At 63.2% G+C, this 57,671-nt stretch carries 46 protein-coding genes, 2 tRNA genes and 1 pseudogene (2 of these 49 running past the window's edge); 17 read left to right on the top strand and 32 right to left on the bottom strand.

Annotation, left to right across the window (positions count from 1 at the left end; genetic code table 11):
- The 5 genes from DXB53_RS04545 to DXB53_RS04525 form a co-directional block, all read left to right on the top strand.
- Nucleotides 1-1,068, top strand: partial view of a glucose-1-phosphate adenylyltransferase gene (locus tag DXB53_RS04545; protein WP_006233920.1) — the 3' portion only. Its footprint begins 81 nt before the window's first position; 1,068 of the gene's 1,149 nt are visible here — the last part of the coding sequence; its start codon lies off the left edge, out of view; it ends in the stop codon at nucleotides 1,066-1,068.
- Nucleotides 1,069-1,072: 4 nt separating this feature from the next.
- Nucleotides 1,073-2,200: a glucose-1-phosphate adenylyltransferase subunit GlgD gene (glgD, locus tag DXB53_RS04540; RefSeq protein WP_117583495.1), complete on the top strand. Its 1,128-nt coding sequence runs from the start codon at nucleotides 1,073-1,075 to the stop codon at nucleotides 2,198-2,200.
- Nucleotides 2,201-2,290: 90 nt separating this feature from the next.
- Complete coding sequence (gene glgA / locus DXB53_RS04535) at nucleotides 2,291-4,618, top strand: glycogen synthase GlgA (protein ID WP_199409677.1); 2,328 nt, start codon at nucleotides 2,291-2,293, stop codon at nucleotides 4,616-4,618.
- Nucleotides 4,619-4,836: 218 nt separating this feature from the next.
- Nucleotides 4,837-8,133, top strand: a complete 3,297-nt coding sequence (locus tag DXB53_RS04530) for a 4-alpha-glucanotransferase (RefSeq protein ID WP_117583494.1) — start codon at nucleotides 4,837-4,839, stop codon at nucleotides 8,131-8,133.
- An 88-nt stretch (nucleotides 8,134-8,221) separates the two neighbouring features.
- Nucleotides 8,222-8,458 (top strand): FmdB family zinc ribbon protein, encoded by a 237-nt coding sequence (locus tag DXB53_RS04525; protein ID WP_117583493.1) that lies wholly within the window; start codon nucleotides 8,222-8,224, stop codon nucleotides 8,456-8,458.
- Nucleotides 8,459-8,618: 160 nt separating this feature from the next.
- On the opposite strand, the gene DXB53_RS04520 is transcribed toward DXB53_RS04525, so the two are convergent.
- The 5 genes from DXB53_RS04520 to gltX form a co-directional block, all read right to left on the bottom strand.
- Nucleotides 8,619-10,019 (bottom strand): RsmB/NOP family class I SAM-dependent RNA methyltransferase, encoded by a 1,401-nt coding sequence (locus DXB53_RS04520; RefSeq protein ID WP_117583492.1) that lies wholly within the window; start codon nucleotides 10,017-10,019, stop codon nucleotides 8,619-8,621.
- Nucleotides 10,016-10,936 carry a methionyl-tRNA formyltransferase gene (gene fmt, locus DXB53_RS04515; RefSeq protein WP_117583491.1) on the bottom strand — a complete coding sequence of 307 codons (921 nt, stop codon included), beginning with the start codon at nucleotides 10,934-10,936 and terminating at the stop codon, nucleotides 10,016-10,018. Before fmt ends, DXB53_RS04520 begins: the two co-directional genes overlap by 4 nt.
- A 330-nt stretch (nucleotides 10,937-11,266) precedes the next feature.
- Nucleotides 11,267-11,803 carry a peptide deformylase gene (gene def / locus DXB53_RS04510; RefSeq protein ID WP_117583490.1) on the bottom strand — a complete coding sequence of 179 codons (537 nt, stop codon included), beginning with the start codon at nucleotides 11,801-11,803 and terminating at the stop codon, nucleotides 11,267-11,269.
- An 18-nt stretch (nucleotides 11,804-11,821) separates the two neighbouring features.
- On the bottom strand, nucleotides 11,822-14,275 hold the full coding sequence (gene priA / locus DXB53_RS04505) for a primosomal protein N' (protein WP_117583489.1): 2,454 nt from the start codon (nucleotides 14,273-14,275) through the stop codon (nucleotides 11,822-11,824).
- A gap of 211 nt (nucleotides 14,276-14,486) precedes the next feature.
- On the bottom strand, nucleotides 14,487-15,962 hold the full coding sequence (gltX, locus tag DXB53_RS04500; protein ID WP_117583488.1) for a glutamate--tRNA ligase: 1,476 nt from the start codon (nucleotides 15,960-15,962) through the stop codon (nucleotides 14,487-14,489).
- A gap of 296 nt (nucleotides 15,963-16,258) precedes the next feature.
- On the opposite strand from gltX, the gene metK reads away from it, so the two are divergent.
- The 6 genes from metK to DXB53_RS04470 all read left to right on the top strand — a co-directional run bounded on the left by metK (nucleotide 16,259) and on the right by DXB53_RS04470 (nucleotide 24,863).
- Nucleotides 16,259-17,539 (top strand): methionine adenosyltransferase, encoded by a 1,281-nt coding sequence (gene metK / locus DXB53_RS04495; RefSeq protein WP_117583487.1) that lies wholly within the window; start codon nucleotides 16,259-16,261, stop codon nucleotides 17,537-17,539.
- Between the two features lie 313 nt (nucleotides 17,540-17,852).
- Nucleotides 17,853-19,460, top strand: coding sequence for an L-serine ammonia-lyase, iron-sulfur-dependent, subunit alpha (sdaAA, locus tag DXB53_RS04490; protein WP_117583486.1), 1,608 nt, complete (start codon nucleotides 17,853-17,855; stop codon nucleotides 19,458-19,460).
- Between the two features lie 149 nt (nucleotides 19,461-19,609).
- The gene (locus DXB53_RS04485) at nucleotides 19,610-21,325 is read left to right on the top strand and encodes a L,D-transpeptidase (RefSeq protein ID WP_158556492.1); all 1,716 of its coding nucleotides are present in this window, start codon (nucleotides 19,610-19,612) and stop codon (nucleotides 21,323-21,325) included.
- Nucleotides 21,326-21,457: 132 nt separating this feature from the next.
- Entirely contained in the window at nucleotides 21,458-22,879 is a 1,422-nt protein-coding gene (locus tag DXB53_RS04480) for an efflux RND transporter periplasmic adaptor subunit (RefSeq protein ID WP_158556491.1), read from the top strand.
- Nucleotides 22,879-23,652, top strand: coding sequence for an ABC transporter ATP-binding protein (locus DXB53_RS04475; protein ID WP_117583483.1), 774 nt, complete (start codon nucleotides 22,879-22,881; stop codon nucleotides 23,650-23,652). The genes DXB53_RS04480 and DXB53_RS04475 overlap by 1 nt, the downstream gene beginning before the upstream one ends.
- The gene (locus DXB53_RS04470) at nucleotides 23,649-24,863 is read left to right on the top strand and encodes an ABC transporter permease (RefSeq protein ID WP_117583482.1); all 1,215 of its coding nucleotides are present in this window, start codon (nucleotides 23,649-23,651) and stop codon (nucleotides 24,861-24,863) included. Before DXB53_RS04475 ends, DXB53_RS04470 begins: the two co-directional genes overlap by 4 nt.
- A gap of 211 nt (nucleotides 24,864-25,074) precedes the next feature.
- Here DXB53_RS04470 and cobK read toward each other — a convergent pair whose 3' ends face one another.
- The 17 genes from cobK to cobM are packed head-to-tail and all read right to left on the bottom strand — an operon-like array spanning nucleotide 25,075 to nucleotide 41,502.
- Complete coding sequence (gene cobK / locus DXB53_RS04465) at nucleotides 25,075-25,848, bottom strand: precorrin-6A reductase (RefSeq protein WP_117583481.1); 774 nt, start codon at nucleotides 25,846-25,848, stop codon at nucleotides 25,075-25,077.
- The gene (locus DXB53_RS04460; protein ID WP_117583480.1) at nucleotides 25,845-26,486 is read right to left on the bottom strand and encodes a precorrin-8X methylmutase; all 642 of its coding nucleotides are present in this window, start codon (nucleotides 26,484-26,486) and stop codon (nucleotides 25,845-25,847) included. The genes cobK and DXB53_RS04460 overlap by 4 nt, the downstream gene beginning before the upstream one ends.
- Nucleotides 26,487-27,002, bottom strand: coding sequence for a cob(I)yrinic acid a,c-diamide adenosyltransferase (locus tag DXB53_RS04455; RefSeq protein ID WP_117583479.1), 516 nt, complete (start codon nucleotides 27,000-27,002; stop codon nucleotides 26,487-26,489).
- Nucleotides 26,999-28,498, bottom strand: coding sequence for a cobyric acid synthase (locus tag DXB53_RS04450; RefSeq protein WP_233503803.1), 1,500 nt, complete (start codon nucleotides 28,496-28,498; stop codon nucleotides 26,999-27,001). The genes DXB53_RS04455 and DXB53_RS04450 overlap by 4 nt, the downstream gene beginning before the upstream one ends.
- On the bottom strand, nucleotides 28,491-29,714 hold the full coding sequence (locus tag DXB53_RS04445; RefSeq protein WP_158556490.1) for a histidinol-phosphate transaminase: 1,224 nt from the start codon (nucleotides 29,712-29,714) through the stop codon (nucleotides 28,491-28,493). The genes DXB53_RS04450 and DXB53_RS04445 overlap by 8 nt, the downstream gene beginning before the upstream one ends.
- A complete protein-coding gene (gene cbiB, locus DXB53_RS04440) occupies nucleotides 29,711-30,685 on the bottom strand; it encodes an adenosylcobinamide-phosphate synthase CbiB (protein ID WP_117583476.1) in 975 nt (324 codons plus the stop codon). Before cbiB ends, DXB53_RS04445 begins: the two co-directional genes overlap by 4 nt.
- The gene (locus DXB53_RS04435) at nucleotides 30,685-31,641 is read right to left on the bottom strand and encodes a histidine phosphatase family protein (RefSeq protein ID WP_233503802.1); all 957 of its coding nucleotides are present in this window, start codon (nucleotides 31,639-31,641) and stop codon (nucleotides 30,685-30,687) included. The genes cbiB and DXB53_RS04435 overlap by 1 nt, the downstream gene beginning before the upstream one ends.
- Nucleotides 31,642-31,682: 41 nt before the next feature.
- Nucleotides 31,683-32,450: an adenosylcobinamide-GDP ribazoletransferase gene (gene cobS, locus DXB53_RS04430; RefSeq protein WP_158556489.1), complete on the bottom strand. Its 768-nt coding sequence runs from the start codon at nucleotides 32,448-32,450 to the stop codon at nucleotides 31,683-31,685.
- Complete coding sequence (locus DXB53_RS04425) at nucleotides 32,447-32,995, bottom strand: bifunctional adenosylcobinamide kinase/adenosylcobinamide-phosphate guanylyltransferase (protein WP_117583510.1); 549 nt, start codon at nucleotides 32,993-32,995, stop codon at nucleotides 32,447-32,449. Before DXB53_RS04425 ends, cobS begins: the two co-directional genes overlap by 4 nt.
- Complete coding sequence (cobT, locus tag DXB53_RS04420) at nucleotides 32,992-34,134, bottom strand: nicotinate-nucleotide--dimethylbenzimidazole phosphoribosyltransferase (RefSeq protein ID WP_117564100.1); 1,143 nt, start codon at nucleotides 34,132-34,134, stop codon at nucleotides 32,992-32,994. The genes DXB53_RS04425 and cobT overlap by 4 nt, the downstream gene beginning before the upstream one ends.
- Nucleotides 34,127-35,509 (bottom strand): cobyrinate a,c-diamide synthase, encoded by a 1,383-nt coding sequence (locus tag DXB53_RS04415; RefSeq protein ID WP_233503801.1) that lies wholly within the window; start codon nucleotides 35,507-35,509, stop codon nucleotides 34,127-34,129. Before DXB53_RS04415 ends, cobT begins: the two co-directional genes overlap by 8 nt.
- Nucleotides 35,506-36,978, bottom strand: coding sequence for a precorrin-6y C5,15-methyltransferase (decarboxylating) subunit CbiE (gene cbiE / locus DXB53_RS04410; RefSeq protein ID WP_117583473.1), 1,473 nt, complete (start codon nucleotides 36,976-36,978; stop codon nucleotides 35,506-35,508). The genes DXB53_RS04415 and cbiE overlap by 4 nt, the downstream gene beginning before the upstream one ends.
- On the bottom strand, nucleotides 36,966-37,709 hold the full coding sequence (gene cobJ, locus DXB53_RS04405; RefSeq protein WP_042435525.1) for a precorrin-3B C(17)-methyltransferase: 744 nt from the start codon (nucleotides 37,707-37,709) through the stop codon (nucleotides 36,966-36,968). The genes cbiE and cobJ overlap by 13 nt, the downstream gene beginning before the upstream one ends.
- Nucleotides 37,709-38,800 (bottom strand): cobalt-precorrin 5A hydrolase, encoded by a 1,092-nt coding sequence (locus DXB53_RS04400; protein WP_233503800.1) that lies wholly within the window; start codon nucleotides 38,798-38,800, stop codon nucleotides 37,709-37,711. Before DXB53_RS04400 ends, cobJ begins: the two co-directional genes overlap by 1 nt.
- A 42-nt stretch (nucleotides 38,801-38,842) precedes the next feature.
- A complete protein-coding gene (gene cobI / locus DXB53_RS04395) occupies nucleotides 38,843-39,532 on the bottom strand; it encodes a precorrin-2 C(20)-methyltransferase (RefSeq protein ID WP_117583471.1) in 690 nt (229 codons plus the stop codon).
- The gene (cbiD, locus tag DXB53_RS04390; RefSeq protein ID WP_233503799.1) at nucleotides 39,525-40,742 is read right to left on the bottom strand and encodes a cobalt-precorrin-5B (C(1))-methyltransferase CbiD; all 1,218 of its coding nucleotides are present in this window, start codon (nucleotides 40,740-40,742) and stop codon (nucleotides 39,525-39,527) included. Before cbiD ends, cobI begins: the two co-directional genes overlap by 8 nt.
- Nucleotides 40,711-41,502 carry a precorrin-4 C(11)-methyltransferase gene (gene cobM / locus DXB53_RS04385; RefSeq protein WP_117583470.1) on the bottom strand — a complete coding sequence of 264 codons (792 nt, stop codon included), beginning with the start codon at nucleotides 41,500-41,502 and terminating at the stop codon, nucleotides 40,711-40,713. Before cobM ends, cbiD begins: the two co-directional genes overlap by 32 nt.
- Before the next feature lie 458 nt (nucleotides 41,503-41,960).
- Between cobM and DXB53_RS04380 the strand changes: the two genes are divergently transcribed.
- The 6 genes and pseudogenes from DXB53_RS04380 to DXB53_RS04355 form a co-directional block, all read left to right on the top strand.
- Complete coding sequence (locus DXB53_RS04380) at nucleotides 41,961-42,887, top strand: sirohydrochlorin cobaltochelatase (RefSeq protein WP_117583469.1); 927 nt, start codon at nucleotides 41,961-41,963, stop codon at nucleotides 42,885-42,887.
- A gap of 146 nt (nucleotides 42,888-43,033) precedes the next feature.
- Entirely contained in the window at nucleotides 43,034-43,567 is a 534-nt protein-coding gene (locus tag DXB53_RS04375; RefSeq protein WP_089571779.1) for a hypothetical protein, read from the top strand.
- A 4-nt stretch (nucleotides 43,568-43,571) separates the two neighbouring features.
- Nucleotides 43,572-45,143, top strand: coding sequence for an ABC transporter substrate-binding protein (locus DXB53_RS04370; protein ID WP_147330896.1), 1,572 nt, complete (start codon nucleotides 43,572-43,574; stop codon nucleotides 45,141-45,143).
- 22 nt (nucleotides 45,144-45,165) lie between these two features.
- Nucleotides 45,166-46,188 carry an iron ABC transporter permease gene (locus tag DXB53_RS04365; protein WP_117583467.1) on the top strand — a complete coding sequence of 341 codons (1,023 nt, stop codon included), beginning with the start codon at nucleotides 45,166-45,168 and terminating at the stop codon, nucleotides 46,186-46,188.
- Nucleotides 46,189-47,457, top strand: a complete 1,269-nt coding sequence (locus DXB53_RS04360) for an ABC transporter ATP-binding protein (RefSeq protein ID WP_117583466.1) — start codon at nucleotides 46,189-46,191, stop codon at nucleotides 47,455-47,457.
- 77 nt (nucleotides 47,458-47,534) lie between these two features.
- Nucleotides 47,535-47,759: pseudogene (locus DXB53_RS04355) on the top strand (DDE-type integrase/transposase/recombinase); the annotation flags it as partial.
- A 3-nt stretch (nucleotides 47,760-47,762) separates the two neighbouring features.
- Here DXB53_RS04355 and DXB53_RS04350 read toward each other — a convergent pair.
- From DXB53_RS04350 to DXB53_RS04305, 10 genes are all read right to left on the bottom strand, one after another.
- Nucleotides 47,763-48,374 carry a TetR/AcrR family transcriptional regulator gene (locus DXB53_RS04350; RefSeq protein WP_158556488.1) on the bottom strand — a complete coding sequence of 204 codons (612 nt, stop codon included), beginning with the start codon at nucleotides 48,372-48,374 and terminating at the stop codon, nucleotides 47,763-47,765.
- 116 nt (nucleotides 48,375-48,490) lie between these two features.
- Complete coding sequence (locus DXB53_RS04345; RefSeq protein ID WP_117583464.1) at nucleotides 48,491-49,798, bottom strand: lysylphosphatidylglycerol synthase transmembrane domain-containing protein; 1,308 nt, start codon at nucleotides 49,796-49,798, stop codon at nucleotides 48,491-48,493.
- A 150-nt stretch (nucleotides 49,799-49,948) separates the two neighbouring features.
- A tRNA-Glu gene (locus DXB53_RS04340) sits at nucleotides 49,949-50,025 on the bottom strand.
- Nucleotides 50,026-50,047: 22 nt separating this feature from the next.
- Nucleotides 50,048-50,124: transfer RNA gene (locus tag DXB53_RS04335), tRNA-Glu, on the bottom strand.
- A gap of 152 nt (nucleotides 50,125-50,276) precedes the next feature.
- Complete coding sequence (locus tag DXB53_RS04330) at nucleotides 50,277-51,671, bottom strand: CCA tRNA nucleotidyltransferase (RefSeq protein WP_117583463.1); 1,395 nt, start codon at nucleotides 51,669-51,671, stop codon at nucleotides 50,277-50,279.
- Between the two features lie 201 nt (nucleotides 51,672-51,872).
- Nucleotides 51,873-52,805, bottom strand: coding sequence for a 1-phosphofructokinase family hexose kinase (locus DXB53_RS04325; RefSeq protein ID WP_117583462.1), 933 nt, complete (start codon nucleotides 52,803-52,805; stop codon nucleotides 51,873-51,875).
- Nucleotides 52,806-52,988: 183 nt separating this feature from the next.
- Nucleotides 52,989-53,921 (bottom strand): 1-phosphofructokinase family hexose kinase, encoded by a 933-nt coding sequence (locus DXB53_RS04320; RefSeq protein WP_055250439.1) that lies wholly within the window; start codon nucleotides 53,919-53,921, stop codon nucleotides 52,989-52,991.
- A gap of 74 nt (nucleotides 53,922-53,995) precedes the next feature.
- Complete coding sequence (ptsP, locus tag DXB53_RS04315; RefSeq protein ID WP_055250441.1) at nucleotides 53,996-55,699, bottom strand: phosphoenolpyruvate--protein phosphotransferase; 1,704 nt, start codon at nucleotides 55,697-55,699, stop codon at nucleotides 53,996-53,998.
- Between the two features lie 133 nt (nucleotides 55,700-55,832).
- The gene (locus DXB53_RS04310) at nucleotides 55,833-56,096 is read right to left on the bottom strand and encodes an HPr family phosphocarrier protein (protein ID WP_022094575.1); all 264 of its coding nucleotides are present in this window, start codon (nucleotides 56,094-56,096) and stop codon (nucleotides 55,833-55,835) included.
- A gap of 532 nt (nucleotides 56,097-56,628) precedes the next feature.
- On the bottom strand, nucleotides 56,629-57,671 hold the 3' portion of the coding sequence (locus DXB53_RS04305) for a fructose-specific PTS transporter subunit EIIC (protein WP_117583461.1). It continues 961 nt past the right edge of the window; the window shows 1,043 of its 2,004 coding nt (coding positions 962-2,004); the start codon falls outside the window, past its right edge; its stop codon occupies nucleotides 56,629-56,631.

Here is a 57,671-nt window from a genome sequence, read left to right as displayed (position 1 = left end):
AAGCCGGCGGTTAGCTTTGGTGGCAAGTTCCGCATTATAGACTTTTCGCTCTCTAACTGCTCCAACTCGGGCATCGACACGGTGGGCGTTCTGACGCAGTACCGCCCCTACCTGCTGCATGCCTACGTGGGATCCGGCGAGGCTTGGGATCTGGACAGCCGCGATGGCGGCGTGTCGATCCTGCCGCCGTACGAGACGCAGACCGGTGGCGCCTGGTATGCGGGCACGGCCGACGCCATTACGCAGAACCTCGACTACATCAAGGCTAACGACCCCAAGTACGTCCTGATTCTTTCGGGCGATCACCTGTATCGCATGGACTACCGCAAGATGCTCAAGACGCACATTGAGAACAACGCCGACCTCACGGTGAGCGTTATGCCCGTGCCGTGGGAGGAGGCCAGCCGCTTTGGCATCCTGACCACCGATCCCGAGGACGGCCGCATCACCAAGTTCACCGAGAAGCCCGATAAGCCCGATTCGAACCTCGCGTCCATGGGCATCTACATCTTCTCGGCAGACGTGCTGATCGAGGCGCTCGAGGAGGATGCTCTGGACCAGCGCTCGAGCCACGACTTTGGCAAGGACATCATCCCCAAGCTGCTCGGCGAGGGCAAGCGCCTGTACAGCTACGAGTTCCACGGCTTTTGGAAGGACGTCGGCACCATCGCCAGCTTCCACGAGACCTCGATGGACCTGCTGGGCAACAACCCCGAGTTCGATCTGTTCGACAAGCACTTCCCCATCATGTCCAACATCACCACGCGTCCGCCGCACTACATTGGCCCGGACGGCCGCCTGGACGACTGCCTGGTCTCCAACGGCTGCAAGATTTACGGCACCGCTCGCCACTCGATCCTTTCGACCGATGTCATCATCGAAGAACGCGCCGTGGTCGAGGACTCCGTGCTGCTGCCGGGTGCGCACGTTAAGAGCGGCGCGCACATCTGCCGCGCAATTTTGGGCGAGAACTCCACGGTCGAAGAGGGCGTGAAGCTCGGCTCTGTCGATACCACCAAGGATACGGCCGTCGTTGGAAATGACGTCGTTATCGGGAAGGGGGAATGATCCGATGATCAATCGCAAGGCCATCGGTTATATCACCGCTAACTACTCTTCGACCTACGGCAGCGTGCTGCTCAAGGACCGCCCCATCGCGTCCGTTCCTTTTTTGGGCCGCTACCGCCTGATCGACTTCCCGCTGTCCAACATGATGAATGCCGGCATTAAGACCGTCGGCGTCGTCATGCCGGGAAACTACCGCTCGCTGATCGACCACGTGGGCTCGGGCAAGGACTGGGGCTTGGACCGCAAGAAGGGCGGCCTGTTCATGGTGCCCGGCAACGCGTATGGCACCACCAAGGGTGGCATGCGCTTCCTGCTGCGCGACATCATCTCCAACAAGACGCTGTTCCAGCGCTCGGATAAGCCCTATGTCGTGATGATGGGCACCAACATCATCTTTAACATGGATCTCAACACCATCATCGACGCGCACGAGAACTCCGGCGCCCAGATGACCGTGGTGTACTGCAAGGCCACGCGCAACGTCGATGACGAGACCAAACTCGAAATAAACGAGAACGGCCGCCTGACGGGCGTGAGCGCTGGCGTCGTGTACGGCGACAACGCCTCTATGGACTGCTGCATCGTCAACCGCGATACGCTGCTCGAGATCATCGACCACTACCAGGCTGCCGACTATCTGGACCTACTCGAGGCACTTCAGGGCGACTTTGGCAACATCGACGTGTGCAGCTACGAGTACAAGGGCGAGGTCGTGGGCGTGTTTAGCGAGAAGTCACTGTACCGCCGCAGCATGGACCTGCTCGACCAGACCGTGGCCGATCAGCTCTTTGACCCCGAGCGCCCGATCCTGACCAAGGCTCACGACGTGCCGCCTTCGCGCTATGCGACCGGCAGCCACGCGTGCAACTCGATCATCTCGGCCGGCTGCATCATCAAGGGCACCGTGCGTAACTCGATCCTGTCGCGCGGCGTCGTGGTCGAGGAAGGCGCTTCGGTGACCAACTCGATCATCAACCAGAGCTGCATCATCAAGAGCGGCGCACGCGTTGAGAACGCCATTCTGGACAAGAACAACGTGGTCCCCACCAACACCGAGCTTCGCGGCACGCCCGAGAACATCCTGGTGCTGGGCAAGGCTCCGTTAACTTCCGACACCACCATCGTACGTTAACGTTGGCACCGCAACATCGCTCGTAAAATGTAGAATAGCCGCCCGGTTAGCGCCAGGCGGCTATTCTCGAATTGCAACATGGGAGACAATATGGCTGATTCCAGCAAAAAGATGCAGATCGTGTTTGCCTCGGCCGAGTGCGCACCGTTTGTAAAGACCGGTGGCCTGGGTGACGTGGCGGGCTCGCTGCCTGCGGCGCTTGTGCGCGCCGGCGCCGAGGTTATCGTGATGGTGCCCAAGTACGCCACCATCAAGGACGAGTACAAGGCGCAGATGGAGCACTTTGCCGACTTTTACGTGAGCCTAGGCTGGCGAAACGAGTACTGCGGGCTTGAGAAACTCGAGCGCGACGGCGTCACCTATATGTTCGTGGACAACGAGCGCTACTTTGCGCGCGACTATCCGTACGGCTTTTTTGACGACGGCGAGCGCTTCGCGTTCTTCTCCAAGGCCATCACCGAGAGCCTGCAGCACCTGCCGGCCGGCTTTGAGTGCGACATCCTGCATTGCAACGACTGGCAGACGGCGCTGGCACCAGTGTTCTTACGCGAGTTCTACCAGGGCCTGCCGCTGTACGACCGCGTCAAGACCGTGTTCTCGATCCACAACGTGGCGTTCCAGGGCCAGTTTAGCGACACCGTGATGGAGGACATCCTGGGTGTGGCGCATATTCCCGCGGCCGCCTCACAGCTGCGTTGCGACGCTTGCAGCGTCAACTACATGCTGGGCGCGCTTCGCTATGCCGACGCCATTACCACGGTGAGCCCCACCTATGCCAACGAGATCCAGACGCCCGAGTTTGGCGAGGGCCTGGACGGTGTGCTGCGCGAGCGCTCCTATGCGCTGCAGGGCATTTTGAATGGCATCGACGTCGCGGGCTTTGATCCGGCGACCGACAAGCGCATTGCCGCCAACTACACCGTGGAGGACCGTTCCGGCAAGGCCGTGTGCAAGGCCAAGCTGCAGGAGGAACTGGGGCTCGAGGTTCGCGACGACCGTCCGCTCATGGTGATGGTCACGCGCCTGACGCGCCAAAAGGGCATGGACCTGGTCATGTACGCGCTCGACCGCATCCTGGCAGGCGGCGTTCAGGTGGCCGTGCTGGGTACCGGCGACCGCGACTACGAGGACGGCCTGCGCTACTTCCAGGACAAGTACCCCGGCACCATGGCCGCGCGCATCGAGTTCGATCCGGCGCTGTCGCAGCGCATGTACGCTGGCGCCGATATGTTCCTGATGCCTTCGAAGTTTGAGCCCTGCGGCCTGTCGCAGATCATCGCCATGCGCTACGGTACGCTGCCCATCGTGCGCGAGACCGGTGGCCTGAAGGACACCGTGATCCCGTATAACGAGTTTACCGGCGAGGGCACGGGCTTCTCGTTTAGCAACTTTAACGGCGACGAGATGGGCGACGCGGTCTTCCGCGCAGCGCGCCTGTTCTGGGATAACCGCGACGCTTGGAACCAGCTGGTCACGCAGGCCATGAGCCAGGACTTTAGCTGGACGCGCTCGGCAGACAAGTATCTGGATCTGTACTTCTTTATGCACCCGGAGATCGAGCGCCCGCTGGCTGTTGTCGACGAGCCTGAGGCTGTTGCTGAGCCGGTGGCCGCTGAGGAGCCCAAGGCCGAAGAGAAGCCGGTTGAAGCTGAGCCCGTTACGGCCGAGTCTGAGGTGAAGGCTGAGGCTGCTCCTGAGGCAGAGTCCGAGGTCAAGCCAGCTGCGAAGCCTGCAGCTAAGAAGACCACGACTCGTAAGACGACGGCTAAGAAGGCCACAGCGGCCAAAGCGACGGCAACCAAGACCACCGCTGTCAAGACAACGACCTCGCGCAAGCGCACCACCGCAGCTGCCAAGAAGGCCGCCGAACCCGAGGTCGCTCCTGAGGTAAAGGCCGAGATCGCTGAGGCCAAGCCGGCCGCCAAGGCTCCGGCAAAGACCGCTGCCAAGAAGGCGACAACGACCGCCAAGAAGGTAACAGCTGCCAAGAAGACCACGGCAACGAAGTCGACGGCCGCCAAGGCTACTGCGACCAAGGCCGCTCCGAAGGCTGCCACAAAGCCCGCCGTCAAGGTTAAGGAGGCAGCCGCCGAGCCTAAGGCCAAGGCAGCTGTCGAGGCCAAGCCGACCGCCAAGACCACCACGCGCAAGCGCGCAACGACGACGGCCAAGAAGTCCACGACCAAGGCCGCAGCTGCCAAGGCAGAGGCTAAGCCCGCCGCCGTCAAAGAGGAGCCCAAGCCCGAGGCAAAGCCCAAGCCGGCACCGAAAACCGCTCCGAAGGCTACGGCAAAGGCCGAGCCTAAGGTCGAACCCGCCAAGGAGCCCCCGGTCTCCCCCGCCGCCGCGACCGAGAAAAAAGCGCCGTCCAAGAAGACGTCCGTCCGCAAGGCAACGGCCACCCGCAAGCGCCGCTAGCCCACAGACGATCCAAAACCTCATCAAACCATAAGTAAGGGGCGCTCCAACCGGGCGCCCCTTCTCTGTGGATAGTTGGTAAAACGATTTTCTAGGACAACCGTTCGCCGATGGTAAACGGATGTTGTTTATACAGCCTGTGTACAACAGATATACTTACATCCTGTGCGTAAAGCCCATGGCCAGCAGGCCATGATTCTATTGAACTGGACCGTACTATGAGATTGATACACAACAGCCGCCTGCCGCAGTTTCGCACTCCGTTTGGCGCTGTTACCACTGGCACTTCCGTTTCGCTCTCGGTGATCTTGGAGGATGCCGACCCCAACCAGGCAACGCTCACCCTGCGCACCTGGGTCGATGAGATCGGCGAGTCTCGGTATCCCATGACGCATGAAGGCGACGGCATATTTTCCGTAGAGCTTGAGTGTACCGAGCCCTGTCTTATCTGGTACAGCTTTATCTGCAATATCGAGGGCCAGCCCGAGGTTCGCCTGGGCGCACCGCAGGGCCGCACCGGCGGCGAAGGCGTAACCTACGACTACGCCGAGGTACCTTCGTTCCAGATCACCGTCTATAAGCACCGCGACAACCGCCCCGCCTGGTACGAGCGCGGCATGGTGTACCAGATCTTCCCCGACCGCTATGCCCGCGACGAGCACTGGCGCGAGCGCACGCTGGCCGAGGTCGAAAAACCGCGCAACGGAATCCAGCGCCGCATGGTCGAGGACTGGAACGAGCCGCCCGTGTACGAGCGTGCCGAGGACGGCTCCATCAAGACATGGGACTTCTACGGCGGCTCGCTCAAGGGCATCCAGGAAGACCTGCCCCGCATCGCCGAGCTGGGCTTTACGGCCATCTACTTCAACCCCATCTTTGAAGCCGCGAGCAACCACCGCTACGACACGGCCGACTACACCAAGATCGACCCGATTCTGGGCATCGAGCAGGACTTTACCGAGCTGTGCCAGGCAGCCGAGAAGCTGGGCATCTCCATCATCCTGGACGGTGTCTTCAACCACACAGGCGATGACTCGATCTATTTCAACCGCTACGGCAACTACCCCGGCGTGGGTGCCTGGCAGAGCGAGGATTCGCCGTGGCGCGATGCGTTTACCTTCCACGAGGACGGCTCGTACGACTGCTGGTGGGGCGTTGGCAACATGCCAGCCATCAACGAGAAGTCCGAGCTGGTGCGCGAGAAGCTCCTGGGCAAGGACGGCGTGATCCGCAAATGGCTGCGCGCCGGTGCCCATGGTTGGCGTCTGGACGTCGCTGACGAGCTTTCCGACGCCTTTCTGGCCGAGATCAAGAAGGCCGTACTTGCCGAAAAGCCTGATGCACTGTTGCTCGGCGAAGTCTGGGAAGACGCCTCCAACAAGATTAGCTACGGTCATCTGCGCCGCTACCTGCAGGGCTCCGAGCTGGACTCTGCTATGGATTACCCCTTCCGTGACATGGTCATCGGCTTTTTGATGGGCTACAAGAACGCCTACCAGGCAGCCGAGGATATCGAAACCCTGCGCGAGAACTATCCCCGTGAGGCCCTGTCCTGCGCACTTAATCTGCTTTCGAGCCACGACCGTCCGCGCATCATCTCGGTGCTCGGCGGCGGCCCCGACGAGTCGCAGCTGCCCGAGTGCGAGCGCAGCAAATGGCGCCTGGACGAGAACTCGATGGGCCTGGCCAAGAGCCGTTTTTGGCTCGCCACGCTCATGCAGATGACCTTCCCCGGTGTGCCTTCAATCTACTACGGCGATGAGTACGGCTTGGAGGGCCTGACCGATCCGGGCAATCGCCGCACGCTGCCTTTGAAGGAAGACCTGCACGACTTCGATACGTTCGCGATCGTCAAGAACGCATCTGCTGTGCGCCGCGCTCTGCCATTTATGATCGACGGCGAGATCAAGGCCTTCGCGCTCAACGACGAGGTACTGGCATACAACCGCACGGGCAAGGATGGCGAGTCCGCGACGGTTATCATCAACCGCAGCCTGCGCAATTCGCACCGCGTGACGATTCCAGCGCTCGGCGAATGCGCGAGCGACGTGATCAGCGGTCACGAGTGCGAGATCCACAATGGTACGGTCACGCTCGATCTGTATCCGCTGGGGTCGTCGATCATCTATCACCACGCCGAGCAGCGCCTGCAGGAGCCGCTCGATCACGGTGCGGGCGTTGTGTGCCACATCACCTCGGTGCCGACTGACGACGGCAACCCCGGCACAATCGGTGCGCCCACGCGTCGTTTTATCGATCATCTGGCCGCTATGGGCATGCGCTACTGGCAGGTCCTGCCTGTCAACCCCACGGACTTCTTCCGCTCCCCTTACGCCGGTCCTTCGGCCTTTGCAGGCAATATCGACCTGCTGCCCGAGAGCCACGAGGAGCTGGCAGCCGACTTTGAGACCTGGAAGGCCCGCGGCGGCGAGGATGCCGATCCGCTGTACACCGCGTTTAAACATCGCAATGCCGATTGGCTCGAGAAGTACTGCGTCTACATGGCCGTCAAAAAGTACTTTGAGGGCGAATCGCGCCACGATTGGCCGGCAGATGTCGCGCGCTACAACGAGCATCTGATCGACGACAAGCGCTTCCACGACGAGGCCGAGCTTCAGGCGTACATGCAGTACCGCTTTGACCTGGCCTGGTGCGAGCTCATGAACTATGCGCACAAGAAGGGCATCGAGGTCATCGGCGATATCCCTATGTACGTGTCCGACGATTCGGCCGACGCGTGGAGCGAGCCCGAGAACTTCTGGTTGTCCGATACCGGTAAGGCAATCGAGATCTCCGGTGCGCCGCCCGACAACTTTGCGCCCGAGGGCCAGGTGTGGGGCAACCCGACGTTCCGCTGGGACCACATGAAGCAGAACGGCTATAGCTGGTGGATGGATCGCCTGCGTCGTGCATTTTCGCTCTACGACCGCGTGCGCCTGGATCACTTCCTGGGCTTCCACAGCTACTTTAGCATTCCCGCGGGTAAGGCCTGCGCCGACGGGCGTTGGCTGGCAGGCCCGGGCAAGGACCTGTTCCAGACCGCCTATGACGAGCTGGGGCCGCTCAACTTTATCGCCGAGGACCTGGGCTACCTGACGCCCGGTGTTCGCGCCATGGCTTCGACTTGCGGCTTCCCCGGTATGGACGTACTGGAGTTTAGCGATTACGACGTTCGTTGCGGCGTGCACCCTACGCCCGGCAAGATCCTGTACACATCGACTCACGACACGTCGACGCTCGCGGGTTGGTGCACGCGCTCCTTTGCGGGCGGCGACGAGCCGAGCGGTGTTGAGGTGGCAGCCAAGCTGATGAGTGACGCGCTGACAAGCGACGCTCCCCTGGTGATGATGCCGCTGCAGGATGTCCTGGGGCTGGGCGACGACGCGCGCATGAACGTACCGGGCGTGGCCACGGGCAACTGGACCTGGCAGGCTGACGAGGCCGACGTTGCGGCCGCCGAGAGCAAAACCGCACAGCTCCTGCGCAACACGCATAGATTCTGGGGCGAAGCGTGATAAAACGCCCGATATAGGGTACAGTTACAGACGTTTGAATTTTTGCGGGCAGAGTAATCTGCCCGCTTTGTGCTGAAAAGGAAGTATTATGGCGCGCTACGATTACAAGTGCTCGAGCTGCGGCAACGTGTTTGAGGTTGAGCATCCCATGTCCGAGACCCCCGAGGTCGTGTGCCCCAACTGCGGCGCTCCGGCCGCCAAGACGTTCTCGGCCAGCGGCATCAAGTTTGAGGGCAGCGGCTTCTACAACACCGACCAGCGAAGCGGCGGCTCCAGCACCAGCGCCACGAGTGGCTGCTGCGCCAACTGCCCGCACAGCCACTAGAAACCAATCAGCCCCGCGATCAACACCGATCGCGGGGCTATTTCTTTGCGCAATGGGTAGCTAATTATCAGGCCAGGTTTCCTTATGAATTGCGGTGAAATAAGGACAGTTTGGCAGGTAGAAGCCGCTATTCAATCCCTATTTCACCGCAAATTAGTAGTTAGTTGTGGATCAGGCGAGCGCAGAAGTGGCCGTCGTAGGAGTCGGCGTTTACGGGGACGCTTTGGAAGAGGCCACGGTCGTTTTGACGGACGGCTACCAGTTTCTTGGCCTGCTCGAAATCGGGGAGTTGCAGAATCTGCGCCTCGGAGAGCGGCTCCAGGCTAAAGTCCGCACCCTCGGGCGACGCCAAGAACGCATCCACAACCTGCGTGTTCTCCTCATCAAAGACCGAGCACGTCGCATAGATGAGCTCGCCGCCGGCAGCCACACGCGCAGCGGCTTCCTTGAGCATCGTCAGCTGCAGCTTGGGTAGCTCAACCGTCACATCCTTTTCGGTCAGGCGCCACGGGATCTCGGGATGACGGCGCATGGTGCCGGTGCCAGAGCACGGCGCATCGATAAAGACCGTGTCGAACTTAACCGGCTCGCCAAGCATGGCATCAAACGATGTGAGCACCTCATCAAGCTCGCAAGCATCACCCGAAACCGTGCGAACGCCCTGAATACCAGCCTTATGCAGGCGAGCGAGATTCAAATCGCACTTGCGATCATGCAGATCGAGCGCCGTATGCTGACGCTCATAGCCCGTACGCTTGGCCTGGCACATCATCACATAGGTCTTGGTGCCACGACCGGCACCAATCTCAAGGCAGCTACCAGGGCGCGTGGCAGCTGTGGCGATAAGTTGCGCGTTGAGATCAGATGCCACCGCGGCAGCACGTTCAAACGCACCCGAAGCAACGGTAACCTGGGCATCAACCGGGGCATGGCAACCCGGGAACACGGGTGCCACAAGCTGCGAGATATACGGATCGGGATTAGTCGCAAAGGCGTTCTCATGCAGGGCCAGCGGCGCGGGGGCCAGATTGCCGGCAAAGTTAAGCGCACCCTCTGGCGTGTCAAACGACGCCATAATGCGAGCGCACAGCCAGCGAGGAAGACCCATCAGACGCGACAGACGAACCAAGCGTCGCTCAGACTCATCCACATCGGACGCAGTAGCAAAGTCCTCAACATTGTCTGAAACCTTATGGAGTACAGCATTGGCCAAGCCAGCGGCGGACTTAGCACCGCAGCGAACCAGCTCAACTCCCTGACTTACGGCAACGCGGCCAGGCGTATGCAGGTAGAGCATCTCGAAGGCCGAGATACGAAGCGCCATGCGCACACGCGGAGCGACCTTTTTGGGCTTATCGAGAAACTGGTCGAGCAGCTCGTCCAAAATACCCTGCGTGGCGGCAACACCCAGCGCCAAGCGGGCGGCAAAAGCGGAATCGCGCTGGTCAATGGCCCTGGCGGAAGCACGGGACAAGAGCACGTCGCGCGCGTACATGCCGCGGCGATCGGCCTCCATCAGCACATCGAGCGCAAGCTTGCGCGCGGGAGACAGCTTGCTCATGACAAAACACCCCACGAAAGATCGGCACCCTGCAGGCCAGCAGCCCAAGCAGAAGCGGCCATAGCACGCTTGCCATCAGGCTTAACCTCGAGCAACTCAACCGAGCCATCGGAAAGGCCAAGGTAAACACGCTTAGCCTGAATGGCGACGAGCCCCTCACCAAGCGACACATCAGCCGGCGCAGCGTCGAGCACGCGCACGGTCTTGCCGGCAATCACGCAACGAGCAGGCGCGGTATCGGACGAGGCCAGCACATGACGCACGCAATCAAGCGCCGCCATGTGCGGATCCAGACGCATCTCTTGCTTGGAGATCTTGGCAGCATGGGTAACGAGCGCCTCATCCTGTTCAGTCCACACGGCGGTGCCATCGGCAAGAGAAGGAAACGTATCGGCAAGCAGTTTGCCGCCCAGCTCGCCAAGCTCCGTAGTCAGTGCCTCGGCATGCTTGCCTGCAACCGACGTAGACGCCTGGGCGCAATAAGCGCCGGTATCCACGCCATGCCCAATGCGCATAATGGAAACGCCAACAACCTCATCACCAGCAAGAATGGCACGCTGAATAGGAGCAGCCCCACGCCAACGAGGCAGCAAGGACGCATGAACATTCACAATGCCGAGCGGTGCCATATGCAGCACCTCATCGGGCAAAATGCAGCCATAGGCAGCCACACAGAAAATATCAGCCTGGGCAGCCTGGAGCACCTCAACAACCTCAGGCGTCATACGATTCGCCTCAATGACCGGCAACCCCAGCTCCAGCGCCTTAGCCTTAACAGGAGACGGCTCCAGCTTCTTACCACGCCCACGAACAGCATCAGGACGAGTAACAACAAGCGCAATCTCATTCCCAGCCTCAACAAGCGAAGTCAAAGAAGGCACAGCAAAATCAGGCGTACCCATAAACACAATACGCATAAAAGTTAGTCTCCTCTCAATAACGAGCCGAGACGGCTACAAAAAAGCGTTCCTGGTCGCAAGCGCGCCCAGCCGCAAGAATAGTTCAACAGAAACAAATATACCCAAAAACAAAGAAAGAGCCGCATAAAAGCAGCCCTCCCAAGAAAGCACCTATCAGCGAAGACGCCCCTCCCTGGCCCGACGGCACCCGGGCGAAACGAAGAGCGACAACGTAGTCCCTGGGATGGGGCCCACACATATCGTCCCGCGCGCAGTTTCGCAGCAAAGCGAGAATGTTTGAGCACGGGATGATATGTGTGGGCCCCATCCCAGGGACGGACAATTAACCTACTCCGTCTCGCCCGGTCGAGCGCCGCGGGCCAGGGCGTCCTGGTACTCCTTGACGGCCTTGAGCCTCTGCATGGGCTTCAGTCGCTCGAACATAGTGTTGCCATGCAGGTGATCGATCTCGTGCTGCAGGCACACGCAGAACAGGTCGCCCGTAGCCTCGTAGCGAATCAGGTTTGCGTCCAAGTCGTACGCCTCTACGACGACATGGTCGGGACGCTCGATCTCGCAGCTAATGCCAGGGATGGACAGGCAGCCCTCGCTAAACGGCACCAGATGGTCACTCTGCTCAACAATGACAGGGTTGATGAGCACGTACGGGTCGTAGTCGTTCTTGTCGCTGTAGTCGCAGTCAATGGTGACGAGCTGAATAAGCTCGCCGATCTGCGGAGCAGCCAGGCCGCAACCGCCGTTGTCGAACATCATCTTCTTCATCTTCTCGGCAAGCGCCTCGATCGCTGGGGTGATCTCCTCGATCACGGCGCACTCCTGACGCAGGCGAGGGTCGGGCGACAGTACGATTCCGTTGGCTTCCATGGCCATCCTTTCGGGTTGTTACATCAAATCATAGGCATCGACGTCAACGCTCACGCTCACGCCGCGCACAGAGCCCACCTCTTTGAGGCAGGCGTCGATATCATCAGAGACATGGTACCCCACAGGCGACTTCACAAGCAGATGGAAGCGGTAACGGTCCTTGGCTCTCTCGATTACACACGAAGCCGGGCCCAGCACCTGGGGCACGGCGCTCCCCGCCCGCAAAAAGTCGGGCGCGGCGGCATGCCAGCGGCGCTTAAGAAGCTTTGCAATGCGCCCGATATAATCCTGCGCATCGTCGCGGCTTGCCGACCACACCAAAATGTTAACCAGGCGCACGAACGGCGGATACAGTGCGTCGCGGCGCTGGTCCAGGTCGTAGTCGGTAAAGATCGAGCGATCGTGCTCGGCGACGGCGCGAATGACCGGATCCTCGGGCAGATACGTCTGGATGATGACCTCGCCAGGGCGGTCGCCGCGACCGGCGCGACCGGCGACCTGCTCAAGCAAATCGTAGGCGCGCTCCCCTGCGCGGAAATCCGGCAGCTTGAGGGCGAAGTCAGCATTGACCACACCCACGAGCGTGACCTCGGGAAAGTCGAGGCCTTTGGCGATCATCTGGGTGCCCAGCAACACGGCGCAATCGGCAGCATCGAACTGCTCGAGCAGCTTTTTGTGCGCATCCTTGCCGCGCGTGGAATCGGCATCCATGCGGATGATGGCGACGTCCTCGGGCAGCATCTGGTGCAGTGCGTCCTCGATCTGCTGCGTGCCCAGCCCCATTTTTGCCAGGTAGCGACTGCCACATTTGGGGCAACGACTCGTGGGCGCGGGATACGGCTGCACGCGCCAGGAGGATCCGCATGTGTGACATTGCAGCGTGTGCGTGCGCTCGTGATACGTAAGCGCGGTGGAGCAGTGGTTGCAGGTGGGAACGCAGCCGCACTCGCGACACATCAGGAACGGCGCAAAGCCACGGCGGTTATGCAGCAGCACGGCCTTCTCGCGGTGCTCTACAACGCGCTCCAAACCTTCCATCAGCGGTTTAGAGAACATTGAACGGCTACCGTGCGAAAACTCGCGGCGCAGGTCGGCAATGCGGACCTCGGGCAGCACGGCGTGTCCCGGGCGCTCGGGCATCTCGACGCGCGTCCAAGTGGTGCCGTTATACGTTCCACGGCGGCAGTGGTCGAGGGCCTCGGCCGAGGGCGTGGCGGAGCCCAACACGAGCGGGCAGCGGTAGCGCCGCGCCATCTCGGCCGCCACCTCGCGCGCGTGGTAGCGCGGACTGGACCCCTGCTTGTAGCTGGTCTCGTGCTCCTCGTCAATGATGATGAGGCCCAGGTCGCCAAGCGGGCAAAAGAGCGCCGAACGTGCGCCGACGACCACGCGGGCCGCACCGCTGGCAACCATATCCCACTGGTCCAGGCGCTCGCCGGCCGAAAGCCGCGAATGGAACACGGCGACCGTCTCGCCAAAGCGCGAACGGAAGCGGCCGACGGTCTGGGCCGTCAGCGAAATCTCGGGCACCAGCACGCAGGCCGAGCGACCGGCTGCGAGCACGCGCTCGATGGCGGAGAGGTAAACCTCGGTTTTGCCGGAGCCGGTGACGCCGTCGACCAGCACCACGTCGCCATGAGCGTCCAGACGGGCGCGCTCAATCTGCGCGAGTGCCTGTTGCTGGCCACTGGTAAGGGAGACCGGCGCTTTGCCGCTTGCCGAGGACAGCGTGGCCTGCTCGCCGCAGCCACGCCAGGCGCGGCGCTCTTCCACCACCACAACGCCGCGTTTTTCGAGCGCCTTGATGGTCGCCGACATGCTGTTATAGAGAAGGTTGAGGTCGCGCGTCGTGACCGGTCCGCACTGGAGCGCCTCGATGAGTTGGCGCTGGCGGACCGCGGTCTTGGGTGGCGTGTAGTCAAAGCCTTCGGGCGTAAGCATCACCCAGCGGTTTTGGATGGGTTTGACGGCTGGACGTTCAACCGTCCACACGCCGTCGTCGCCCTTGACCACACGCGGGCTGCCGCCCGGTGGCAAAAACAGGCGCAGGCACTCGGAAAGCGTCGCGACATACTCGCGGCTCATCCAGCGCGCAATGCGTGCAGCCTCGGCGGTAAAGAGCGGTTTGCTGAGGATGGCTTCGACAGGCTTGATGCGCGAAAGGTCAAGGGCGTTGTTGCCTTGTAGGTCGCCCAGCTCGGGCGCAATATCGACGATGTAGCCTGCGGCGGCACGGTTGCCAAAGTGGACCAGGACCGTCGATCCGACCTGGGCCTCGTTGGCAAGGGACTCGGGAATGCCGTAGGCGAATGGCTCGGACAGCGCTCGGGTAGGAATGTCGAGAACCACGCTCGCGTAGGCAGCGATGGGCTCAGGTGCAGGCTTAGGCTGAGCCGAGGCAGCGGCAGGCATGAGCTTCACCAGAGCCTCCTCCGGTTCCGGTGAACCAAACAGCGACAGTTGTTGAGCCATACACCACCTCTAACGAACGGACCTGAAAGGGGTGGGACAAAATAATCAGTGGTGTTTGTCCCATGGCCGATACGAGTGTCGAGCTTGTTGCGTCGCTCGAACACGGGACAAACACCACTGATTATTTTGTCCCAGCAACCCACTCATCGGTACAGAAACAAGAGCCCCGCTCGGGGTGAACGGGGCTCGAATACATACGTTTGCGCAGCTGCTACAGCGCCATCGTGCGGGCGCGGTCGATGCGTGCCAGGCAGTCATCGCAGCCGACGAGCGCCATGGTCTCGCCCAGCGGAGGGCTCACCATGTTGCCGCAAACGGCGACGCGCACGGCCTGGAACACCACGCGCTTCTTGAGGTCCATCTGCTCGGGCAGCGGCTCAAGCGCGGCGTCGATGTTCGCGGCTGTCCACTCGTCCACGCCCTCGAGCGCGGCCTTGGCGGCGTCCAGGATGGCGCCCATGCCTTCCTTGGCCAGGCCCTTGTTAACGGATTTCTCATCATACTCGAGCGTCTCGGCCGTAGCAAAGATGGGAGCGGCGACGGTCACGGCGTCGGCTGGCATCTTGGTGCGCGGCTTGACGATGGCAGCGAGTGCGTCAATCCAGTCCTCGCCGTACTCGACGTTGCCCTCGATGAGACCCGCCTCGTGCAGCTCGGGGACCATGATCTCGTCGGCAAACTGGGCATCGGACATGCCGTTGATGTACTCGGCATTGACCCAGTCGAGCTTCTTGGGGTCGAAGGTCGCCGGGTTCTTGGAGATGCGGTCGAGTGAGAACTTGCTGGCCAGGACATCGCGCGGGATGATCGTGGTCTCGCCGTCAAGCGACCAGCCGAGCAGCGCCAGATAGTTGACGAAAGCGTCGGACAGGTAGCCGGCGTCGCGGTACTCCTCTACTGAGGTGGCGCCGTGGCGCTTGGAGAGCTTCTTGCCGTCGGCGCCCAGAATCATGGAGATGTGGGCGAACGTGGGCACGGGCGCGCCGAGGGCCTCGTAGACCATGACCTGGCGCGGGGTGTTGGAGAGGTGGTCGTCGCCGCGGATGACATGGGTGATCTTCATCATGGCGTCGTCGACGACGGTCGCAAAGTTGTACGTGGGCGTGCCATCGGAGCGGAAGATGACAAAGTCGTCGAGCCCCTTGGCGTCGAAGGTCACCTCGCCGTGAACGGCGTCGTGGATGACGACGTCGCCGCGGTCCTCGGGCACCTTGATGCGCAGGACGTAGGACTCGCCGGCCTCGATGCGACGGCGGGCCTCCTCGGGATCAAGGTCGCGGCAACGGCGCTGATAGCCCTGGAAGGGGTCCTTGCGCTCCTGCGCGGCCTTGCGATCGGCGTCGAGCTGCTCCTTGGTGCAGAAGCAGGGATAGGCCTTGCCCTCGTCCCAAAGCTTCTGGGCGGCCTGCTTGTACAGGTCCAGGCGCTCGGTCTGGGCGTAGGGGCCAAAATCGCCGCCCACCTCGGGACCCTCGTCCCAGTCCAGGCCCAGCCAACGCATGGCGCGCAGGATAATCTGCGTGTTCTCGTCGGTAGAGCGGGTGGGGTCGGTGTCGTCGATGCGCAGGATGAACGTGCCGCCGTTTGCACGGGCGAAAGCCCAGTTATAGATAGCGGTGCGGGCGCCACCGATGTGCAGCTTGCCCGTCGGTGAGGGTGCAAAGCGGACGCGAACGTCTGATGCCATGGAAATCTCCTCGATTGCAGGATGGATGTCTAACCGCATTAGTATAAAGCAACAATGCCCACCTCCGCACAAAGGGCACCGACCCACTCATTGGGGACAGACTTAAATGATCAGTCTTTGGGCAACCTGTCGGCACTTAGGCAAGGCTGGTCATTTAAGTCTGTCCCCAATGAGTAAAGTGCCGCAAGGGTGCGGAAAGGGTGTGAATGTTTGATTTACGCGCTATGATGTGCCATTGCATAGAGAGCCCAGCGGAATGGTAACGGTCGCCGGGACACGTTTTTGAAAGGACAATCATGTCAGAAGAACTTCGTTCCATCCCACCCCAACACGGGTCCTTTGTTTTTACGTCGGAGTCGGTGACCGAAGGTCATCCCGATAAGATCGCTGACCAGATCAGCGACGCCGTCCTCGACGCAATCCTCGCCAAAGAAATAGAGCTCCAGGAGCAGGGCTACATCGCCCCCAACGGCGTGCCTGCCAACGTGGAGAACGTCCGCTGCGCCTGTGAGACCCTCGTGACCACCGGCACCGTCATCGTCGCCGGCGAGATTCGCACCCAGGCCTACGTCGACGTACAGGAAATCGCCCGCGGCGTTATCCGTCGCATTGGCTACAACCGTGCCAAGTTCGGTTTTGACTGCGACACCTGCGGCGTTATGAGCCTTATCCACGAGCAGTCGCCCGATATCGCCCAGGGCGTCGACGAGTCCTTCGAGACCCAGACCGGCGCCACCACCGACCCGATCGACCTGATCGGCGCCGGCGACCAGGGCATGATGTTCGGTTATGCCTCCAACGAGACCAAGACCCTCATGCCCATGCCGCACTACCTGGCAAGCCGCCTGGCCGAGCGCCTGGCCGCCGTGCGTCACGACGGCACCCTCGCCTATCTGCGTCCCGACGGCAAGACCCAGGTCACGGTGCGCTACGAGGAAGGCAAGCCCGTGGAGGTCACGACCATCGTCATCTCCACGCAGCACGCTGCCGAGATTGAGGACATGGGCAAGATCAAGGCCGACCTCATCGAGCATGTCATCGCGCCTGTCATGGCTGCCGAGAACATGCCTTGGGACGGCGCCGACATCTACGTAAACCCCACCGGTCGCTTTGTCGTGGGCGGCCCCATGGGCGACACGGGCCTGACCGGCCGCAAGATCATCGTCGACACCTACGGCGGCTACGGCCGTCACGGTGGCGGTGCCTTTAGCGGCAAGGACTGCACCAAGGTTGACCGCTCCGCCGCGTATGCCGCGCGCTGGGTCGCCAAGAACGTGGTCGCCGCCGGTCTGGCCGACCGATGCGAAGTCGAGCTTGCCTACGCCATCGGCGTTTCCAAGCCCCTCTCAATCATGGTCGACACCTTCGGTACCGCGCATGTTGCCGAGGACAAGATCGTCGAGGCCGTAGAGAAGACCTTCGACCTGCGCCCGGGCGCAATCATCCGCGACCTAGACCTGCGTCGCCCCATCTACGAAAAGACGGCAGCCTACGGTCACTTCGGCCGCGAAGACGCCGACTTCACCTGGGAGAAAACCGACCGAGTCGATGAACTCAAAGCAGCCTGCGGCCTGTAAGCTAACGAGAAAAGCCACAGCCAAATAGAAACGCACCAATAGAAGTACCGGCTCCAACCGGTACTTCTTTTTTATTAATCCGGTGGTGAAGATATATCGATATGAGCCCACGCTGCGTCACCAGCTAATGAATTTTGCAGCATGCGCACTTCTACCATGTATCCTTAGTCCCGAGGGGCGGGGCATAAGGTCGATCGCGAGTTCCGCACGAGCCGGAGAGCACTTAATGTGCTCTCCGTGCGAGCAGGACTGCCCGAGCAGGCGACCTTATGCCCCGCCCCTCGGGACGACGAGACAAGGCAAAGGAGCAGCCATGGCAGGCAAGCCGCAAACACTAGCTACGACCTCGGCATTCGAGATCTTGGGCCCCGTCATGGTCGGCCCCAGCTCATCGCACACCGCCGGCGCCCTGCGCTGCGCCCAAGTTGCCGCCAGCCTGCTGGAAGGCCGCATCACTAAGGTCACCTTTGGCCTGTGGAACTCCTTTGCCCACACCTACCGCGGCCACGGCACCGATCGTGCGCTCGTCGCGGGCATCCTGGGCCTCGACACCGACGACGAGAACATCAAGCAGGCCTTCGACCTCGCACGCGAGCAGGGCCTCGACTACCACTTTGACATCAAGGGCGACGACGCCTCCATCCACCCCAACACGGTCGACATCGACATGGTCGACGCCACGGGAGCCACGGCTCAGGTACGCGGCGAGAGCCTGGGTGGCGGCAAGATGCGCATCAGCCGCATTAACGGCGTCGGCGTCGATATCTCGGGCATGTATTCCACGCTGTTTGTGGCACACCAGGACGTCCCCGGCGTGCTCGCCGCGCTCACCAACCTCCTCGCCTACGCCCATGTGAACATCGCCTTCTGCCGCACCTACCGCACCGAAGTGGGCGGCCAGGCCTACTCCGTCTTTGAGACCGACGGCGCCCCCGACGACACCGTCGTCCCCATGCTCCGCAAGCTCGACAATGTCGATTACGCGACCTTTATCGAGCTCCCCGGTTCTGCCTCGTCGCTCTCCCCCGGCGTCTCGGCAAAGGAAATCTTCGACGACGGCGAGCAGCTGCTCGATGCGTGCGAGGAACTGGGGCTCAACATCGGCGCCGTCATGGCCGTGCGCGAGGCACGTCTGACCGGCGAGGCACACGCTATCGCCGCCATGCGCCGCGTACTCGACGTCATGCGCGAAGAGACCACAGCCCCCATTTCCAATCCACAGCGCTCGCTCGGCGGCCTCATCGGCGGCGAGGCAAAGCTTGTCGATGCCACCAGCCGAAACGATCTGAGCATAAGCCTGATGGGCGCCGTCCAGACCGATGCCGTGGCCCGCGCCATGGCCGTCCTTGAGCGCTCCGCCACAATGGGAGTGATCGTCGCCGCCCCCACGGCCGGCTCCGCAGGCGTCGTGCCCGGCTGCGTGCTGGCGCTCGCCGACCATCTGCAACTGGACGATGAGCAAGTCATGGACGCCCTCTACTGCGCCGCCGCCATCGGCCTCAACCTCACCACGAGCGCCTGCGTCGCCGGCGCCGAGGGCGGATGCCAAGCCGAGGTGGGAAGCGCGGCCGCCATGGCCGCCGCCGCGCTGGTGCAGATGCTCGGAGGCACGCCTGAGCAGGCACTCGACGCCAGCTCCATCGCCCTGAGCAACCTGCTGGGCCTGGTCTGCGACCCGGTGGGCGGCCTCGTGGAGGTGCCGTGCCAAAACCGCAATGCCATCGGCGTGGCCGCGGCATTTAGCTCGGCGCAGCTTGCACTTGCCGGTATCAAGAGCCTGGTGCCGTTTGACCAGATGGCGCACGTCATGCTCTCCGTGGGCCACGCGTTGCCGGCCACGCTGCGCGAGACGGCAAAGGGTGGCATCGCGCAGGCTCCGGCCGCACTTTCGGCCTGTGCAAAATGCGGTGTGTGCGGATAGCGACAAAGAAAGACTCGAAGGTGGGACAAATGTCCCACCTCTTTTGAATGCCACCGTTTCCATACCACAAACAACTGGGTAATCGCTATAATGCAAGCCCAGTAAAAACACGATGAGCCGCAAGGCGAAATCCGAAGGATATGCATACGATGTCGCAAAACGATCGAACTCAACTGATTCCCGATCCGCAGCAGCCGAGCAGGCACACCGGCGGCGTTCAGTCGCCGCGTCCTATCGCGCCGAGCCACGGTCAGCAGCGTGGTGCGGCAAACGCTTCGCAACGCCCGAACCAGCAGCGCCAGCAGCGCCAGGCAAACGGCAATACGCCCAAGCAGCCCCCCACGCACGGTCGAGGCGATCGCGACCCCGCGCGCAAACCCACCGGGAACAATAAGTCGGGCAAAAAGACGACGCTCTTTGTCCTCCTGGGTCTTATCGTCATTGTCTATATCGTAGGCGTCGTAGCGTTTTCGCAGGTAGCCTACCCCAACACCGCCATCGCCGGCGTCGACGTCTCGTTCTCCAACGCTTCGTCTGCCGCCACCAAGGTCAACTCAGCGTGGAAGCACTATAAGCTCACCGTGGCGGGCGATGACTTTAGCTGGACCTATCAGCCCGAGTCCGATGAGCCCATCGTCGACGGCGAAGCTGCCGCAAAAGAGATCATCAACCACAACGAAGCCTTTGTATGGCCGGTCCGCCTTGTAGAATCCTTAAGCGGCAAGACCAAAACAACCGCTACCTCCAACGAAGTAGATCTTGATCAAGACGTCGACCTGTCCATGCTCTCCGATACCTTTGACCAAAAGCAGTTTGAGAAGGATCTGGGCACCGCCATCGATGAGTTTAACGAGGGCCGTTCGGGCACGTTCGAGGCCAATAGCTCCTATGACGAGCAGGCCGGCAAGTTTACCGTCGAGAAGGCGCGCTCCAACGAAAAACTCGACCGCGAGCATGTCATTAAGTATGCCGAGCTCGAGCTTGCCTCGCTGTCCGAGACCGTAGACCTTTCCAAGCTCGGCAACGATGCCTATGAGCCGCTCAATGGAACGCTGACCGATGATCAGATTCAGGCCGCATGCGATGCCGCCAACAACTTCCTGGGCGTCAACGTGACCCTCAAGCTCAACGGCGAGGATGCCGGCAAGGTTGATGGCAGCTCCGTGTTGCAGTGGATCAGCTTTGCCGATCCGGCCAACCCCACGCTCGATACGTCGCAGATCGGCAGCTGGGCAGCCGAGCTCGCCAACGGCTTTAACACCGTGGGCTCCACTCGCTGGTGGACGCGCGCCGATGGCAAGCAATGCGCCGTCGAAGGCGGCGACTTTGGTTGGTCCATCGACAGCAGCTCGCTCGCCAAGCAGGTCGAGGACGCCATTAACAACAAGCAGACCGGCGAAATCGAGATCAAGTACTCCCAGAAGGCCGACACCTTTACTGCAAAGGGAGAGCCCGACTGGAAGGCATACGTCGATGTCGATCTGTCCGAGCAGCACGCGCGCTACTACGACGAGAGCGGCAATATCGTGTGGGAGGCCAACTTTATCTCCGGCAAGCCGGGAGAGGACGCCACCCCCGAGGGCGTATGGCAGATCAACAGCAACAATGGCGCCAGCAAGCTTATCGGTGCCAAGGACCCCGAGACCGGCAAGCCCAAATACGAGAGCCCGGTCAGCTATTGGATGCCGTTTGAGGGAAACATGGTCGGCTTCCACGATGCAACGTGGCAAAACGACAAGAGTTTCGACGATCCCAACTCCTACAAGTGGTGCGGCAGCCACGGATGCATCAACCTTCGCCTGGCCGACGCCAAGGCGCTGCACGATTGCATCAAAGTCGGCCTGTGCGTGGTTGTCCACTCGTAGTGCAACGCGCGCATTCATACAACATGCAACTGCTGCGACCAATCTAACAATTCCGAAAGATACCGTCCTATGCGCCTGGCCCAACCGGCGGGCGCATATACTTATCAAGGTTCTTTCTATAAAGGAGACGCTATGCCGAATGTCCCCAACATCACCCCGGGCCCGGATGATACCGAGCACACGCCCGAAGGTGCCACCGAAACGCTTCCTCTGATCACAGACGTACATGCCGACAAGGAGAGCGGACGCACGAACGATACGGCCGAGATTTCCGATGAAGAGGCATATGCCAAGCTCAAGGCAAAACGTGCCGAACGTCGACGCAAAAAGCTGATTCGACGCGGCATTGCCGCCGGCATCGTGGGTGTCATCGCGCTCATTGCTATTGTTGCAACCCTGGTTATCAATGCGCAGCCACAGGGCGATAGCAGGCCTGCGACCGACATGGTGACCGAGGGCACGTTTAGCACAACGGTCGAGGCAAAAGGCCAGCTCAAACCCATTTCGTCCTCAGTGGTCTCCCCTTCTGCCGACGGCACGGTCGATTCGATCAACGTGCAGGCAGGCCAATCCGTCAACGAGGGCGACGTGCTTATGACCATTAAAAACGAAGAGCTCGATCGCAACGTTGCCGAGGCGCAGCGTGCAGTTGCAGCCGCTCAAGAAGACCTCGCCAACGCGAAGAAAGCCGCAGCTGCCGCGCAGGCCAACCCAACGACGGACGTCGACGGAGGTTCCGCAGCGGCTGGCATCTCCGCCGCATCAGCGGACACGAACGCCGTATCGGCCGCGCAGCGCAGCCTCACATCGGCCCAGGCAAACCTCGATCAGGCGAACGCCAAGGCCGCCAGCCGTACGGTCACGGCCCCGAGCTCGGGCAGCATCGTGGCGCTCAACGCCAAGGTGGGCGCCACGGTAACAGGCGGCATGATCATGGGCGAAAGCGATACGAGCGGCGGCAAGCAGTGCATGCAGATCGCCGACCTGTCCAAGATGAAGGTGACGGTTCAGGTGGGCGAAAAGGATATCGTCAAAATTGCCGTGGGCCAAAGCGCCAACGTGACCTACCCCGCGTTTCCCGATATCGTGAGCCAGGGCACCGTCACGGCTATCGCCTCGGTGGCAAACTCCGACTCCTCCTCCGGGAGCGGCGGCAGTGTGACCTTCAACGTCGACATCCTCATCGAAGCACCTGACAGTCGCCTTAAGCCGGGTATGACTGCCGAGGTCTCGGTAGTGACCGAGAAGCTCGACGACGTGGTGATGGTGCCGACCATGGCGCTGATGACCGAAGATGGCGAGCACTATTACGTCAATTTGGCCACCGATTCGGAGGGCAAAAAGACGCGCCGCGTGAAGGTGACCGTCGTGACGCAAAACGACAACGAGGCTGTAGTCGGTAAGGCGCAGGTCAAGCGCGACGACCAGGGCAACGAGATCAATCCAGACGTCCCGGTTACCAAGCTACGCGACGGCGACACCATCGTGACGGATACCGGCACAGGAATGACGGCAGACGGCGGCGACAACATGCCTGCCGACGAGGGCAAGTAATGCGTCCCGTCATCGACATCCGCAACGTGCACCGCATCTTTGAGAGCGAGGCCGGTTGCGCCCACATCCTGCATAACGTGAGCCTGGCAGTAGACCCCGGTGAGTTCGTTGCCATCACCGGCCCCTCGGGCTCGGGCAAGTCGACGCTCATGAACATCCTGGGCTGCCTGGACAAACCGACGGCGGGCGATTACTTCCTGCAAGGGCTCAACGTCGCCGAGCTCGACGATGACGAGCTCACCGAGGTGCGAGCGCTGAGCATCGGCTTTGTCTTTCAGAGCTTTAATCTGCTGCCGCGCCTGACGGTGATCGAAAACGTCATGCTGCCGCTGTCCTACACCAATGTGCCGCGCAGCCAGCGCGAGATGCGCGCCGTACACGCGCTGCAGGCCGTCACGCTGCCCGTCGACCACTGGGACCACCGCATATCCGAGCTCTCGGGCGGCCAGATGCAGCGCGTCGCCATCGCGCGCGCCCTTGTCAACGATCCACCCATCATTTTGGCCGACGAGCCGACGGGCAACCTGGACTCCGCCACGGGAGCGCTCGTCATGGAAACCTTCCACAAGCTCCAGGAGCGCGGCAAAACCATCGTGCTTATCACACACGACCCCGGCATCGCCGCCGAGGCCGACCGTGCCGTGACCATCCGCGACGGTCGCATTCACGACGGCGCGTATATTCCGCATGCACCGCGGACCCTACGCAGCGCCGTAGATAACCTGCCCATGATTTCCGCCTCCGCCAACCCGCCGAAAGGAGTGATGGCATGAGCGCCCGCGATCTTATCCAGGAAGCCCTTCACTCGCTCGAGGCCAACAAGGGGCGCAGCCTGCTCACCATCCTGGGCATTGTCATCGGCATCGCCTCGGTCATTGCCATGACTTCGCTCATCGGCGGCATCCAAAACAGCTTGGTCAACAGCCTTGGCCTCAACGCAGCTCGCATGGTTCAGATCTATTCGTCCCAAGAACTCTCTGATTCTGACGTCCAGAAGCTTAAAAAACTGGTGCCGCAGATAGAACAGATCGGCATTGTCAAAAGCGCGTATACCGAGTACAAGACCGGCGATAAAAGCTATACCGTCATGGCACAGGGTGTCGATAGCGACATGCTCGACGCCGTGGGTGCCAGTAAGCTCGTTGCGGGGCGCACCTACACCGATGTCGAGTCAAAGGCAGGCTCGCGCGTGGCGCTCATCAGCCGCGGCGGCGCCGATCAGCTTTACGGCAACGAACAGGATGCGCTGGGAAAAACCATCAAAGTGTCCAACGGCGAGGTGCAGATTGTAGGCGTGATTGATGGCGGCGGCGACTCCATGGGCTCGCTCACTTTGTATATGCCACGCGAAACCATCTCCGGCCTATTTGGCGACGAGAATCCTTCATTCCCCAGCGTGACGGCACTTGCCGCCGAGGGCACGGACATGGATGAGCTCTGCAAGACCATCGAGTCCAAGGTACGCGCGATGAAGGGTATCGCGGAGGATGATGAGTACGACAGTGTATCGGCTACCTCCATGAAAAGCGCTATCGACTCCCTCAATTCCTTTATGGGCGCCTTCTCGCTCATCATGGGTGCTGTCGCCAGTATCTCGCTGCTTGTCGGCGGTATCGGTATTATGAACATGATGCTCACCAACGTGACTGAGCGCATCCGCGAGATCGGCATCCGTCGCGCTCTGGGCGCCAGTCGTCGCGATATCACCGCACAGTTTTTGGCCGAGTCCTCGGCGCTGTGCGTCACCGGTGGCCTGCTGGGTGTCCTGATAGGCTATCTGCTGGCCTGGGGCCTCGCGATGTTTGCCTCCGGATCCGGGATTCTTGGCGAGCTCGGTGCCAGCGGGCAAATCACCCCGAGTTTTTCAATCGCCACGGTGCTGCTGGCCTTCGCCGTCTCCGTCGGCATCGGCGTAATCTTTGGCTTCTACCCCGCTCGACGCGCGGCAAAGCTCGACCCGGTGGAGTGCCTACGCTACCAGTAAGCCACCACCAACAAGTTGCGGTGAATTAGGGACTGAATATGCTATCTAGCAGAAAAAACAGACACTATTTCACCGCAACTCATTGAAGGGCTGTTTGCGCCAGTTTCGGGCGTCGTCCTCGAGCTCTGGCGGATGACGGGCTTGTACGGGTCGAGCTTGCTCGGGGCGATCCTCCTCGCGGGCGGGAGGGCGCGCTAGGCGCGGCGAGCGCCTAGCGCGCGAACTCCCGTAAGAGCGCATCTTCCACTTCCCGAAGCGAAAGGGCCCCGCCTCCCTCGGCGGGGCGGGTGACCACGATACAGCGCGCTCCCACGGCGCGCGCTGCGGCGAGCTTCTCGGCCGTGCCGCCTACGGTTCCCGAGTCCTTGGTCACAAGCCACTGGGCGCCCACCTGCCGAAGCATCGCCTCGTTGAGCTCGCGGGTGAAGGGCCCCTGCATGCCGATGACGTGCGACGGCGAAAACCCCGCGTCGATGCACTTCGTTATAGCACCGGGCAGCGGGAGCACACGCACGAAGAAGCGCTCCGCGAAATCGGCGACGCGCGTGTAGGGAACAAGCTCCTTGCTCCCCGTCGTGAGAAGAACGCGACCCGGGTTCTCGGAGAGAAAGCGCGCCGCGCAGGCAATCGACGCGACCGGCACGATGCCTTTGGGCAGCGCCTCGACCGGGCGCGCAAGGCGCAGGCATCGTGCACCCACGGCGAGCGAAGCAGCCCGGATGTTGTCGCTTGCGAGCGTAGCGAAGGGGTGCGTGGCGTCGACGACGATGCGCGCGCCGGAAAGCTCGCGCTCCATGTCGGCATCGTCGAGCCTGCCCGCATGCACCTCGATGCCCGGAAGCTCACCCAAAAGCTCGCCTCCGTACTCGGTTGCCGCGTAGGCACGGGCGGGGATGCCCGCCCCGCTCGCCCATTCGCACAGAAGGCGGCCCTCGGTGGTGCCGGCGAAGATGCGCAGCGCCGGCACGGATGCGGGGGCCGTCACTTCGCGCCACCCGTGCGCGTGATCTGGTAGAGCAGCGCGTTCATAATGGCGGCCGCCACGGTCGAGCCGCCCTTGCGACCCCTCGCGACGATGGCTGGCACGCGTCGTGCGAGTAGCTCCTCTTTCGCCTCGACCACGTTCACAAACCCGACCGGCACCCCAACGACGAGCGCGGGCGCGATCTTCCCCGCGTCCATGAGCTCGGCGAGGCGCAGAAGTGCTGTGGGAGCGTTGCCGACGGCCACGATGAGCGGACCCTCGATGCCGCAAGCTTTGTCCATGCTCGCAACGGCGCGAGTCGTGCCCGCGGCGCGCGCAGCCGCGGCGACATCAGGGTCGGCCATGTAGCACACGGCCTTGCAGCCGAGCTTCGCGAGCGCGGGCTTGCTTATGCCTGCAAGCGCCATGTTCGTGTCGGTGAGCACCGTGGCCCCTGCGCGCAGTGCGTCGAGCGCACAGTGCGCGGCGTCATGGGTGAACACGAGAGAATCGGCGTACGAGAAGTCGGCAGTGGTGTGGATGACGCGCTTCACGACGGGCTCTTCGAGCGGCGGGAACGTGCGGCCGCCGAGCTCTTCGGTGATGATCTCGAAGCTGCGCCGCTCGATGTCGCCGGGCGCCATCTCCTTGGAATCCATCTAGTACTCCACTCCTTCCCTTGCACATATCCCCTGCTCGTAGGGATGTTTCTCGCACCGCATCTCGGTTATGTAGTCGGCCTTCTCCACGATCTTGCGGGAAGGCGCGCGCCCGGTGAGCGCTACTTCGACGCCGCGCGCGGACATATCGAGCGCGCGGTCCACGAGCGCCTCGTCGACAAGCCCCTTCGAAAGCGCGTCGAGTGCCTCGTCGAGCACGAGCAGTCCCTCTTGCGCGCCCTCGAGCTCGGCGAGCGCGGAAGCAAGGTTCCCATCGTGCAGCTCGCACGTCGCGGCAAGTTCTTCCGACGTCATCGACCAGGTAAACTTGTCCGACACCTTCCCCGCGAACACGGGCACGCCGAAATGCTCGGCGAGCAGGCGCACCTCCCCGCTTTCGCCGTCTTTCAGGAACTGCACGACGACGACGCGGCGGCCTGCAGCGAGCATGCGAAGGGCGAGGCCCATCGCCGCCGTGGTCTTGCCTTTGCCGTCGCCATGATACACGTGGATCATACGCCCTCCTCGATAATGCGGTAGACATACTCCATGTCGAGCACCCCGCGCACGACGTCGGCCAGGCGGTCAAACTCGCGCGCACGGTGATCGGCCGCGGACGCCGCGCCCGCAGCACCCACGACGCTCTCGGGCAGGCCGCGCATGCGCGCGAGCGAGCGCGCGAGGGCGAGCGCAACCCCCGGTTCGTCGAACAGGCCGTGGAGATAGGTTCCGAACACGTTTCCGCAGGCCGCGCCTTCCGGTTTGCCGCCAATCGTGCCCGCAGGAGCGCAGGAGACGGTCGTTTCGCCGTCGTGAATCTCGTACCCGCGCGCCGTCATGCCGTTCCACACCGAGAACGCGCCTTGGGCGCCCGTGATGCGCAGCTCCGACTGGGCGAGGCGCTTTTCCTCCTTGAACACCGTACTTGCAGGGATGAGCCCGAGCCCGCGCGCGGTGCCAGCGCCTTCCCTGCCGTGCGGGTCGGAAAGCTCGTCTCCCAAAAGCTGGTAGCCTCCGCATATGCCGAGCACCGGCGTGCCCGCGCCCGAAAGCGCGCGTACACAGGCTCCGATGCCGCTAGCCGCAAGCCAGCGCGCGTCGTCGAGCGTAGTCTTCGAGCCGGGAAGCACCACCAGGTCGGGTCGGCCCAGATCGGTCGTCGAGGAAACGTAGCGCACGCCCACGCCGGGCACGCGCGAAAGCGGGTCGAAGTCGGTGAAATTCGACAAATGCGGAAGGCGCACGACGGCGACGTCGATGACGCCGCGCGCCTCGCGGGCAGATAGGCGCGGCGCGAGCGAGTCCTCGTCGTCAAGGTCGAGCGTAAGATACGGCACGACACCCACGACGGGAACTCCGCACATCTTCTCGAGCGGGGCCAAACCCGGGCGCAGGATTTCCACATCGCCGCGGAACTTGTTTACCACAAGCCCCCGCAAAAGCGCGCGGTCCTCGGGCGCAAGGAGCGCGACCGTGCCGTAGAGCTGGGCAAATACCCCGCCCGGGTCGATGTCGCCCGCAAGCAGCACGGGGGAGGACACGGCGCGCGCGAGCCCCATGTTGACGATGTCATTTTCGGCAAGGTTGATTTCGGCGGGGCTGCCGGCGCCCTCGATGACGATGACGTCGTTTTCCTCCGCGAGCGAATCGAACGCCTCCAAAATCTGCGGCATGAGCGCCTTCTTTCGCGCGAAGTAGTCCCTCGCAGCGAAGGCTCCCTGCGCCTTGCCGGCCACGATGAGCTGGCTTCGGTGGCCGCTTTCAGGCTTGAGCAGGATGGGGTTCATGCGCACGTCGGGCGGGATGCCGCACGCCTCGGCCTGCATGATCTGGGCGCGCCCCATCTCGAGCCCGTCGGCCGTGACACCGCTGTTGAGTGCCATGTTCTGGCTCTTGAAGGGAGTCACGCGCAGGCCGTCCTGCGAAAGCACGCGGCACAGCCCCGCCGCAAGCAGGCTCTTCCCCGCGTTCGACATGGTGCCCTGGATCATGATGGGCTTGGCCCTACCCACGGGTATCGACCTCCTTCGCCAAGCCTCGGCCATCCGCGCCCGCCATAGCGCCGCCGCAAGAAGCGCCGCCCCGTTCGTCGGGTTCGCCTTCGCCCGATGCACCTTCCGCCCGAAGCGCGCGGCTGAACGCCATCGCAAGCCGGGCGTTCTCCTTGTGCGTGCGCACCGCGACGCGGCACCAGAAACGGGACAGTACCGAAAACGAGTCGCACGTGCGGACCAAAACACCCTGATTATACAGGCGCTCGGGGATGTCTTTCGCCGGCGTGCGGACTAAAAGGAAGTTCGCATCCGACGGCACGACGGAAAGCCCGAGCGAGGAGAGCTCGTGGGAAAGCCACGCTCGCTCGCCCGCCAATACATCGCGCGTGCGCGAGACGTATTCAACGTCTTCCAGGGCGGCGATGCCCGCGGCCTCGGCGACCGAGGAGACGGGCCACGCCTGCCCCGCCCGGCGAATCCCCTCGATGAGTTGGGCGTTTCCGCTGATCAGATATCCCAACCGCAACCCCGCCATTCCGTAGAGCTTGGTGAACGCGGAGAGCACGGCCACATGGCGCGAACACGCGGCGCGTGCGGCCACGCTCCTTTCGCGGGCGTCGGGCGCAAATCCGAGGAAGCACTCGTCCACGACGAGCAGCGCGCCCACCTGCTCGCAGCGGAAAGCCGCGGCATCGATCACGCTGGGGTCGACGAGGCGCCCCGTAGGGTTGTTCGGATTGCAGAGGTACGCCACGTCTCCCGGCCCCTCGATCGCGCGGGCGAAGGAGGCGGGCACGTCGAAGTCGTCCGCTTCGGAGAGCGGGAACTCCTGCACGCATGCGCCGTAGTACGATGCCGCCTCCGCATATTCAGAGAACGTCGGCGCGCACACGACGATGCGTTTCGGGCGCACCGCCGCGGCGAGCCGCCAGATGATGTCGGACGCGCCCGCGCCGCAGACGATAGTATCTTCGGGAATGCCCTGGGCGCGCGCTAGGGCGCGAACGAGGGCGAGGCTTTCCCTATCGGGGTAGGCGTCGATTCGAGAAAGCGCCTTGCAAGCTGCGGCGACGGCGCGCGGCGAGGGGCCTGCCGGATTCACGTTCACCGAGAAGTCAATGAGGTCGGAGGCACCCCCTTCGCAAGCGATGCCGAGCGATTGCGTGCTACCCCCATGCGCACGGGCGCGCAGGATTCCCCCGGCAGCCCGGGGCGCGGCGTGGTCTTTCCTCATGCCATCGCCCCCACGGCGAGCACGACCGCCGCGCGCGCGGCACCGAAGACGACGAGCGCGCATACGGACGCGGCGAGCATGAGCCTTGTCGCCCGGGCGATGTCGCCCCACTCGATTTCACGGGACGCGTCGCCTATCGTCGGTTTCTCAACGAGCTTGCCAAAATACACCGCGGGTCCTGCCAGGCGCAGCCCGAGCGCGCCCGCGCACGCTGACTCAGTCTGTGCCGCGTTCGGGCTCGCATGGCGACGCCTGTCGCGGCGCCAGATGCGCGCCGCCCCGCGCGCGTCGAGCCCGACGATCGGGCACACGGCGATCATGATCAGGGCCGATAAGCGCGAGGGAATCCAGTTCACCGCATCGTCGAGGCGCGCCGAGGCGCAGCCGAAGTCGATGTAGCGCTCGTTTTTGTAGCCCACCATGCTGTCGAGCGTGTTCACCGCCTTGTACGCCATGCCCAAGGGCGCACCCCCGATCATAAGGTAGAAAAGCGGCGCGATGACGCCGTCGCTCGCGTTCTCCGCCACCGTTTCCACGGCGGCGCGCGCGACGCCCTGCTCGTCGAGAACAGACGTGTCGCGTCCCACGATGAGCCCGACGGCTTCGCGCGCCGCGACAAGGCCGCCCCTCGAGAACACACGGGCCACGGCCAGGCTCTGGCGGCGCAGCTCGCATGCCGCGAGAATCTGATAGCTCGCCCATGCCTCGGCCACGAAGCGCAAGCCGGAGTGAACCATGCCGCAAAGATGCAGGATTCCCCAGGTCAAAAGCCCACACGCAAGCGGAAGCGCCACGGCGAGCACAAGCCCTGCGGCGCGCGTGCCCGCGGACGTTTGCGGGAATGCGCCCCGCAGGCGGCCTTCGGCCCACGTGATCGCGCGCCCCATGGCGACGACGGGATGGGGAAGCCAGCGCGGGTCGCCGAAGGCAAGGTCAGCCGCGAACCCGGCGGCGACGGCAAGAATCGTCATCACCGTGCATCGCCCCCCGAAGCGGGGTAAACGTCGCGAAGGCAGCGCCCATCCCATGTGGCGACCCATGCGCCGCCCGGCTCGGTATGCACGTCGAAGTATCCCATTGTCGGGACAGCTAGCTCGGAGAGCAGCGCTTTCACGGTACCCGCGTGAACGACGAAAACGGCGCGCCCACTCCCCTGGGCGCGCTCCGATTCGCACGCCTCCCGAAACGCCGCGACGACGCGGCGGGTGAAATCGCTCTTGCCCTCGCCATGCGGGCAGCGCGTCTCGCACCAGAAGTCTACCCAGGCGCGGTAACGCGCATCCTCTTTAAGCTCGGCGGCGCTTCGTCCCTCGAAGTCGCCGAAATCCATCTCGCGCAGACCGGGGCACGCCATAAGCTCCGCGTTCGGGAAGAGGATGCGCGCCGTCTGGTCGGTGCGGGCCATGCCGCTCGTGATAACACGGAACACGTCACGATCGCACGCGAGGTCGCGCAAAGCGCGCTCGCCCGCGCTCGACAGGGGCTCGTTGGTGCCCGCCCCGCTGTAGCGATGGTCTTCCGTGCCCGCCGTGGCACCATGGCGCACGAAGACGACTTCCAAAGGCGCGCCCGCGCCCTGCGTCCCTCGAGGCGCATCGGCAAGGTTTCCTTTGATGACCTGGGGTATCCCGCACGTCATGCGCACGACGACGTCGGCGCGCGCAGCGAGCGCGCATCCCAGGCGCCCCGCGCGCTCGCGCCATTGGGCGTCTTCCGCAAGCATGGGGACGACCCCCGAGCCGACCAAGGACAGAATCACTACGTCGAAGCCGATCAGCCGCTCGAGCGCCCGGTCAGCGTCGAGCGCGCGTACGAGTTCCTCAGCACGGTATGCGACGCGGCCGGCAAAAGCAGCGGGCACGCCGCCCTCCGCAAGCTGCGCCGCGTCGACGAAATCGTCCGCCGCGAACCCGAGCTTTTCGCGCACGAAGGTCCTCTTCCCCGAATGCGCGCCACCTACCACGAGCATCATAGGAGCATGCCCCCCGCCACCAGCATGGCAAGCATCGCGAGCTCGGCCCATTGCAGAAACCATCCGGCCAAATCCCCCGTCACCCCGCCGAAGCGGGACAGGGCAACATGGCGGTACCACGCGAGCGCCAAAAGCCCCGCCACCGCCATAAGGGCACCGACGGCCTGAGCGCACGCGACCATCCCTGCGGCCGAAGCCGCAGCGAAAGCGCAAAGCGGCACGACGATCGCCGCGCGCTTCTTAGCAGGCGAGAGCCCCGCGGCCATGCCGTCCGCCCGCGCGGCAGGCCAGCATTCAACGGCGAGCCCCGAAAGCGAGCGGGAGAACACAAGCGAGCACAGAAGCGCAAGGAACGCCCCCGCCGTAAGCGGCAGCGCGGTGAACAGGGAAAACTGCAGAATAAGGTACACGACAACACCGATGACCCCAAAGGCGCCCGCCCGCGGGTCGTGCATGATCTCGAGCTTTCGCTCGCGCGGGGCCCAACTTGCAAGCGCATCGGAGGTGTCGCAGAGCCCGTCTAGGTGGATGCCTCCCGTCACCGCCACAGACAGCGCCACGAGCACGGCCGCGACGATGGTCGCGGGCACGCCGAGCAGGTTCGCAACGTGTCCCCACGCCGTGATGAGGAAGCCTTCCGCAAGGCCCACCAGGGGAAACGCGGCAAGCGCATGGGTTGACCCGAAATCGGTCCAGGCCGATTTCGGGACGGGGATGCGCGAGAACGTTCCGAACGCCGCGCCGATTGCCTCTACTATCTTCACCTTGTAGGTCCTTCGCCTTTCATCCACACGGGAATCCCGCATACCACTTCGACTGCGCGGTCGGCCAGCGCCGCCACGCCCGCGTTCACGCGCGCGAGCGCGCGCCTCCATGCCTCGGTCCCTTCATCGTAGCGCATCCCATCGGCGAACACGTCGACGGTGACCACCACCGTATGCGCAGCGGCCCGAGCGAGCCGTTCAATGCCTCCGAGCACCTCGCGCGCCGCGGCGTCGGGGTCACGCGGGGACAAGCCGCCTTCCGCGAAGAGCTCGTTCGCAACCAGGTTGCCCACGTCCTCCAAAAGAAGCGTACAGCCGCGCGGAAGCCCGGGCACTGCGGCGCCCACGTCACGCGTGCGTTCGAGGGTGGAAAACCCCTTGCCCTCGCGCAGCTCCCGATGGCGCGCGATGCGGCGGGCGCCATCTTCCCCGAAGGGCTCCATCGTTGCCAGGTACACGCGAGGGCCGTCGTGCCCGAGGCACAGGGACTCGGCGTAGGCGCTCTTGCCGCTCGCGGCGGCGCCGATGACGAGCGTCACCGTCATTTCCCGGCCTCGAAATGCTCGTAAGCAGCCATGCCAGTCGCCGTGAACGTCTTCCCATCCCGGTACACGCGCAGCGCCGAATCCAGAAGGGGGAGATACGCCATGGCGCCCGCGCCCTCGCCCAAGTGCATGCCTGCGTCGAGGGGCGCCTTTATGCCGAGCTCGCGAAGGAGCTCCCGGCTTGCGGGTTCGCTTGATGCGTGGGTGCCCACGAGGTAGCCCAAGGCGTTGGGGCACAGGCGCGCCGCGCACAGGGCCGCCGTGCAGGATATGACCCCGTCGAGGAGCGCCGGCGCCTTCGAGACCGCGGCCCCCAGGTAGAAGCCGCACATCGCAGCGATGTCGAAGCCGCCCACCTTCGAGAGCACGTCGATCGGGTCGGCGGGATCGGGCGAGTTCGCGTCGATAGCGCGCTCGACCACGTCGCGCTTGCGCGCGAGCGAGGCGTCCGAGAGCCCCGCGCCGCGCCCGACAAGGCTCCGCGCGTCCGCCCGGATGAGCACTGCGGCCACCGCCGCCGAGGTGGTCGTGTTGCCGATGCCCATCTCGCCCGCGGCGAGAAGGCGCACGCCGGCGCGGGCAAGCCCGCACGCGACGGCGATTCCGACCTCGATCGCGCGCACGGCCCCATCGCGAGACATAGCGGAGCCGTGAGCGATGTTGCCGCTCCCCCGCCGCACGTTCGCGCGCACCATGCGCGCGTCTTCTATGCCCCGGGCCATACCCACGTCGACGGGCACGACCTCGGCACCCGCGAACGCCGCCATGCGGCAGGCGCTCGCGGCCCCCTCGCACATGTTGCGCGCGACGGCTCGCGTCACATCTTGCCCGCTTTGCGACACGCCTTCGGCAACGACCCCGTTGTCGGAGAAGAATACCGCGAGCGCACGGGGAAACTCGGCCACCTCGGCGCTCCCCTGAGCTGCGGCGATACACGCGACGGCGTCTTCAAAGTCGCCCAATCCCCCCAAGGGGTGCGCGATGGAGTCCCACGCGGCGTACGCGGCGGCACGGGCGCACTCGTCTGCGGGCGCGATCCGGGAAAGCGCGGCTTCGAGCACGGCGCCCGGCGCCGACGAGAACGCGCGCTCGACTTCCTCGCGGATGCAGGCAAGCGCGGTTTCGGTTGCTTCAGCCATGCCGCCTCCTCTCTGCGAACGACGCTGCGGCAGACGCGAACGCGCGCGCAACGTCGGGGTTCGCAGGATAGTACACATGCGGGAAGCCCGCCACCAGGGACGGGGTGGTCGTCATGCACGGCCAGCCCTTGTCGCGCCGGGGCTTCTGCGCCCAAAAGTCGCCGCCCGGGCAGGTGGACTGCCAGTAGTGGAACTCGTGCGCGCGGATGCGTGTGCCGCGCGGCCCGTAGAGCCCGTCGCGTTGGGAAGTAAGCTCCACGTACCCGAAATGGGACAGCCTTCCCCCGTTCTCGCTTGCGCCCTCAAGGGCGCCCGCAACAGGCCAGCGCCGCCCCTCGCTATCGGCGATTTCGCGCTGCAGGTACAGAAACCCACCGCATTCGGCGACCGTCGGCGTGCCGGATTCCACCGCGCGCCGCACCGCCTCGCGCATCGGCGCGTTCTCGGAGAGCTGCCGCGCATGGAGCTCCGGGTAGCCGCCCCCCAGATAGAGGGCGCTTGTCCCCCGGGGCAACTCGCTATCACACAGGGGGCTGAAAAAGGCCAGCTCGCAACCCAGATCCTCGAGCGCGCGCAGGTTCTCCTCGTAGTAGAACGAGAACGCCTCGTCACGCGCAACGGCGACGATGGGCCGCGCTCCCGCGATCGGCTCCAACCGGTAAGGTTCCTCGCGGATATCGGGTGCCGTCGCCGCCATTTCGAGCAAGCGGTCGACGTCGACGCTCTTTTCCACCAGCTCGGCCATCTTGTCGATGCGCGCGGAGAGCTGCTCGACCTCGTCGGCGGTCACAAGCCCCAGATGCCGGCTTTCGAGCGAGAACGCCTCGTCGGCGGGGATATTCCCCAAAACCGCGACGCCCGTGTGCTTCTCGATCGCAGGCGCCGCGTAGGCGCAGGCAGCGGCGCTCGTCTTGTTCAGCACGACGCCGCGCACGTTCGCACAAGGCAGGAACTCGGCGATGCCGCGGATTACGGCGGCGAGCGATAAAGACGCCCCGCGCCCGTTCACCACTAAAACGACCGGCGTTTCCGTGTCGCGCGCAACCTGGTAGCTGCTCGCGTCGGCCACGCCGGGCGCCATGCCGTCGTAGAAGCCCATAACCCCCTCGAGCACCGCGACATCCGCGCCCGCGGCGCCGCGTGCGAGCAGGGCGCGCAGCGTCGGGGCGTCGGTGAAGAAGCCGTCTAAGTTGCCCGAGCGCGCACCCACGACGCGGCGGTGAAAGAGCGGGTCAATGTAGTCGGGGCCGCATTTGAAAGCCGCGCATGCAAGGCCGCGACGCGCGAGCGCGCGCAGGAGCGCGCACGTGACGACCGTCTTGCCGCTCCCGCTCGAGGGCGCAGCGACCATGAAGCGCGGGATGGACGTGCTCACCGGGCGCCGCCTTCCCCACCTGCGGCGCCGCAGTTAGCAAGCGAGACTACCTCGACGGATGGGTTCCCCTCGACAGAGAGGTCCTCCCCGACAGGCGACTCAGCAAGCGCGCCGACTTCGGCAAGCTCCTCGGCATCCGCGCCCGCACCACGCGCGCTGACGAGGAACACGGGGTTTTGCGCCTTCATAAGATGGTGCGAGCCTACAGCCTCGGCACGGGCGGCCGACACCTGGCACGCCTCGAACCCCTTAAAGCGCGAACCCGAGAGGAGCGCGCACGCCTCGGTGAGCGTCTCAACGGTGACGCATGGCACGCACAGGCGAACCTGCGAGTTCTTCTCGAGCGCCGCCTCCACGATGGAGGGAAGCTCGCCCGCGCTCCCGCCGACGAACACGGCGTCGGGGACAGGCAGTTTCGCGAGCGCTTCGGGGGCGACACCGGGGACCGCATGCACGTTGCCGCACCCGAATGCATCCGCGTTCTCTCGGATGAGCCGCACGCCGGCCGCGTTGCGCTCGACCGCCCATACCGACCCCGCTCGCGCGACGAGCGCCGCCTCGATCGACACGCTCCCCGTGCCGGCGCCGACATCCCACACGGTGTCGGTCGCGGTAAGGCGCAGCTTCGCGAGCGCGACGGCGCGCACCTCCTGCTTGGTCATGGGAACGTCGCCGCGGATGAAGAGCTCGTCGGGAATGCCCGAGGAAGCGTACGGCCAGCGGGAGCTCGCGGCGCGGGATGCGCCCGCAGAGTCCGCCGCGAAAGAAGCCGCCGCGGGCGCAGACGCGCCGGCCGGCGCCTCGGAGGCTGCGCTAGAGCCCGCAGGCGACCCGGCGCAGCCTGCGAACTCGATAAGCATCACGTTCAAGTCGTCGAACGTCTGACCTGCGATTTCACTTGCGGTCGCGCAGGTGATGCGCTCGTCGGGGTACGACAGGCGCTCGGCCACCGTCACGCGCGCGTCCGCGAAGCCCGCCTGCACAAGCTCGCCCGAAAGCCGCGAGGGGTCTTCCCCGCCCGACGTGGCGAGGAAGAGCTCACCTGCGCGCTCGGCCTCGGCCACGATGTCGCACGCCAAGCCGTGAGCGCTCGCGAAGCGCCAATCCTGCCATGGACGCGCGAGGCGCGCGGCGAGATACGACGCTGAGCTTATGCCGGGAATGACGCGCACGTCCACCCGCGCGTCGCCGGAGAGCGCCTCCACCAGGCGGCGCGCGCCGCTGAACAGCCCCACATCGCCCGTCATCACGACCACGGCGCGCTGCCACGACGCCGCATCAGTGAGCGCGGCGACGATGTCCGCCGTCTTCACGAGCTCGCATCTCACCACGTCGGGCGGCACGTCGATGCCGACAAGCGCGCGATGAGCGCCGATGACCACGTCGGCGATGTCGATCGCGTCGAGCGCCGCACGCGAGAGCAAGTCGGGGTTTCCGGGCCCCGCCCCGATGATCGTTACCTTTCGCATGGAATCTCCCGATACCCGCGCGGCGTGACCATACGGCCGCCTACGCGCTTCGTGTCCGCGTTGCCGACGAACACGGTGGTGAACATGTCGGCGTCGAACTCCCCCAGCTCGGAGAGCCTGCACATGCCCGACTGCTGCCCCTCGCGCCCGATGTTGCGTACCCAACCGCAGAGCGTGTCGGGGGCCTTCCATTCGAGCATAATCTTCGCCGCGCGCGAGAGCCTGTCGGCGCGCTTTCTGCTGCGCGGGTTGTACAAACAGATGCAGAAGTCGGCGCTCGCAACGGCAGCGAGCCTGCGCTCGATGACCTCCCACGGCGTGAGCAGGTCGGAGAGCGACACGACCGCGAAGTCGTGGGCAAGCGGGGCGCCGAGCACCGCCGACCCGCTCTGAGCCGCGGTGGCCCCGGCGATAACTTCCACGTCTACATCGGGGTAGTCCTCCGCAAGCTCCAGCACGGGGCTCGCCATGCCGTACACGCCCGCGTCACCGCTGCACACAAGCGCCACGGCTTCTCCGCTCTGCGCGCGCGAAAGCGCCAGGCGGCACCGTTCGACCTCGTGCATCATCGGCGTCGCGAGATGCGCCGCGTCGGGCACGGCGGCGAGCGCGAGCTCCACGTATTTCGTGTACCCCACAACGATGTCGGCCGCCTCGAGCGCGCGCCGAGCCGCAATCGTCATGCCGTCGGGGCCGCCCGGGCCGATCCCCACCACGAAGAGCTTTCCCATCACCGCTCCTTAAACGAAAGTTCGATAGTTACCTTGGAAAACGCGACGGTCACGCCGCCGTGAGCGAGCTTCGGGAAGATAAGTTTGCCCCCGCCCGCGAGCGCCGCGCGCTCGCACACATTGTCGACCCCCACCGTCGCACGCACGAAATCAGATGGCGAAACGCTGCCTTCGACCTGCGACAACTCCTCTGCGGAATACGTCGCAAGCGGGATATTGCGCGCGCGGCAGAAGGCGAGCAGACCCTCCTCGTGCGCCTTCACGTCGATCGTCGCCGCCTCGCGCACGGCCGAAGGCGAGATGCCCGCCTGCCCGCACGCGAGAAGAAACGCCTCCCCGATCGCTTCGGCGCACGCACCGCGACGGCACCCTATGCCCGCAACGATGCAGGGCACGACAAGGCGAAGCGACTCGGGCGCAGGCGCCTGCGCCCGCACGCCCGCCGGCTTCCCCGTCACACCGGCGGGTACGACCTCGCCCGTTGTCTCCGCCGCGCGAACGGACGCACCCGCATTCGCGCCAGCGAACGGCGACACGACGATATCGGCCCGAGCGCGGTCGGACGCAATGTCAACCCCCTCAGGCGGCAGTCCCGAAATCGGCATGTCGGAATAGAGCGCCACGCGCCCGCCCGAAAGCAGCCGCGCCGACACTCGCTTGATGGCCTCGGGATTCGAAACGGCGAGCCCCGCACAGCGCGCCCACGTATCCACCGCCCACACGCCGCGGACGTCGGTCGCCGTGGTGATGACGGGGATGGCCCCTGCCGCGCGTGCCACAGTTTGCGCAAGCTCGTTCGCACCGCCCAAATGCCCCGACAAAAGCGGGACGGCAAAGCGCCCCGCCTCGTCGATCGCCACAACCGCGGAATCGCTTGCCTTCGAGGCGACATGCGGCGCGATCGCCCGCACGGCGATGCCCGCCGCGCCCACGAACAGAAGCGCGTCCGACGCTTCCCACGCGAGCGCCGTCCATGCGCGCAGGTCGGCCTTCCCCTCGCCGAACCCGCGCGAAACGGAAACGTCCCAGCCAGGGTCATCTTCACCTGTCTGCGCGCAATCGGAAAGCGCGTGTGCGGTGCGCTCCGCCAACGCATACCCCCTCTCAGTGAACGCTATGCAGGAAACCCTCATCTAGCGCACCACCATCGTCGAGAAGTAGCTGCCCCGATCGGGCACATCGTCGAGCGAGCGATACACGCGCTCGCCCGGAAGCCCACAGTCCTCTACGAGCTCGGCACCGTCGAAGGCGCCCTCCTCGCGAAGGATGCGCTTCGTGTCCGCAAGCGAGCGACGCGCCTTCATGACCACCTTCGTCCCCGGCCAGCCGATTGCGCGGCGCACGTCGTCGTAGCCGCCGGGCACGATGTGCAGAGGCGACGACATCTCGGGCGTGAGGTCGCGCTCGAGCGCTGCGGCGACCGCGCAGAAGCTCGGCACGCCGGGAATGGCGCGCGCCTCGAACCCGCAGGCGCGCACGTCGGGCGCTATGCGCTGGAAGGTGGCGTAGATGCTCGGGTCCCCCAGGTTCAGCAGCGCGACGTCGCGGACCGCATCCAGGTGCGCGACAAGCTCGCGAACAAGCGAGGCATGCTCGGCCGTGCGGCGCTCGGCGTCGCGCGTCATCGAGAATCGCACGGGGATCACCGTCTTGCTTGTAAGGTCGACGGCGCCGCGCACGATGTCGAGCGCGACCATGGCCCCGTCCGCCGTCTGCGGTGCGGCGATGACCGGACACGATTCGATTGTGCGGACGGCCTTGATCGTGAGCAGCTCGGGGTCGCCAGGCCCCGTGCCCACCCCGTACAGCACGCCTTTACTCATACGTAGCCCCCAATTCCCCGATAACTGCATCGGCGCCCGACGTGCGGAAAAGCTCTCGGCGCTCGGCGTCGAACACGACCGCGGCGATGTCGCATGCGCCCGCCGCGCGGCGGCGCAACCTGTCATCGATTGCCGCAGCGAGCGAGGCGCGCGCAGCGTCCCCCACGCCGGCGGCCTCGATTACCTCGAGCGCCGCCGTGGTCGTGACCGACGACATGATCTCGCGCACGGTCTTCGCGCCAGCGCCGGCCAAGGCCGCGTGGGCGGCCAGAATCTCCGCGCGGCAGTCGGCGGTACGCGAATGGGTGTCCATGATGCCGCCCGCAACCTTCACCAGCTTGCCGATGTGTCCCACAAGAAGAACATTGGTAAATCCCTCGCGAACGCAGCAATCAATCGCATCGCCCACGAAGTTGGAGATGAAGACCACCGGTGCACCGTTTAGGTGGAAATGCCCCGAGATGAACTGCCCGCCGTAGTTGCCGGGCGTGAGCACGACTCCGCGCCACCCCATAGCCGCATGCTGCCGGATCTCGAGCTCGATGCTGTCGCGCAAGGCAGCAAGGCTGCGCGGCTCGACGATGCCCGTCGTGCCCAGGATGGAAATGCCGTCCTCTATCCCCAGGTGCGGGTTGAAGGTCTTTTCGGCAAGGGCAACACCCTCGGGTACCGAAATCGTCACAGCGATATTTCCAGAAAAGCCGTGCGCGGCGCACACCTCGCGCACCGCCGAAGTGATCATCGCGCGCGGCGTCGCGTTGATGGCGGCCGCCCCCACCGGCTGCTCGAGCCCGGGCAACGTCACGCGCCCCACGCCCACGCCGCCATCGACGGAAACTTCCGATTCGCGCGCGGGCACGCCCTTGCTGCCCGCAGCGCCCGTGCCCGACCCCGCATGTTCCACGCGCGCGTACACGAGCACGCCGTCGGTCACATCGGCATCGTCGCCTGCGTCCTTTCGCACGGCGCACTGGGCGCACCCCTCGCCGATACATGCGTCGACCACGTTCGCCTCGACGGGCAGCCCGCCGGGGGTGACGATCGACACGCGGCCGACGGGCTTTCGTGACAAGAGCATCTCGCAGGCCGCCTTCGCCGCGAGCGCGGCGCAGCTCCCCGTGGTGTAGCCGCAGCGCAGGCGGGTCGTCCCGGTATATATGTAGTGCTCGAAGGCCACGCTAGCTGCTCGCCTTCCGATACCCTGTGGCAAACGAAGGGTCGTAAAGCTTGCTGCGCTCGTACGACTCCGCTTGCCCGCCGTTGTGCGCAAGCCCGCCGCGAGCTCCGAGCACGCGGCCCACCACCACGAGCGCCGTGCGGTCGATGCCCTCTCGCGCGCCCGCATCGGCGAGCGTGCCCACTGTGCATCGCACCACGCGCTCCTCAGGCCAGGTCGCCTTGTACACGAGCGCCGCCGGCTCGTCGGAGCTGCGGCCCGCGGCCAAAAGCTCGGCGGAAAGCTCGGCGAGCATACCCGAGCTCAGGAAGATGACCATAGTCGAGCCGCTTTCCGCCATGGTGCGCATGCCCTCGCCCGCGGGCATGGGGGTGCGCCCGGAAAGCCGCGTGATCACGACCGACTGGCTGATTCCCGGCAGCGTGTATTCCTGGCGAAGCGCCGCCGCGGCACCGCAAAAGCTCGACACGCCGGGCACCACCTCGTAGACCACGCCGCGCGCGTCGAGCGCGTCCATCTGCTCCTGGATGGCGCCGTACAGGCACGGGTCGCCCGTGTGCAGGCGCACCACTTCCTCGCCCCGCGCATCCGCCGCGCACATCACGTCGAGCACTTCCTCCAAGGTCATGTGCGCGCTGTCGTAGACGACGCAGGATTCCTTGCACTCGGCGAGCAGCTCGGGGTTCACAAGGCTCCCCGCCCAAACGACCACGTCGGCCGCGCGTAGAAGACGCGCCCCGCGCAGCGTGATAAGGTCGGCGGCGCCCGAACCTGCGCCAACGATATGAATCATCCGAGCCTTCCCTTCCCGTTTCTCATCGCAACCGTTTACGCCGCCATTCGCGCAGCGGGCAAAACACGGCGCCTGCGGCAGCAATCGGCGCAAATACGCAGGCAGGAGGCGCAATGCCGCCCGCGCTGGCTTTGACACGTTCACAAGTGCCCACTATCATAGTAAAAGTTTCGGCAACGAGCATATGACAATCGGATAAAAGGAAATGACCGGCGCGGCGCCTGCACAGCCCGCGCTGGCTTGCGGAGGGAACCAGGTGGGAATCCTGGGCAAGGGACATTACTGTATAGGACGCGCGGGCGAACCGCCTCGCGCCCCAAGCCAGACTGCTTCGCCTTTTCCTCACGGCATCGCCGTGGCGTTAGCTCCTTGTGAACCCCGAGGGGTGCGCTTTTCTTTCGCTTGTGCCGACAAGCAACTGTCGCCGGGGGACCGGCAAACCGAGGAAAGGAAAAACCATGTCCGACCAGATGTCGCGCCGCGGCTTCATGGGCGCCGCAGCAACCGGAGCCGTCGCGCTCGCCGGAGTCGCGCTCGCGGGCTGCTCCAACACCTCCGCGAGTTCCGAGAAATCTAGTGAAAAGGAGAAGGCCGCGAAGCCGGTCATCCTCGTCACGAGCTTCGGCACGAGCTACAACGACTCGCGCCACATCACCATCGGCGCCATCGAAGACGCTATCCGCGAGAAGTACTGGCAGGACTACGACATCCGCCGCGCCTTCACCGCGCAGATCATCATCGACAAGCTTAAGAAGCGCGACGGCATCACGATCGACAACATGACCGAGGCGCTTGACCGCTGCGTGGAAGACGGCGTGAAGGAAATCGTCGTGCAGCCGACGCATCTCATGGCTGGCCTGGAATACGCCGACGTGAAAGACGAGCTCGACAAGTACGCCGACAAGTTCGACAAGATCTCGCTCGGCGACCCGCTGCTCACCTCCGACGACGACTACAAAAAGGTGGCCGCAGCCATTAAGGAGAACATGGCGTCCTTCGACGACGGCGAGACGGCGCTGTGCCTCATGGGCCACGGCACCGAAGCCGATTCCAACGCCGACTATGCCAAGATGCAGGAAGTGTTCAAGAACGAGGGTTTGACGCAGTTCTTCGTCGGCACCGTCGAGGCTGAACCGACCTGCGAGGATGTTATCGCCGCCGCGAGCGCCGCAGGCTACAAGAAGGCCGTGCTCGCGCCGTTCATGGTGGTCGCGGGCGACCACGCGAACAACGACATGGCAGACGAGACCGACCCCGACAGCTGGGCTGCGAAGTTCGTGGCCGCCGGCTTCGAAGTGACGTGCCTGCTCCAGGGTCTGGGACAGAACGTCGCGGTCGACGACATCTACGTCTCGCACGTGGACGACGCCATCGCCAAGCTGTAAACTCGCCGCGCACGGGGGCGCCGGTCGCGTCCCCGTGCAACGGGCATGCGCCTTTCCCCGACTGACGACGCATGCCCGTTGCATTCGCATCCCGACCGCCCACCGCACGGCACGGGCGGTCGAAGCGATTGAAAGGAACCCCCTCCATGTTGAAGAAAACCCTCGTCTTCGCCCTGTCGGCGGCGCTTCTCGCGTTCTCGCTCGCCGGCTGCGCCGGAAATTCAAGCGACAGCGCAAAGGCAAGCAATACCGATTCCCAGGAAAAGACCGAGCAGGCGGCCGATGCGACCGAGGGCGCAAGCGCTGCCCCCATCACCGCCGACAAGGTGGCCGACGGCACCTATCCGATCACCGTAGATTCCAGCTCGAACATGTTCAGGATTGTGGACGCCCAGCTCATCGTGGAAAACGGCTCCATGCACTGCGTGATGACGCTTTCCGGCACGGGCTACGGCAAGCTCTTCATGGGCACGGGCGACGAGGCTGCCGCCGCGAGCGAGGCCGACTTCATCCCCTATGTGGAAAACGCGGAAGGCAAGTACACCTACGACGTGCCCGTTGATGCGCTCGACGAGGACACCGCCTGTGCCGCGTGGAGTATTAGAAAAGAGCAGTGGTACGACCGCACGCTCGTGTTCGAATCCGCCGGCGTCGATCTACGCGCCGACGCACTGAAGTAACGCCATGCGGTCGATTCTTCCCAAGGGGGAAAACAGGAAGCGCCGAAGCATCGCGGCGCGCGCGATCGCCTGCGTTCTCGTCGCCCTGCTCGCGCTTCCCTTCGCGGGGTGCAGTGCGAACCCGAACGCGACCGGTGGCACGGCGGGCTCTCAGGAATACACTGTGAATGTCTCGCTTTCCGGCGGGTCAGGGCGCGCAAGCATCGCCTCACCCACCACAATTGTGAAGGATGGCGACACCTACACCGCGACCATCACCTGGTCGAGTTCGAACTACGACAAGATGACCGTCGACGGCGTGGACTACGCGCCCGTAAACGACGGCGGCAACTCCACGTTCGAGATACCCGTCACGCTCGACGAGGACATCGCCGTGTCGGCCGAGACCGTCGCCATGTCGACGCCGCACACCATCGACTACACGATCCACTTCGACTCATCCACCATGAAGGAGAAATCGGGCGACGAAGCAAGCGGCGGCTCCCCTGTGGGAACGGCTTCAAGCGCCGCGGCCGACTTCCACAACGCCGATTTGGGCTGTGGCTGGGAGCCGACGGGGGCGCTTCAGCTTGAATACGCCGAGCACTTCACTGTCGACGAGTTCAAAGGCGGTCTGCGGCTTATCTGCGTTTCGAATGGGGAACGTTTCCTCGTGGTGCCGCAAGATGCGAAGGTACCTGATGGGTTGAGCTCCGACATCGCGGTCATAAGGCGCCCCGCCGACAAGGTGTACCTCGTGTCGTCGGCGACGATGTGCCTGGTCGACGCGCTCGATGCGAACGACAATATCATCATGTCGGGCACGAAGGCCGACGATTGCTCGGTCGTGGGCTTCAAAAGCGCGCTCGAAAGTGGGGCGATCGCCTACGGCGGCAAGTACAGCGCGCCCGACTACGAGCGAATATCGGCCTCGGGCTGCACACTCGCCATCGAGAACACCATGATCAACCACACGCCCGATGTGAAGGAAAAGCTGCAGAAGCTCGGGCTCGTCGTGCTCACCGAACAGTCGTCGAGCGAGCCCGAAGCACTCGGGCGCGTCGAGTGGATTAAGCTTTTCGGCGTTCTGTTCGACAAGGAAGACGAGGCCGCGCACCTGTTCAACGAGCAGAAGGCCCGCGTCGAGCAAACGTCGGGGCTCGCGTCGTCAGGTAAAACCGTGGCGTATTTCTACATTAACTCGAACGGGGCCGCCGTCACGCGGCGGGCGGGCGACTACGTGGCGCAGATGATCGAGCTTGCAGGCGGCAGCTATGCGCTCGATGACGCGCAGACGGCGTCGACGTCAGGTTCGTCAGTAACGCTCGAAATGGAGCGCTTCTACGCGACGGCGAAGGATGCCGACATCATCGTCTACAACGGCACCATCGACGAATCGGTTGCCACCTTGAACGACTTCGTAGGCAAAAACGCGCTATTGTCGCAGTTCAAAGCCGTGAAGAACGGCAACGTCTGGGTCACAAGCGCCGACATGTACCAGCAGATGACTTCTACCGCCGACATTATCGACGAGCTGCACGGGGCGTTCACCGGCGATGACGCGAGCGACTTCCATTATCTGAGGAAGCTCGGTTAGCGCCATGAGAAGCCGGCTTTCCATGGCATACGACGAATCGGGGCGCGCCGCGCGGTGTCGCGTCGTGACGGCGCTGCTCGCTGTTGCCCTCATCGTGCTCGTCGGGGCCAACCTGTGCATCGGGAGCGCGCTCGTGCCCGCAGACCACATCCCCGGCATCCTTTCGGGCGGCGCGGCCAATTCCATGGAAAGCCAGGTCATCTGGGAGATTCGCCTGCCGCGCGTGCTTTCAGCCGTGCTTCTCGGCGGGGCACTTTCGCTTTCCGGGTTCCTGCTGCAGACGTTTTTCAACAACCCCATCGCCGACCCGTTCATCTTGGGCGTCTCCTCGGGCGCAAAGTTCGTCGTCGCGCTTACGATGATCGTACTTCTAGGCGCGAACCAGGCCATGTCCTCGCCGGCCATGGTGGCCGCAGCGTTTCTGGGCTCGCTTATCACCATCGGCTTCGTGCTCCTCATCGCACGGCGCATAAGTTCCATGGCCATGCTCATCGTGGCGGGCGTCATGGTGGGATACATCTGCTCGGCGGCGACGAACTTCCTCATCGCCTTCGCCGACGACCAGTCCATCGTGAACCTGCACAACTGGTCTTTGGGTAGCTTCTCGGGTTCGAGCTGGGACGACATCGCGATCATCGCGGTCGTGGTGATCACCGTGAGCGCATGCGTATTCGCGATATCGAAGCCCCTTTCCGCCTTCCAGCTGGGAGAAGCCTACGCGAAAAGCGTCGGCGTGAACGTCGCACGCTTCCGCGTGGTGCTCGTCCTTCTAGCGAGCATGCTCTCCGCCTGCGTGACCGCGTTCGCTGGTCCGGTGTCGTTCGTAGGCATCGCGGTTCCGCATCTCGTGAAGTCGGCGCTAAAGTCGTCGAAGCCCATCCGCGTGATTCCTGCGTGCTTCTTGGGAGGCGCCATCTTCTGCGCGGGCTGCGATTTGATCGCGCGCACGCTGTTCTCTCCCGTCGAGCTTTCCATCAGCGCCGTCACCGCCATCTTCGGCGCTCCGGTGGTTATCGCGCTCATGTTGAAGAAGCGGGTGAGGTAGATGGGGGAATTCGTGCCGCGGCCCAAAACGCTCGGAGGGGACATTCCATGCTTAGACAGTCCTGAGCTCGCACGAAAGCGCCAGAAGGCACTTTCGGCTCGTGCGGAACTGCGCGCGGAACGCCTCCTCCGAGCGGAGCCGAACCTCGAAACTACGGTCGAAACGCAGGCTGACGGAGCGCCGCTTTTCCACATAAGCGACCTGTCGGCGGGCTACGACAAGAAGGTCGTAGTCGAAGGCGTCGATCTGGAGGTTCGCGCGGGCGACGTCGTGGCGCTCATCGGGCCGAACGGCTCGGGCAAGTCGACCATCTTGAAAACCATCACACGCCATCTGGCACCGCTTGCCGGCGCGGTCGAGCTCGACGGGCGGGAGATTTCCCGATGGAAGACGGCGGAGTTTGCAAGGAACCTTGCCGTTATGCTGACAGATCGCCCCCGGACCGAGCTCCTCACCTGCCGCGATGTCGTAGAGGCAGGAAGGCACCCCTACACCGGGCGAATGGGCACACTCTCGCCCGACGACCATAGTCGGGTCGACGAGGCCATGAAAACCGCACATGTGGAAGAGCTCGCCGAGCGCGACTTTATGCAGATAAGCGACGGGCAACGCCAGCGCGTCATGCTCGCACGCGCCATCGCGCAGGATCCGCGTGTGCTCGTGCTCGACGAGCCCACGTCGTATCTCGATATCCGCTACCAGATCGACCTGCTGCGAATACTTCGCCACCTTGCGAAATCGCGGAATGTGGCTGTCATCATGTCCATCCACGAACTCGAGCTCGCGCAGAAAAGCGCCGACAAGGTGATTTGCGTGAAGGACGGCCGGGTCTTCCGCGCCGGCGCACCCGAAGACATATTCACGCGCGAGACGATTGGCGAGCTCTACGGCCTTCAGCATGGCACCTTCAACGAGCGCTTCGGCAGCGTGGAAATTGGGCGCCCGCACGGCGATGCGAACACGTTCGTCATCGCCGGCGCAGGTACGGGGTCGGCTGTGTTTCGCCAGCTCGTCCGGCAGGGCAAGGCGTTCTACGCGGGCGTTCTGCACGAAGGGGACATCGACTGCGAGCTCGCGCGCGACCTGGCAGCGGAATGCGTGGCCGAGCGCGCCTTCGAGCCGATCGGGGATAAAACCATAGCCCGCGCCAAAGAGCTCCTCGTCCACTGCGCGCGCCTTATTGTGTGCCCCGCCGCCTTCGGCACCATAAACGCCCGCAACGCAGAGCTCGTCGAGTTCGCACGCTCGCATGGTATCGAGGTCATGTGAGCGTGCGAAGGCGCATCGGAGGATTCCCAATTGGAGTGGGAAGGATAAACTGGACTTTCTTTTAATGATCCTCAGGCTACAGCTCCTACGCCGGCGAGGTCTACAAGGCGCCGGAGAACCTCGTAAACAGGAATTTCCACGCCGACGAGCCCAACCTGCTGTGGCTCACCGACATCACCGAGTTCAGACTCCCGGGCGGCGAGAAGGTCTACCTGAGCCCGGTCATCGACTGCTTCGGCGGGATGCTCGTCGCCTGGTCGATCGGGCTGCACCCCGACAAGCGCCTCACGAACTCGAGCCTGCGCCTAATCCAAGCGAGATTCCAGACTCGATAGGCCATTGAGAGTCAGGTCGTTGGCGACCTCCGAGACGCGCTCGATAGGAACCGAGCCATCAGACAGGGCCCACGTGCGATAGATACCGATAATACCCGACAGCAAGAACGCCAGATAGTAGTCGAACATCTCGTCCTTGAGACCTTGGGGCAGCAGATCGCGCTCGGCAATCTCGTGTTCGAGCGGCGCACGAAGACGAGCCATAAAATCATCGAGCGGAATGTTCTCGATCAGCTGACGATTGAGCACCAAGTTGTTGCATAGTGCCTCGTTAACGGTTTTAAAGAAGGTCGCGGCCGCGCCCAGGGCGCGCTCGTTGGTGTCGCCGTCCATGGAGGCAAGCGTTTTCTCAACCGAGTCGACAATCATCTCCACCACATCGACGGCAATGGCATCGAGCAAGCCATCAACCGTACCAAAGTGAACGTAAAAGGTCTTGCGGTCGACATTGGCCTCGCGCGCGATGGCACTCACCGTAATGTCTGCCAGCGGCTTTTCCATGAGCAGGCGCTCGAAAGCGGAAAGGATGGCATTGCGGCTGCGAACGATGCGGCGATCAAGACGCGGTTTGCTGGTGTCCATAGACGTGTCCCTTCGATATGCGGGCATTCATCAACAGATGAGAGATAATCTACGTAAGAGGATTATCCCCCATACAGCACAAATATGCCCCGCATCATGAAGAACGCACGACTGTCCTACTGCGACTTAGGGTGCTTCTTCTTATTGAGTGCCGACGGAGATACGCGGATACCGTCGCCCGTCTGTCGCACATAGGCTTTATGAGCCGGCTTAGCGGTCCCAGAAGCCTTCTGAGCGTGCTTCCTGGGATCAACGGTAACAGCATTCGTGGGGTGCGGCTTAGTGGGCGCAGAGGGCGTCTGAGGAGCGCGGCCGAGCTTGCGCATCACGCGATCCCAGCGCGCATGGATACTCTCGTTGTGGGCGCTCTTAAGGCCCAGCAGGGGCGCAGCCAAAATGGTCGGCGCGATAAACGTAATGAGACGCCACAGCAGATAGCCGGCGGTCGAAGCCGACCCAAAGAAATGACCCAAGAACAAAGCAAAGCCGCCCTCAGCGCCACCAGTTCCACCGGGCAAGGGAACCGCAGAGCTCAGCAGCTGGACAAAGGCGCTCGCGGCCATGACCGAGAAAAAGTCGACCTCGTGGTGGCCAAAGGCGAGCATCAGAAAATACGGCACCAGATAGAAAAACGCGAGCTGCAGCATGGTGATAAACACGGTGAGCAGCATGGAAGAAAAATGTCCGGCCGAAAGCTTGAACTTCTCGGAGAAGGAGTAGATCTCGCCATCGACAAACGAGCGCCATCCATCGATCTTAGTGGCCGAGACACCTATGCGCTCGAGCCAATTGATGATGCAATGGGCGACGCGCGTGACGGTCTTGGGCATGAGCGCGACGGCGAAGATGCCGAGCAGGATGCAGCAGTGACCGCCAAAACTAAAGACGCACAGCAGCGTCATGTCGCCATAGCGCTCGGCAAAAAACGGCATGCGAGCAAGCAATAGGATAGCGCCCCAGGCAACTAGGCCAAACTGATACACAATAAATCGGGTGAACTGCGTGGCACCCGCTTCGCCCACGTTTTGGCCCGCTTTGGTCAGGCGGTAGATCTGGGCAGGCGTAGAGCCCATCATCATGGGCGTCAGGTTGCCAAAGAAGATGCCACTCGCCTCGACCGAGATCAGGTCGCGAATGCCGACGGGTGAATTGGGGTCGAGCCAGACGGCGATCGCATAGGCCACAATGCCAAAGAACAGATACATGAACATGCAAAGACACGCGACAACGAGCCAGGGCGCCTGGACGCTCGACATAGCAGCCCAGAACTGCCCCATCTGCCCGGTTACCACCAGATAGACGATATAACCCACCAGCACAACGCCGATAAAGATTGCGCCGCGGCGTGCGCTCTTATTGTCATCGCCGCCCGAGGCCTCAACCTCGACCTGGGGCTTGGACGTATGCTGAGAGGACTCCGTCATGAGACTCCTTCTAACAGTCAAAATATCTTGGTTATTGTACCCGTAAGGGCCATAAGCAGAACGCAAAGCTCTTGTTCAAACGGGAATGACAGACAGTTGTTTGATAATAAAAAACCCGGTCTTCCGTGGAAAGACCGGGTATCAGATGCGTGGTAGCCCGTACCAGATTCGAACTGGTGATCTCCGCCTTGAGAGGGCGGCGTCCTAAACCGCTAGACGAACGGGCCATAAGCCTCAGCAGAAAAGAAGTGGTAGCCCGTACCAGATTCGAACTGGTGATCTCCGCCTTGAGAGGGCGGCGTCCTAAACCGCTAGACGAACGGGCCACATGACATCTGCACTGCCGTGCTGCGAGGAAATATATTACGGGACAAAAAACGCAAGCGCAAGAAGAAATTCCAAATTGCCGAAATTTTGTCGCGAGGTTATGGAACGCGCAGGTCAACAAGGTAGCTAATTTGGGACGGGGCTATTTTAGCTACCCTAGGTGGAGATGAGTCAGGAGGGCTTCGCGGTTGTTGGGGATGTTGTCCTCGATCACGGCGTCGAGGGCGGCGTTGAGAAGCTGTCCCAGCTCCGGCCCCGGCTTGACGCCGGCGCGGATCAGGTCGCCACCATTGATGGCAAGCATCTTGAGTGTATAGGGCTCCCCCGCCTGCAGCAGATCGTGGGCGAGCGTACGCATCTCCTCGATCGTCTCGACGTAATAGAAGCACGAGGGCGCCTTGCCGAGCGTGTCGGCACGCTTAAGGTCCATGAGCTCGTCCATCAGACGCGGCGTATCGACACCCTCGCCCGAAAGCGCGCGCATCATATTGAGCAGGCAGGAGCGCTCGGGGCGCAGCGGCTTGTCATGGTATTTGATCAGCAGGCACACATCGCGCACCAAATCGTGCGAGAGCGCCAGGCGATCCATGATGACACGCGCCTTCTTGACGCCGAGCTCGGGATGACCGTAGAAGTGGCCGCTGCCGTCGTGATCGACCGTAAAGCACTCGGGTTTGGAAACGTCGTGCAAAAACGCCGCCCACATAAGGCTCGACGAGGGCGCGACGCCGTCGCACAGCGCCAGCTCCCCTGCCACCGTCAGCACGCGGGCGATATGCTCGTAGACGTTAAACGCATGATAGACGCTGCGTTGATCAAACCCGCGAGCGGACGCGAGCTCGGGCACGGCGGCGCAAACAAGCTCGGGGTAGCGCAGCATCGCGTCTCCCCCATGGCCGGTCGAAAGGATACCCTCGAGCTCAATGCCCACGCGCTCGCGCGCCACGGCATCGAGCAGCGGCGCGCACTCGGCAAGGGCACACTTGGTCTCGGGCTCAATCACAAAGTCTAGGCGGCAGGCAAAGCGCACCGCGCGCAACATGCGCAGGGCATCCTCGTTAAAGCGGCGCTTAGGATCACCGACGGCGCGAATCAGCTTGCGGTCTAGGTCGCCCTGGCCATCGTAGCGGTCGACAAGGCCGCGCTCGGGATGCCACGCCATGGCATTGACGGTAAAGTCGCGGCGCGCCAGATCGTCCTCAAGCGAAGCGGCGCGCTCCACACTCTGAGGATGACGACCGTCGGTATAGAAGCCGTCCAGGCGATAGGTGGTGACCTCAATGCGCTCGCCATCGCAAATAGCCGTAATGCCGCCAAATTTAATGCCCGACTCAACTACGGCAATACCGGCGGCCTCGAGTGCCGCCTTGGACTCCTGCCACAGGCCGCTACAGCACATGTCGACATCGTGGCTGGGACGTCCCATCAGGGCGTCACGTACCCAACCGCCCACGTACCAGGCCTCAAGACCGGCATCCTCGAGGGCTCGCAACACGCACAGAGAGGCGGCTGACGGCTGCGTAGCGTTGAGCGAAACATTGCACATTCCTGTGGCCTCCTGCAATTGCGGGCATATCGATTGATGGTTTCCATGAAGTCTAGCAAGAAATGAGAGCGGGCGCACACGCGAACGCGCTTCAAGCACGATTGGATCCCAAGGCATCGACTACAAACATGAAAAAGCACCCGCCTCGGCAATCCGAGACGGGTGCTCTACAAAGCAAAGATGCAAGGTCCGTGCGCTGCGTTAGCAGACCTGACGGATGGCGATGCCCTTCTGATACTCATCGACCTTGGCAAAATCGCCCAGACCCGGGCACTCGACCACGTTGGCGCCGGTGGCCATCGAGAGGCGCAGGGCATCCTCGACGCGCTCGGGGGCGTCGTGCCACACGGACAGGAAGGCGGCCAGCGAGGAGTCGCCCGCGCAGACGGTCGACAGCAGCTTGACGTCGAAGGTGCGGTTGGCAAACCAGATGTGCTCGCCGTTGGAGAAGTACGCGCCGTCGCCGCCGAGCGTCAGCAGTACATTCTTAGCGCCCTTGGCGTGCAGCTCGGCCATGGCGCCCTTGACGGACTCGTCGTCGCCACCGCTCACCTTAATGCCAAAGATGTCGAGCAGCTCGTCGTCGTTAGGCTTAATGAGCAACGGCTCCATAGCAATGAGGTCGGCCAGCTGATGGCTCGAGATATCGAGCACGAACTCGGCGCCCTTCGCCTTCACGCGACGCAGGACCTCTGCCAGGAAGCTCTCGGAGGTGTTGGGGGGCAGCGAGCCGCTGATAACCAGGCAGGTCATGTCATCGAGCGAATCGATAAGCTCAAACATCTCCTGCTCGTTGGCTTCGTTGATGGCGGCACCGGCGTTGACCATGTTGTACTCGGTGTCGGGACCGGCGTTGAGGAACACGTTAACACGCGTGATGCCGTCAGTCCACACGGGCTTGACGGGCACGCCCAGGGCCTCGGCGCCCTTAACGATATACTCACCCGAGAAGCCGGCGAAGAAGCCCAGGATCGTGGTGTCGACGCCGTAGTGGTCGAGCGTAAACGAAACGTTGAGACCCTTGCCGTTGGGGGTGTAGACAGCGTTACGGGTGCGGGTAACGGTGTTGGCGGACAAGCCATCGCAGGAGATGTTGTAGTCAATAGCGGGATTTGCAGTAAGCGTGTAAATCATGAATGTTCCTTTCACGAAGCAACGTGTTAATGAAAGTATATTCCACGCTTCGGCATAAGGCTACAACAACTCGGTGAACGGTGTGGAACGCGTGAAGCGCGGCTCCGAGGTTCGAGTGGGACAAAAAACGGCGCCCCGGTCGAAACCGGGACGCCGTATGCGCACGAGTTTGTCGTGTTTCGCTTACTTGCGATCGAGCTTGCGAACGGCAACGCGCTTGCTGTACTCGTCGACGTGACCAAAGTCGCCGATGCCGACGGACTCAGCAACGTTGGCGCCGGTGGCCATAGCGAGCTTCATGGCCTCCTCGACGTTGTCGCGATCCCTGTACCACTTGTGCAGGAACGCAGCGAGGGTGCAGTCGCCGGCGCAGACGGAAGAGACAAGCTTGATGTTGAACTCACGCTTGGCATACCAGATGTCCTCGCCGTTGGAGAAGTAAGCGTCACCGCGGCTACCACGGGTGAGCAGCACGTTCTGGACGCCGGCCTCGTGAGCCAGCTTCATGGCAACGCGGACCTCGTCGTCGGTGTCGACCGGCACGCCGAAGATAGCCTTCATCTCGTGATGGTTCGGCTTAATGAGCAGCGGCTTCTTGTGAGCGAGCTCCTTGAGCTTGTCGGAGGACAGGTCCAGGACGACGTCGGCGCCACGGGCCTGAGCGTGCTCCATGACCTGAGCCAGGAAGTCGGGCGTAGCTTTGGGAGGCACGGAGCCGGAGACGATCAGGCACTCAAGGTCGCCCGCGGTGTCCAGGATGTTGTAGAGCTCCTCCTGATGCTGCGGCGTGATCGGAGCACCGGGGTTCAGGATGCCGTACTCGTGCTGGCCATCGTTGACGTAGGTGTTGATGCGCGTGATACCGTCGGTCCAGACCGGGCGGCAGAGGCAACCCAGGTTCATGACCTCCTCGACGATGAACTTGCCCGTGAAGCCGGCGAAGAAACCGAGAGCGACGGTGTCGACGCCCATCTTCTTAAAGGCGAAGGACACGTCGAGGCCCTTGCCGTTAGCCGTGTAGCTGGCCGAGCCGGTGCGGACGTTCTCGTCGGGCTCGAGCGGAGAGCTCGAAACCGTCATGTCGACAGCCGGGTTAGCGGTTAGCGTGTAGAACATTTACAGTACCCCCTGTATATGTGAGGGCCGCGTGGCCGGCCCATTCCAACCACGCGGTTACCTCTGATACCAAATTAGCGAGCTGCGGACTCGAGCAGTGCCTTGACCTCGGCAGCGGTGTTGCAGGCGAGCGCCTTCTCGGCGAGCTCGTCGCACTCGGCCTTGGTCCACTGGCTGATGGTCTTGCGGGCGCGCAGGATGGACGGAGCGCTCATCGAGAACTCCTCCAGGCCCCAGCTGATCAGCAGCGGCTCGAGCAACGGATCGGCAGCGGCCTCGCCGCACATACCGACCATGATGCCGGCCTTCACGCCGCTCTCGATGATGTTCTTGAGCGAGCGGAGCACGGCGGGATAGTAAACCTGGTACAGGTTGGAGATGGTGTCGTTGCCACGGTCGGCGCACATGGTGTAGCCGATCAGGTCGTTGGTGCCGATGGAGAAGAAGTCGGCGACCTCGGCCAGGCGGTCAGCGAGCAGCGAGGCTGCAGGCGTCTCGACCATGATGCCGACCTCGATGTTCTCGTTGAACTTGCGACCCTCTTCGGTCAGCTCGGTCTTACACTGCTCGACGAGCTCCTTGACAGCCAAGACTTCCTCGACGCAGGTGACGAGCGGGATCATAATCTTGACGTCACCGAAGGCGCTGGCGCGCAGCAGGGCGCGGAGCTGGACCTTGTACTGGTCGGGGTTGGCCAGGCAGTAACGCACGGCGCGGAAGCCCATGAAGGGGTTCTCTTCCTTGACCATGTGCAGGTACGGAATCTCCTTGTCGCCACCCACATCGAGCGTGCGGATGATGACCGGAGCGCCCTTGAGCGCGCTGGCGACCTTACGGTAGGCGTTGAACTGCTCCTCCTCGGAAGGAAGCTCAGCAGAATCCATGAACAGGAACTCGGAACGGAACAGGCCGATAGCCTCGGCATCGTGATCGAGCGCGTTGGGCACGTCATCGGGGTTGCCGATGTTGCAGGCAATAATCTTCTTGATGCCGTCGGCAGTCACGGACGGCTTGCCGCGGAAGGCCTCGAGAGCCGCCTTCTCGGCAGCGAAAGCCTCGGCCTTGGCAGTGTAAGCGGCGAGCGTCTCCTCATCGGGATCGGCCTCGACGATACCCTTGCCACCGTCGACGACAACGGTCATGCCGTTGCGCAGTGCGGTGCAGCTGTTGGAAACCGAAAGGACAGCCGGGATCTCGAGGGCGCGCGCAATGATTGCGGAGTGCGACGTGCGGCCACCAGTCTCGGTGACGATACCGGCAACGTGGGCCTTATCGATCGTGGCGGTCATGGACGGCGTGAGGTCGTGCACGACAACGACGGTGTTCTCGGGCAGGACGGAAAGGTCGACGACCTCCTTGCCCAGCAGCTCGGCCAGAATACCGGTGCGGATGTCGGCGATGTCGGCCGCGCGCAGACGGAACATCTCATCGTCCATGGACAGGAACATGTTCTCGAACATGGTCGAGGTGTCCATGAGCGCCTGCTCGGCGCAGGTGCCGCCGTCAATGGCGGCGTTGATGGCGTCGGTCATGCCCGGATCCTGAGCCAGGACAATGTGTCCGCTCATGATCTCGGCCTCGGCCTCGCCCACCGTCTCCTTCATGTGGTCGGCCTGAGCCTGGGTCTTCTCGCAGAAGACCGAAAGAGCGGTCTGATAGCGCTCCTTCTCTGCTGCCGAATCAGCAACCTCGTGCGGCTCAAACGTCAAGTCGGGATCGACGGCGACCATGACGGTGCCGATACCGATGCCCTCGGAAGCGTTGACTCCCTGATACATTCCCATTCCTCTCTCCGTGTCATGTGATAAAGCGTTTTGCCATATCCATGACAAAAGAGCGCAGCTACCTTAAGACAGGTCACTGCGCCCCCAAATATGAACTTAGTTGTTCAACATGCGACCCGTTTGAGTTCTACTCGCCAAGACCGCTCTTGATGAGCTCGATGGCAGCAGCCAGAGCCTCGGCCTCGTCGGCGCCGTCGCACTTGACCTCGACCTCGGTGCCGCAGGGGATACCAGCAGCCATGAGGGCCATCGGGGACTTGCCGTTGACCTCCTTCTCGGGGGTGACGACCGTCACGTCACAGGCGTACTTGCCCATGGTGGAGGCGAACAGACCAGCCGGACGCATGTGCAGACCCTGAGGATTAACGAGGGTAGCCTTCTCAGAAACCATAGTTGACTCCTTTTTTTGTGTTTAACCCCTGTCATGCATGTGGCAGGAGTCAGATTCACGACGTTGTTTATATTAACTCACATCAAACGGTTTTTCATTGTGTTTCGCACGAATTGTTGGACAGATGTCGTTCGCTGTCCGCTCGCCTGCCGGGCGGGGCGGTTAAGTTTGCTGCTCTACAGTCCGGCGCAAGACAGAAAGCACATTAAGTGCTTTCCTTTGCGTGCGGAACTCACGACAAACTTAACCGCCCCGCCCGGCAGGCGAGTTGCGGAAACTCGGATGGTCCAGAGCAATATCGTGCGAAAGGAATTCTGGCTGAATTTTTGTCCGCACGGACGATCTAATAGACAAGCCGCGCTATCCCCTTCTTCTAACTTGCGGTGAAATATGGACTGATTTTGGGGTTGAAACGTTTAAACAGCCCTTATTTCACCGCAAGTTAGAAGAAGGGGGATGAAAAAGGCGGAGGCCCTGGGGAGGGACTCCGCCTTATATACAGGGGGGGCGATGTTATTCGCGTACTGTGGAATTAGACCAGGCGGGCGTTGATCGTCTTGGCGATCTCGGCGGCGTCGGTGGAACCCTTGACGGTGGCACGGAAGTCCTCGTCTATGAGCGCCTCGGCGACCTTGGACAGGATCTTGAGGTGCGTGGTGCCAGCCTGTGCACCAGGGATGAGCAGAGCGATGGCCACGTTGACGGGAGCGCCGTCCATGGTATCCCAACCGGTCACGCCGGACTCGTCCTTAACGACGATGACGGCAGCCTCGGTAATGGCATCGGACTTGGCATGCGGGATGGCGAAGCCCTCCATCATGCCCGTGGTGCCCTCGGCCTCGCGGGCCAGGAAGGCGTTCATCACGGCGTCGGCGTCGCTGGCGATACCGGCCTTGACAGCCTGGTTGGAAACGAAGCTCAGAGCCTCGTCACGAGAAGCGAAGTCCTCGGCGACAAAGACATTCTCAACCTTCACGAAGTCGGCAGCCTCGGCCTTAGGGGCCTCAACGGCAGCGGCCTTGGAAGCCTCAACCGGCTTGGCTACAGGAGCGGCCTTCTGATTCTTCTCGAAGTCGTACTTCTTGAAGGCCACGAACAGGATGCCACCGACAACAGCACCGATGAGGATCGCGAGAACCCAAAGCGGACCGTTCTCGACAACGGGCAGGACCAGGAAGCCACCGTGAGGCGCCGGATCGTGAACGTTGAACAAAATGGTCAGGATCGAAGCGATGGAGGAACCGAGCATCATGATGGGCATGACCGGCCAGATGTTCTTGGTCATGAACGGAATGGCGCCCTCGGTGATGTGGGTGCAACCAAGAATGAGGTTGACGATACCGGCGTCGTGATCCTCCTGGCTGAAGTACTTCTTGCCGACAACGACGGCGAAGGTGGTGATCAGCGGCGGAACGATGCAAGCTGCGGAGACGGCAGCCATGAAGTTGGTGCCGAAATTGTAGGTATCGGTGCCAACGCCGGCAGCCAGTGCCTCGGTGAGCATGGCGGTACCGGTGACGTAAGCAGCCTTGTTGACCGGGCCACCCATGTCAAAGGCGCACATGCAGCCGATGG

Origin of the sequence: Collinsella sp. OM04-5 (assembly GCF_003439125.1) — a bacterium.
GTDB lineage: Bacteria > Actinomycetota > Coriobacteriia > Coriobacteriales > Coriobacteriaceae > Collinsella.
The sequence above is the reverse complement of the archived record's forward strand: the minus strand, read 5'-3'. Positions and strand labels throughout refer to the sequence as shown.

Bases quoted from the DNA above. Each gene is read 5' to 3' on its own strand.
- metK (WP_117583487.1), top strand. From the start codon at position 16,259: ATGTCAGAAGAACTTCGTTCCATCCCACCCCAACACGGGTCCTTTGTT.
- DXB53_RS04320 (WP_055250439.1), bottom strand. From the start codon at position 53,921: ATGTTCTACACGCTAACCGCTAACCCGGCTGTCGACATGACGGTTTCG.
- DXB53_RS04370 (WP_147330896.1), top strand. From the start codon at position 43,572: ATGCGGTCGATTCTTCCCAAGGGGGAAAACAGGAAGCGCCGAAGCATC.
- glgA (WP_199409677.1), top strand. From the start codon at position 2,291: ATGGCTGATTCCAGCAAAAAGATGCAGATCGTGTTTGCCTCGGCCGAG.
- cobM (WP_117583470.1), bottom strand. From the start codon at position 41,502: ATGATTCATATCGTTGGCGCAGGTTCGGGCGCCGCCGACCTTATCACG.
- cbiB (WP_117583476.1), bottom strand. From the start codon at position 30,685: ATGACGATTCTTGCCGTCGCCGCCGGGTTCGCGGCTGACCTTGCCTTC.
- cbiE (WP_117583473.1), bottom strand. From the start codon at position 36,978: ATGCGAAAGGTAACGATCATCGGGGCGGGGCCCGGAAACCCCGACTTG.
- DXB53_RS04485 (WP_158556492.1), top strand. From the start codon at position 19,610: ATGTCGCAAAACGATCGAACTCAACTGATTCCCGATCCGCAGCAGCCG.
- gltX (WP_117583488.1), bottom strand. From the start codon at position 15,962: ATGGCATCAGACGTTCGCGTCCGCTTTGCACCCTCACCGACGGGCAAG.
- sdaAA (WP_117583486.1), top strand. From the start codon at position 17,853: ATGGCAGGCAAGCCGCAAACACTAGCTACGACCTCGGCATTCGAGATC.
- cobI (WP_117583471.1), bottom strand. From the start codon at position 39,532: ATGAGTAAAGGCGTGCTGTACGGGGTGGGCACGGGGCCTGGCGACCCC.
- cobT (WP_117564100.1), bottom strand. From the start codon at position 34,134: ATGGCTGAAGCAACCGAAACCGCGCTTGCCTGCATCCGCGAGGAAGTC.
- DXB53_RS04525 (WP_117583493.1), top strand. From the start codon at position 8,222: ATGGCGCGCTACGATTACAAGTGCTCGAGCTGCGGCAACGTGTTTGAG.
- glgD (WP_117583495.1), top strand. From the start codon at position 1,073: ATGATCAATCGCAAGGCCATCGGTTATATCACCGCTAACTACTCTTCG.
- DXB53_RS04460 (WP_117583480.1), bottom strand. From the start codon at position 26,486: ATGGATTCCAAGGAGATGGCGCCCGGCGACATCGAGCGGCGCAGCTTC.
- DXB53_RS04425 (WP_117583510.1), bottom strand. From the start codon at position 32,995: ATGACGGTGACGCTCGTCATCGGCGCCGCCGCGAGCGGCAAGAGCGCC.
- DXB53_RS04520 (WP_117583492.1), bottom strand. From the start codon at position 10,019: ATGAGCAAGCTGTCTCCCGCGCGCAAGCTTGCGCTCGATGTGCTGATG.
- DXB53_RS04360 (WP_117583466.1), top strand. From the start codon at position 46,189: ATGGGGGAATTCGTGCCGCGGCCCAAAACGCTCGGAGGGGACATTCCA.
- DXB53_RS04445 (WP_158556490.1), bottom strand. From the start codon at position 29,714: ATGAGGAAAGACCACGCCGCGCCCCGGGCTGCCGGGGGAATCCTGCGC.
- DXB53_RS04345 (WP_117583464.1), bottom strand. From the start codon at position 49,798: ATGACGGAGTCCTCTCAGCATACGTCCAAGCCCCAGGTCGAGGTTGAG.
- ptsP (WP_055250441.1), bottom strand. From the start codon at position 55,699: ATGTATCAGGGAGTCAACGCTTCCGAGGGCATCGGTATCGGCACCGTC.
- DXB53_RS04310 (WP_022094575.1), bottom strand. From the start codon at position 56,096: ATGGTTTCTGAGAAGGCTACCCTCGTTAATCCTCAGGGTCTGCACATG.
- DXB53_RS04480 (WP_158556491.1), top strand. From the start codon at position 21,458: ATGCCGAATGTCCCCAACATCACCCCGGGCCCGGATGATACCGAGCAC.
- DXB53_RS04350 (WP_158556488.1), bottom strand. From the start codon at position 48,374: ATGGACACCAGCAAACCGCGTCTTGATCGCCGCATCGTTCGCAGCCGC.
- DXB53_RS04330 (WP_117583463.1), bottom strand. From the start codon at position 51,671: ATGTGCAATGTTTCGCTCAACGCTACGCAGCCGTCAGCCGCCTCTCTG.
- DXB53_RS04530 (WP_117583494.1), top strand. From the start codon at position 4,837: ATGAGATTGATACACAACAGCCGCCTGCCGCAGTTTCGCACTCCGTTT.
- def (WP_117583490.1), bottom strand. From the start codon at position 11,803: ATGGAAGCCAACGGAATCGTACTGTCGCCCGACCCTCGCCTGCGTCAG.
- DXB53_RS04475 (WP_117583483.1), top strand. From the start codon at position 22,879: ATGCGTCCCGTCATCGACATCCGCAACGTGCACCGCATCTTTGAGAGC.
- cobJ (WP_042435525.1), bottom strand. From the start codon at position 37,709: ATGGGAAAGCTCTTCGTGGTGGGGATCGGCCCGGGCGGCCCCGACGGC.
- fmt (WP_117583491.1), bottom strand. From the start codon at position 10,936: ATGCGTATTGTGTTTATGGGTACGCCTGATTTTGCTGTGCCTTCTTTG.
- DXB53_RS04455 (WP_117583479.1), bottom strand. From the start codon at position 27,002: ATGATCCACGTGTATCATGGCGACGGCAAAGGCAAGACCACGGCGGCG.
- DXB53_RS04375 (WP_089571779.1), top strand. From the start codon at position 43,034: ATGTTGAAGAAAACCCTCGTCTTCGCCCTGTCGGCGGCGCTTCTCGCG.
- priA (WP_117583489.1), bottom strand. From the start codon at position 14,275: ATGGCTCAACAACTGTCGCTGTTTGGTTCACCGGAACCGGAGGAGGCT.
- DXB53_RS04365 (WP_117583467.1), top strand. From the start codon at position 45,166: ATGGCATACGACGAATCGGGGCGCGCCGCGCGGTGTCGCGTCGTGACG.
- DXB53_RS04470 (WP_117583482.1), top strand. From the start codon at position 23,649: ATGAGCGCCCGCGATCTTATCCAGGAAGCCCTTCACTCGCTCGAGGCC.
- DXB53_RS04380 (WP_117583469.1), top strand. From the start codon at position 41,961: ATGTCCGACCAGATGTCGCGCCGCGGCTTCATGGGCGCCGCAGCAACC.
- DXB53_RS04325 (WP_117583462.1), bottom strand. From the start codon at position 52,805: ATGATTTACACGCTTACTGCAAATCCCGCTATTGACTACAACATCTCC.